At 66.3% G+C, this 53,828-nt stretch carries 59 protein-coding genes, 1 tRNA gene and 1 pseudogene (1 of these 61 cut by a window edge); 24 read left to right on the top strand and 37 right to left on the bottom strand.

Annotation, left to right across the window (positions count from 1 at the left end; translation table 11 throughout):
- The 4 genes in view from BMX16_RS11120 to BMX16_RS11135 are tightly spaced (at most 46 nt apart) and all read left to right on the top strand, a layout consistent with a single transcriptional unit that may run on beyond the window.
- On the top strand, positions 1 to 416 hold the 3' portion of the coding sequence (locus BMX16_RS11120; RefSeq protein ID WP_089903223.1) for a glycerophosphodiester phosphodiesterase family protein. It extends 337 nt beyond the left edge of the window; 416 of the gene's 753 nt are visible here — the last part of the coding sequence; the start codon falls outside the window, past its left edge; it ends in the stop codon at positions 414 to 416.
- 31 nt (positions 417 to 447) lie between these two features.
- The gene (locus BMX16_RS11125; RefSeq protein ID WP_089903411.1) at positions 448 to 1,632 is read left to right on the top strand and encodes a GNAT family N-acetyltransferase; all 1,185 of its coding nucleotides are present in this window, start codon (positions 448 to 450) and stop codon (positions 1,630 to 1,632) included.
- Positions 1,629 to 1,919 carry a 4a-hydroxytetrahydrobiopterin dehydratase gene (locus BMX16_RS11130; RefSeq protein ID WP_089903226.1) on the top strand — a complete coding sequence of 97 codons (291 nt, stop codon included), beginning with the start codon at positions 1,629 to 1,631 and terminating at the stop codon, positions 1,917 to 1,919. The genes BMX16_RS11125 and BMX16_RS11130 overlap by 4 nt, the downstream gene beginning before the upstream one ends.
- Before the next feature lie 46 nt (positions 1,920 to 1,965).
- On the top strand, positions 1,966 to 2,769 hold the full coding sequence (locus tag BMX16_RS11135; RefSeq protein WP_089903413.1) for a mechanosensitive ion channel family protein: 804 nt from the start codon (positions 1,966 to 1,968) through the stop codon (positions 2,767 to 2,769).
- 48 nt (positions 2,770 to 2,817) lie between these two features.
- Here BMX16_RS11135 and BMX16_RS11140 read toward each other — a convergent pair whose 3' ends face one another.
- Entirely contained in the window at positions 2,818 to 3,309 is a 492-nt protein-coding gene (locus BMX16_RS11140) for a peroxiredoxin (protein ID WP_089903229.1), read from the bottom strand.
- Between the two features lie 116 nt (positions 3,310 to 3,425).
- Here BMX16_RS11140 and rsmD point away from each other — a divergent pair, with 116 nt between their 5' ends.
- Positions 3,426 to 3,980: a 16S rRNA (guanine(966)-N(2))-methyltransferase RsmD gene (gene rsmD / locus BMX16_RS11145; protein ID WP_089903232.1), complete on the top strand. Its 555-nt coding sequence runs from the start codon at positions 3,426 to 3,428 to the stop codon at positions 3,978 to 3,980.
- Here rsmD and map read toward each other — a convergent pair.
- Positions 3,973 to 4,842: a type I methionyl aminopeptidase gene (map, locus tag BMX16_RS11150; protein ID WP_089903235.1), complete on the bottom strand. Its 870-nt coding sequence runs from the start codon at positions 4,840 to 4,842 to the stop codon at positions 3,973 to 3,975. The two genes, rsmD and map, sit on opposite strands and share 8 nt — an antisense overlap.
- Positions 4,843 to 4,884: 42 nt before the next feature.
- Complete coding sequence (sfsA, locus tag BMX16_RS11155; protein ID WP_342707819.1) at positions 4,885 to 5,658, bottom strand: DNA/RNA nuclease SfsA; 774 nt, start codon at positions 5,656 to 5,658, stop codon at positions 4,885 to 4,887.
- Here sfsA and BMX16_RS11160 point away from each other — a divergent pair.
- The 4 genes from BMX16_RS11160 to BMX16_RS11175 are packed head-to-tail and all read left to right on the top strand — an operon-like array spanning position 5,627 to position 8,548.
- The gene (locus BMX16_RS11160; protein WP_089903241.1) at positions 5,627 to 6,349 is read left to right on the top strand and encodes a competence/damage-inducible protein A; all 723 of its coding nucleotides are present in this window, start codon (positions 5,627 to 5,629) and stop codon (positions 6,347 to 6,349) included. The two genes, sfsA and BMX16_RS11160, sit on opposite strands and share 32 nt — an antisense overlap.
- Positions 6,346 to 7,056 carry a GNAT family N-acetyltransferase gene (locus BMX16_RS11165; protein ID WP_089903243.1) on the top strand — a complete coding sequence of 237 codons (711 nt, stop codon included), beginning with the start codon at positions 6,346 to 6,348 and terminating at the stop codon, positions 7,054 to 7,056. The genes BMX16_RS11160 and BMX16_RS11165 overlap by 4 nt, the downstream gene beginning before the upstream one ends.
- The gene (locus BMX16_RS11170; RefSeq protein WP_089903246.1) at positions 7,053 to 7,622 is read left to right on the top strand and encodes a peroxidase-related enzyme; all 570 of its coding nucleotides are present in this window, start codon (positions 7,053 to 7,055) and stop codon (positions 7,620 to 7,622) included. The genes BMX16_RS11165 and BMX16_RS11170 overlap by 4 nt, the downstream gene beginning before the upstream one ends.
- The gene (locus BMX16_RS11175; protein ID WP_089903250.1) at positions 7,619 to 8,548 is read left to right on the top strand and encodes an OmpA family protein; all 930 of its coding nucleotides are present in this window, start codon (positions 7,619 to 7,621) and stop codon (positions 8,546 to 8,548) included. Before BMX16_RS11170 ends, BMX16_RS11175 begins: the two co-directional genes overlap by 4 nt.
- On the opposite strand, the gene BMX16_RS11180 is transcribed toward BMX16_RS11175, so the two are convergent.
- The 8 genes from BMX16_RS11180 to ilvD all read right to left on the bottom strand — a co-directional run bounded on the left by BMX16_RS11180 (position 8,545) and on the right by ilvD (position 16,436).
- A complete protein-coding gene (locus BMX16_RS11180; protein WP_342707820.1) occupies positions 8,545 to 8,886 on the bottom strand; it encodes a VOC family protein in 342 nt (113 codons plus the stop codon). The genes BMX16_RS11175 and BMX16_RS11180 overlap by 4 nt on opposite strands.
- Positions 8,887 to 9,020: 134 nt before the next feature.
- Complete coding sequence (locus BMX16_RS11185) at positions 9,021 to 9,926, bottom strand: LysR family transcriptional regulator (RefSeq protein ID WP_089903253.1); 906 nt, start codon at positions 9,924 to 9,926, stop codon at positions 9,021 to 9,023.
- 131 nt (positions 9,927 to 10,057) lie between these two features.
- Positions 10,058 to 10,696 (bottom strand): SGNH/GDSL hydrolase family protein, encoded by a 639-nt coding sequence (locus tag BMX16_RS11190; protein WP_089903256.1) that lies wholly within the window; start codon positions 10,694 to 10,696, stop codon positions 10,058 to 10,060.
- A complete protein-coding gene (locus BMX16_RS11195; protein ID WP_089903258.1) occupies positions 10,693 to 12,717 on the bottom strand; it encodes an NADPH-dependent 2,4-dienoyl-CoA reductase in 2,025 nt (674 codons plus the stop codon). The genes BMX16_RS11190 and BMX16_RS11195 overlap by 4 nt, the downstream gene beginning before the upstream one ends.
- Positions 12,718 to 12,790: 73 nt before the next feature.
- A complete protein-coding gene (locus BMX16_RS11200) occupies positions 12,791 to 13,171 on the bottom strand; it encodes a hypothetical protein (RefSeq protein ID WP_089903263.1) in 381 nt (126 codons plus the stop codon).
- Between the two features lie 33 nt (positions 13,172 to 13,204).
- Positions 13,205 to 13,978 (bottom strand): DUF6478 family protein, encoded by a 774-nt coding sequence (locus tag BMX16_RS11205; protein ID WP_089903267.1) that lies wholly within the window; start codon positions 13,976 to 13,978, stop codon positions 13,205 to 13,207.
- 71 nt (positions 13,979 to 14,049) lie between these two features.
- Positions 14,050 to 14,667 (bottom strand): hypothetical protein, encoded by a 618-nt coding sequence (locus BMX16_RS11210; RefSeq protein ID WP_089903270.1) that lies wholly within the window; start codon positions 14,665 to 14,667, stop codon positions 14,050 to 14,052.
- 5 nt (positions 14,668 to 14,672) lie between these two features.
- The gene (ilvD, locus tag BMX16_RS11215; RefSeq protein ID WP_089903273.1) at positions 14,673 to 16,436 is read right to left on the bottom strand and encodes a dihydroxy-acid dehydratase; all 1,764 of its coding nucleotides are present in this window, start codon (positions 16,434 to 16,436) and stop codon (positions 14,673 to 14,675) included.
- 165 nt (positions 16,437 to 16,601) lie between these two features.
- Between ilvD and BMX16_RS11220 the strand changes: the two genes are divergently transcribed.
- The 4 genes from BMX16_RS11220 (at position 16,602) to BMX16_RS11235 (ending at position 20,444) form a co-directional block, all read left to right on the top strand.
- Positions 16,602 to 17,489: a CPBP family intramembrane glutamic endopeptidase gene (locus tag BMX16_RS11220; protein WP_089903277.1), complete on the top strand. Its 888-nt coding sequence runs from the start codon at positions 16,602 to 16,604 to the stop codon at positions 17,487 to 17,489.
- A 69-nt stretch (positions 17,490 to 17,558) separates the two neighbouring features.
- Positions 17,559 to 18,491 (top strand): acetyl-CoA carboxylase, carboxyltransferase subunit beta, encoded by a 933-nt coding sequence (gene accD, locus BMX16_RS11225; RefSeq protein WP_089903419.1) that lies wholly within the window; start codon positions 17,559 to 17,561, stop codon positions 18,489 to 18,491.
- The gene (locus BMX16_RS11230; protein ID WP_245731496.1) at positions 18,488 to 19,795 is read left to right on the top strand and encodes a bifunctional folylpolyglutamate synthase/dihydrofolate synthase; all 1,308 of its coding nucleotides are present in this window, start codon (positions 18,488 to 18,490) and stop codon (positions 19,793 to 19,795) included. Before accD ends, BMX16_RS11230 begins: the two co-directional genes overlap by 4 nt.
- Positions 19,796 to 19,886: 91 nt before the next feature.
- Complete coding sequence (locus BMX16_RS11235) at positions 19,887 to 20,444, top strand: hypothetical protein (protein ID WP_089903283.1); 558 nt, start codon at positions 19,887 to 19,889, stop codon at positions 20,442 to 20,444.
- A gap of 135 nt (positions 20,445 to 20,579) precedes the next feature.
- On the opposite strand, the gene zapE is transcribed toward BMX16_RS11235, so the two are convergent.
- Positions 20,580 to 21,641, bottom strand: coding sequence for a cell division protein ZapE (gene zapE / locus BMX16_RS11240; RefSeq protein ID WP_089903422.1), 1,062 nt, complete (start codon positions 21,639 to 21,641; stop codon positions 20,580 to 20,582).
- 64 nt (positions 21,642 to 21,705) lie between these two features.
- Here zapE and BMX16_RS11245 point away from each other — a divergent pair, with 64 nt between their 5' ends.
- A complete protein-coding gene (locus BMX16_RS11245; RefSeq protein WP_089903286.1) occupies positions 21,706 to 22,947 on the top strand; it encodes an MFS transporter in 1,242 nt (413 codons plus the stop codon).
- On the opposite strand, the gene BMX16_RS11250 is transcribed toward BMX16_RS11245, so the two are convergent.
- The 9 genes and pseudogenes from BMX16_RS11250 to BMX16_RS17975 form a co-directional block, all read right to left on the bottom strand.
- Positions 22,944 to 23,843 (bottom strand): alpha/beta fold hydrolase, encoded by a 900-nt coding sequence (locus BMX16_RS11250; protein WP_089903289.1) that lies wholly within the window; start codon positions 23,841 to 23,843, stop codon positions 22,944 to 22,946. The genes BMX16_RS11245 and BMX16_RS11250 overlap by 4 nt on opposite strands.
- 36 nt (positions 23,844 to 23,879) lie before the next feature.
- Positions 23,880 to 24,794 carry an ornithine cyclodeaminase family protein gene (locus tag BMX16_RS11255; protein ID WP_089903292.1) on the bottom strand — a complete coding sequence of 305 codons (915 nt, stop codon included), beginning with the start codon at positions 24,792 to 24,794 and terminating at the stop codon, positions 23,880 to 23,882.
- A complete protein-coding gene (locus BMX16_RS11260) occupies positions 24,791 to 25,423 on the bottom strand; it encodes an HAD family hydrolase (RefSeq protein ID WP_089903295.1) in 633 nt (210 codons plus the stop codon). The genes BMX16_RS11255 and BMX16_RS11260 overlap by 4 nt, the downstream gene beginning before the upstream one ends.
- Positions 25,424 to 25,426: 3 nt before the next feature.
- Positions 25,427 to 25,870 (bottom strand): YaiI/YqxD family protein, encoded by a 444-nt coding sequence (locus BMX16_RS11265; protein WP_089903297.1) that lies wholly within the window; start codon positions 25,868 to 25,870, stop codon positions 25,427 to 25,429.
- Positions 25,871 to 25,879: 9 nt separating this feature from the next.
- The gene (gene fghA, locus BMX16_RS11270; RefSeq protein WP_089903300.1) at positions 25,880 to 26,701 is read right to left on the bottom strand and encodes an S-formylglutathione hydrolase; all 822 of its coding nucleotides are present in this window, start codon (positions 26,699 to 26,701) and stop codon (positions 25,880 to 25,882) included.
- Positions 26,702 to 26,735: 34 nt separating this feature from the next.
- Entirely contained in the window at positions 26,736 to 27,668 is a 933-nt protein-coding gene (locus tag BMX16_RS11275; protein ID WP_089903303.1) for an AEC family transporter, read from the bottom strand.
- 1 nt (position 27,669) lies between these two features.
- Positions 27,670 to 28,653 (bottom strand): hypothetical protein, encoded by a 984-nt coding sequence (locus tag BMX16_RS11280; RefSeq protein WP_089903305.1) that lies wholly within the window; start codon positions 28,651 to 28,653, stop codon positions 27,670 to 27,672.
- Between the two features lie 11 nt (positions 28,654 to 28,664).
- Entirely contained in the window at positions 28,665 to 29,135 is a 471-nt protein-coding gene (greA, locus tag BMX16_RS11285) for a transcription elongation factor GreA (protein ID WP_089903309.1), read from the bottom strand.
- Between the two features lie 80 nt (positions 29,136 to 29,215).
- Positions 29,216 to 31,384 (bottom strand): annotated as a pseudogene (locus BMX16_RS17975) (Hint domain-containing protein).
- A 294-nt stretch (positions 31,385 to 31,678) separates the two neighbouring features.
- Between BMX16_RS17975 and BMX16_RS11300 the strand changes: the two are divergent.
- The 3 genes from BMX16_RS11300 (at position 31,679) to BMX16_RS11310 (ending at position 36,045) form a co-directional block, all read left to right on the top strand.
- Positions 31,679 to 33,325 (top strand): electron transfer flavoprotein-ubiquinone oxidoreductase, encoded by a 1,647-nt coding sequence (locus BMX16_RS11300; RefSeq protein WP_089903318.1) that lies wholly within the window; start codon positions 31,679 to 31,681, stop codon positions 33,323 to 33,325.
- Between the two features lie 135 nt (positions 33,326 to 33,460).
- The gene (locus BMX16_RS11305; RefSeq protein ID WP_245731498.1) at positions 33,461 to 35,173 is read left to right on the top strand and encodes a tetratricopeptide repeat protein; all 1,713 of its coding nucleotides are present in this window, start codon (positions 33,461 to 33,463) and stop codon (positions 35,171 to 35,173) included.
- The gene (locus BMX16_RS11310; protein WP_089903321.1) at positions 35,170 to 36,045 is read left to right on the top strand and encodes a 4-(cytidine 5'-diphospho)-2-C-methyl-D-erythritol kinase; all 876 of its coding nucleotides are present in this window, start codon (positions 35,170 to 35,172) and stop codon (positions 36,043 to 36,045) included. The genes BMX16_RS11305 and BMX16_RS11310 overlap by 4 nt, the downstream gene beginning before the upstream one ends.
- On the opposite strand, the gene BMX16_RS11315 is transcribed toward BMX16_RS11310, so the two are convergent.
- The gene (locus BMX16_RS11315) at positions 36,042 to 37,040 is read right to left on the bottom strand and encodes a polyprenyl synthetase family protein (RefSeq protein ID WP_089903324.1); all 999 of its coding nucleotides are present in this window, start codon (positions 37,038 to 37,040) and stop codon (positions 36,042 to 36,044) included. The genes BMX16_RS11310 and BMX16_RS11315 overlap by 4 nt on opposite strands.
- Positions 37,041 to 37,109: 69 nt before the next feature.
- Here BMX16_RS11315 and BMX16_RS11320 point away from each other — a divergent pair, with 69 nt between their 5' ends.
- Positions 37,110 to 37,325: a putative signal transducing protein gene (locus tag BMX16_RS11320; protein ID WP_089903326.1), complete on the top strand. Its 216-nt coding sequence runs from the start codon at positions 37,110 to 37,112 to the stop codon at positions 37,323 to 37,325.
- Between the two features lie 196 nt (positions 37,326 to 37,521).
- Positions 37,522 to 37,689: a YdcH family protein gene (locus BMX16_RS11325; protein ID WP_089903329.1), complete on the top strand. Its 168-nt coding sequence runs from the start codon at positions 37,522 to 37,524 to the stop codon at positions 37,687 to 37,689.
- An 85-nt stretch (positions 37,690 to 37,774) separates the two neighbouring features.
- On the opposite strand, the gene phbB is transcribed toward BMX16_RS11325, so the two are convergent.
- From phbB to BMX16_RS11340, 3 genes are all read right to left on the bottom strand, one after another.
- A complete protein-coding gene (gene phbB / locus BMX16_RS11330; RefSeq protein WP_089903333.1) occupies positions 37,775 to 38,497 on the bottom strand; it encodes an acetoacetyl-CoA reductase in 723 nt (240 codons plus the stop codon).
- Positions 38,498 to 38,662: 165 nt separating this feature from the next.
- Positions 38,663 to 39,838 (bottom strand): acetyl-CoA C-acetyltransferase, encoded by a 1,176-nt coding sequence (locus tag BMX16_RS11335; RefSeq protein WP_089903337.1) that lies wholly within the window; start codon positions 39,836 to 39,838, stop codon positions 38,663 to 38,665.
- Between the two features lie 105 nt (positions 39,839 to 39,943).
- Complete coding sequence (locus tag BMX16_RS11340; RefSeq protein WP_089903340.1) at positions 39,944 to 40,759, bottom strand: EAL domain-containing protein; 816 nt, start codon at positions 40,757 to 40,759, stop codon at positions 39,944 to 39,946.
- Between the two features lie 95 nt (positions 40,760 to 40,854).
- On the opposite strand from BMX16_RS11340, the gene BMX16_RS11345 reads away from it, so the two are divergent.
- Complete coding sequence (locus BMX16_RS11345; RefSeq protein ID WP_245731500.1) at positions 40,855 to 41,439, top strand: DNA-3-methyladenine glycosylase I; 585 nt, start codon at positions 40,855 to 40,857, stop codon at positions 41,437 to 41,439.
- A 30-nt stretch (positions 41,440 to 41,469) separates the two neighbouring features.
- On the opposite strand, the gene BMX16_RS11350 is transcribed toward BMX16_RS11345, so the two are convergent.
- The 9 genes from BMX16_RS11350 to BMX16_RS11385 form a co-directional block, all read right to left on the bottom strand.
- Positions 41,470 to 41,913, bottom strand: a complete 444-nt coding sequence (locus BMX16_RS11350) for a molybdenum cofactor biosynthesis protein MoaE (protein WP_089903343.1) — start codon at positions 41,911 to 41,913, stop codon at positions 41,470 to 41,472.
- Positions 41,914 to 41,915: 2 nt separating this feature from the next.
- Positions 41,916 to 42,161 carry a molybdopterin converting factor subunit 1 gene (gene moaD / locus BMX16_RS11355; RefSeq protein WP_089903346.1) on the bottom strand — a complete coding sequence of 82 codons (246 nt, stop codon included), beginning with the start codon at positions 42,159 to 42,161 and terminating at the stop codon, positions 41,916 to 41,918.
- On the bottom strand, positions 42,161 to 42,823 hold the full coding sequence (pgsA, locus tag BMX16_RS11360) for a CDP-diacylglycerol--glycerol-3-phosphate 3-phosphatidyltransferase (RefSeq protein WP_089903349.1): 663 nt from the start codon (positions 42,821 to 42,823) through the stop codon (positions 42,161 to 42,163). Before pgsA ends, moaD begins: the two co-directional genes overlap by 1 nt.
- 144 nt (positions 42,824 to 42,967) lie before the next feature.
- Complete coding sequence (gene uvrC, locus BMX16_RS11365) at positions 42,968 to 44,860, bottom strand: excinuclease ABC subunit UvrC (RefSeq protein ID WP_089903352.1); 1,893 nt, start codon at positions 44,858 to 44,860, stop codon at positions 42,968 to 42,970.
- A 333-nt stretch (positions 44,861 to 45,193) separates the two neighbouring features.
- Positions 45,194 to 45,976 carry an SDR family oxidoreductase gene (locus BMX16_RS11370; RefSeq protein ID WP_281242597.1) on the bottom strand — a complete coding sequence of 261 codons (783 nt, stop codon included), beginning with the start codon at positions 45,974 to 45,976 and terminating at the stop codon, positions 45,194 to 45,196.
- Between the two features lie 16 nt (positions 45,977 to 45,992).
- Entirely contained in the window at positions 45,993 to 46,160 is a 168-nt protein-coding gene (locus BMX16_RS17625) for a hypothetical protein (RefSeq protein WP_177174639.1), read from the bottom strand.
- Positions 46,160 to 46,954 carry a S49 family peptidase gene (locus BMX16_RS11375; protein WP_089903357.1) on the bottom strand — a complete coding sequence of 265 codons (795 nt, stop codon included), beginning with the start codon at positions 46,952 to 46,954 and terminating at the stop codon, positions 46,160 to 46,162. Before BMX16_RS11375 ends, BMX16_RS17625 begins: the two co-directional genes overlap by 1 nt.
- A 75-nt stretch (positions 46,955 to 47,029) precedes the next feature.
- Complete coding sequence (locus BMX16_RS11380; protein ID WP_089903360.1) at positions 47,030 to 47,791, bottom strand: ABC transporter permease; 762 nt, start codon at positions 47,789 to 47,791, stop codon at positions 47,030 to 47,032.
- Positions 47,788 to 48,714 (bottom strand): ABC transporter ATP-binding protein, encoded by a 927-nt coding sequence (locus tag BMX16_RS11385; RefSeq protein WP_089903363.1) that lies wholly within the window; start codon positions 48,712 to 48,714, stop codon positions 47,788 to 47,790. Before BMX16_RS11385 ends, BMX16_RS11380 begins: the two co-directional genes overlap by 4 nt.
- 162 nt (positions 48,715 to 48,876) lie before the next feature.
- On the opposite strand from BMX16_RS11385, the gene BMX16_RS11390 reads away from it, so the two are divergent.
- From BMX16_RS11390 to BMX16_RS11405, 4 genes are all read left to right on the top strand, one after another.
- Positions 48,877 to 49,416, top strand: coding sequence for a CBS domain-containing protein (locus tag BMX16_RS11390; protein WP_089903367.1), 540 nt, complete (start codon positions 48,877 to 48,879; stop codon positions 49,414 to 49,416).
- 112 nt (positions 49,417 to 49,528) lie between these two features.
- Positions 49,529 to 49,603: transfer RNA gene (locus BMX16_RS11395), tRNA-Asn, on the top strand.
- Between the two features lie 315 nt (positions 49,604 to 49,918).
- Positions 49,919 to 50,452, top strand: coding sequence for a hypothetical protein (locus tag BMX16_RS11400; protein WP_089903370.1), 534 nt, complete (start codon positions 49,919 to 49,921; stop codon positions 50,450 to 50,452).
- 8 nt (positions 50,453 to 50,460) lie between these two features.
- Positions 50,461 to 51,831 (top strand): site-specific integrase, encoded by a 1,371-nt coding sequence (locus tag BMX16_RS11405; protein WP_143058019.1) that lies wholly within the window; start codon positions 50,461 to 50,463, stop codon positions 51,829 to 51,831.
- On the opposite strand, the gene BMX16_RS11410 is transcribed toward BMX16_RS11405, so the two are convergent.
- The 3 genes from BMX16_RS11410 to BMX16_RS11420 all read right to left on the bottom strand — a co-directional run bounded on the left by BMX16_RS11410 (position 51,832) and on the right by BMX16_RS11420 (position 53,525).
- The gene (locus BMX16_RS11410; protein WP_089903375.1) at positions 51,832 to 52,017 is read right to left on the bottom strand and encodes a hypothetical protein; all 186 of its coding nucleotides are present in this window, start codon (positions 52,015 to 52,017) and stop codon (positions 51,832 to 51,834) included.
- A 68-nt stretch (positions 52,018 to 52,085) separates the two neighbouring features.
- On the bottom strand, positions 52,086 to 52,391 hold the full coding sequence (locus BMX16_RS11415; RefSeq protein ID WP_089903378.1) for a hypothetical protein: 306 nt from the start codon (positions 52,389 to 52,391) through the stop codon (positions 52,086 to 52,088).
- Positions 52,392 to 53,219: 828 nt separating this feature from the next.
- Positions 53,220 to 53,525, bottom strand: coding sequence for a hypothetical protein (locus tag BMX16_RS11420; protein WP_089903381.1), 306 nt, complete (start codon positions 53,523 to 53,525; stop codon positions 53,220 to 53,222).
- Between the last annotated feature and the right edge of the window lie 303 nt (positions 53,526 to 53,828).

Here is a 53,828-nt window from a genome sequence, read left to right on the forward strand (position 1 = left end):
ATCAGGACGGTGCGCTGGGGGCCACCATCGGCCCGATGGGTCGCGCGGTCGCCGCTGTGTTGGAGCCCTACAAGGGGCCCGCCGCCGTCATGTCCTTCAACCCGCACATGATCGCCGAAATGGCCGAGCTTCTGCCGCAGGTGCCGCGCGGCCTGACCACCGGGTCATTCAGTCGCAGCGACTGGCCCACCGTGCCGGAAGCGACCCTCGCGCGGCTGGCCGATATCCCCGACTACGGCACCGTGGGTGCCAGTTTCATCAGCCATTATCACAGGGAACTGGACCATCCCCGCGTGGCAGAGCTGAACGAACAGCACGGGGCCGCCATCCTGTGCTGGACGATCCGCAGCCCGGAGGAGGCGTTGGCCGCCCGCCAGCATGCCGACAACATCACGTTCGAAGGATACGCCGCTTGACGCGGGCGCGCCGTCGCCCACCTTGCGCCAGATGACATCCGACACCCCCACCGTCACCGTCACGACCCACGGGTCGCTGGACCAGATCGCCGCCGCAGACTGGGACGCCTGTGCGGCTCCCGGCGACGGGCGGCCCAACGACCCGTTCACGACCTACCGCTTCCTGCGCGCGCTGGAAGACAGCCGGTCCGTGGGGGGGCGCAGCGGCTGGCAGCCGCAGTATCTGGTGGCCCGCGCGGACGACCGCGTGATCGCGGTCGCGCCCATGTATGCCAAGGGTCATTCACAGGGCGAATACATCTTCGATTTCAACTGGGCGCAGGCCTATGAAAATGCGGGTGGTGACTACTACCCCAAGCTGCAGATCGCGGTGCCCTTCACCCCCGCCACCGGGCGGCGATTCCTTACGCGCCCCGGTTTCGACGACATCGGCATGGCGGCCCTCGTGCAGGGCGCGGTGCAGATCGCATCCGACAACGGGCTGTCGTCGCTGCACGCCACCTTCTGCACCGCGGAAGAGGCGGAAAAGGGTCGCGAGATGGGCCTGATGGCCCGCGTCGGTCAGCAGTTCCACTGGGAAAACCGCGGCTATGCGGACTTCGACGGCTTCCTTGGCCACCTGTCCAGCCGCAAGCGCAAGAACATCCGCCGCGAACGCGCCGAGGCGCAGGGCTTCGGCGGGCGTATCGTGGCGCTGACCGGCGATCAGATCCAGCCCGCGCACTGGGACGCCTTCTGGCGCTTTTATCAGGACACCGGCAACCGCAAATGGGGCACGCCATACCTGACCCGCGCGTTCTTCGACCGCGCGCAGGACACGTTGCGCAACGACATGCTGCTGGTGCTGGCGCTCGATGGCGACCGGCCCGTGGCGGGGGCGCTGAACTTCATCGGGCGCGACACGCTGTTCGGGCGCTACTGGGGCAGCACCGAATACCACCCGTCCCTGCATTTCGAGCTGTGCTACTATCAGGCCATCGACTTTGCCATCGCGCAGGGTCTGAGCCGGGTCGAGGCGGGGGCGCAGGGCGAACACAAACTGGCGCGCGGTTACCTGCCCGTGGCGACCCATTCCCTGCACTGGATCGGCGACGCGGGTTTCCGCGACGCGATTGCGCGTTATCTGGTGGCCGAGACACGCGCCGTGGACGAGGAAATCGAGGTGTTGACCGCCTACGGCCCGTTCAGGCGCGACACCCGAGAGGAACAGCAATGACCAAGACGATACTGACGCAAGACCAGATCCAGCCCCTGCTAGACGCCGGATGGACCCTGACCGACGACGGCGAGGCGGTGACGAAGACCTATGAGTTCAAGGATTTCGTCGCGGCCTTCGGCTGGATGACGCAGGTGGCGATCCATGCGCAGACGATGGACCATCACCCGGAATGGTCCAATGTCTACAAGACGGTAGAGGTCGCCCTGACCAGCCACGACGCAGGCGGGCTGACCGCGCGCGACGCGAAGCTGGCGGGGATCATGGATACGCTGGCGGACCGGTAACGTGGGAGATTTGCTGAACCGCCCGCTGCTGAACGGCACGTCGATCATGGATGTCCTGACGCTGGAGTTTCTGGCATCGGCCATCGGATCGGTCCTGAGCGCCATCGTCATCATCACCATCGGATTCGTCATCGGCGGCTGGCTGGCGGGACGGATCCAGAGCATCGGTGGCAGGAATCGCCATCTGGACGCGACCCTGTTCACGTTTCTGGGCAACATCGTCCGCTACGTCGTCATCGGGTTCGCGTTCCTGTTCGTGCTGAATACGTTCGGCGTGCAGACGACCAGCGTCGTGGCCGTGATCGGTGCCGCCGGTCTCGCCATCGGTCTGGCATTGCAGGGCACCCTGTCGAACGTGGCGGCGGGGGTGATGATCATCTTCTTCCGCCCCATCAAGCTGGGCGATTTCGTGACCATCAACGGCCAAAGCGGGACTGTGAAGGCGATCAACCTGAACTTCATTGAAATGGCGAGTGTCGGGAACTATCAGATCATCATCCCCAATTCCGAGGTCTGGGGAAATACGATCGTCAATTTTTCGGTCTATCCACAGCGCCGTGCGGAATGGACGTTTGGCGTGGCCTACGGGGCCGATCTGGATGTGGCGCACCGGGCCATCATCGACACGATCATGGCCGACCCGCGCAGCCTGACCGAACCGGAGCCGTTCATTCAGGTGAACGGGCTGAACGCCAGTTCGGTCGATTTCCTCGTCCGCGTGTGGGTGAACCGGGTCGATTTCTTTCAGTATCAGGCGGACATGAAGCGCCGGGTCAAGGACGCGCTGGATGCCGCAGGGGTGGAAATCCCGTTCCCGACCCAGACGATGATCGTGACCGATCCCGACTGACGTGATCCTGCGCGCGGTGCACCGCCTCGCGCGCAGGGCGCAACGCCGTCAGGCCATCGCGTCCAGCAGGCTCTCGCCGCCCGAGATGTCGCATTCGCCGGGGCCGGGCTCTTCGTTCAGGATCGTGACCACGCCATTTTCGACCAGCATCGCATAGCGCTTGGATCGCTTGAGGAATCCCACGGCGGGGGCGGTGAAATCCATGCCGATGGCCGTGGTGAACGTACTTTCCGCGTCGCCCAGCATGGTGATGCCCGCATCGATGGCGCCCGTCGCCTCGCCCCATGCCTTCATCACGAATGGGTCGTTGACGGCCAGACAGATCACCTCATCCACGCCCTTTGCCTTCAGCGCGTCCATGTTGCGGATAAAGCTGGGGACATGCGCGGTGGTGCAGGTGCCGGTATAGGCGCCCGGCAGACCAAAGATCACGACCTTGCGGCCCTTCAGCTTGTCCGCGATGGACACGGACGCGGGGCCGTTCTCGCCCATGGTCAGGACGGTGGCATCTGGCAGCATGTCGCCGGTTGTGATGGTCATCTTGGGTGTTCCTTCGTCGTTTGCGTAACCTGTGACGGGCTATATACGCTGGACGAGGACAAAAGAAGCGGGCGCGGCGTCATGGACAGCCTTGGCACCCACCGGGGAGATCGCCAATGAGGATCATCGCAGGCCAGCATCGCGGCACGCATCTGGTCGCCGTCGGCGACGGCGATGCGGCGGCACATCTGCGCCCCACCACCGACCGCGTCCGTGAAAGCCTGTTCAACGTATTGCAGGGCGGACGCTTCGGCGATCCCATCCGCGACGCGCGCGTGCTGGATCTGTTCGCAGGCACGGGTGCCCTGGGGCTGGAGGCGCTGTCGCGCGGCGCGTCCCATGTCACCTTCGTCGATGACGGCGCCGTGGCGCAGCGCCTGATCGCGGGCAACGTGGCCAAGATGAAACGCGCTGCAGACTGCACCCTGCTGCGCTGCCGCGCAGATGCGCTGCCTGCCGGTCACCCCTGCGATCTGGTTTTCATCGATCCGCCCTATGCTCAGGGGATGGGCCTGCCCGCCCTGCGGGCCGCCCGCGCGACAGGCTGGATCACCCCCGGCACCCTCGTGGTGTGGGAGGAGGCCGCCGCCCAGATCGCGCCGCAGGGCTTCCGCGCCGCGGACAGTCGTCGTTACGGCGCGACGTGGATCACGCTGCTGACGGCTATCTGATCTGTGTCGGGAAAAAGCGGTCGCCCGGCGAGGTCGTGAAGATCTCGCACCCATGCGCGGTGATGCCGACCGAGTGTTCGAACTGCGCCGACAGCGACTTGTCGCGTGTCACGGCGGTCCAGTCGTCCTTCAGCACCACGGTTTCGGGACGGCCAAGGTTCACCATCGGCTCGATAGTGAAGAACATGCCCTCCTCCAGCACCGGGCCGGTGCCGGGACGGCCATAGTGCAGCACGTTGGGGCTGGCGTGGAACACCCGGCCCAGCCCGTGACCGCAGAAGTCGCGCACCACGGACATGCGCTGCGCCTCGACGAAGCTCTGGATCGCGTGGCCGATGTCACCGAAGGTGTTGCCGGGACGGGCGGCGGCGACGCCCAGCATCAGCGCCTCGTGCGTGACCTCGATCAGCCGCTCGGCCTTCGGCGACGGGGTGCCCGCCACGTACATGCGCGACGTGTCACCATACCAGCCATCCACGATCACGGTGACGTCGATGTTCAGGATGTCGCCGTCCTTCAGCGCATCGCTGTCCCGGCGCTTCTCGTAGTCCTTCGAGATCGTCTCGTCCTTGGCCTTGGGGATGGGCGCGCCGGGGATGCCGTGGCAGACGACGTGATTGACCGAAATGCAGCTGGCGTGCTGATAGCCGCGATATCCGATGGTGGCGCTGGTGGCCCCCGCCGCACTCACCCAGTCGGTGATGAGCTTGTCCAAGGCCTGCGTAGTCTGACCCGGAAACACGTGATCCGCAATGTCGTCGAGGATCGTCGCCGCCAGCCGCCCGGCGCGGTTCATCCCGCCGAAATCCGCGAGGGCATGGAGGCGGATGCTGTCCTTGGTCAGATGTGCGGTCTCGGTCATCTCGGGTCCATTCTGCTGCTTGCCCAAAGATATAGGCGCTTTTCAGCCCCGTGGCCAGTCCTGCACCGGACCGGAGGCGATGCCGCGCTGCGTGATGACCGTGCCCATGACCCGCACCTCGACCCCTGCGGCCACGCCGGCATCAAAGGCCGCACCATAGGCCGGATCGATGTCGCGCGCGATGTCCAGCACAGCGCAGTCGCTGCGCGTGATCAGATACAGCACCATCGCCCGGTGCCCTAGCCCGACCATCGCCGCCAGATCCGCCATGTGCCGCGCGCCCCGCGCCGTCACGCTGTCGGGGAACAGCGCATATGGCGGGGTGCGGCTGAAATTGGCGCTCTTGACCTCCAGATACAGGTCCGGGCCGCCACCGCTCAGCAGGAAATCCACGCGGCTGGCCTGCGCATAGCGCACCTCCGGCCTGATCGTCGTGTATCCGTCCAGCCCCGGCACGCTCCCTGCATGCAGCGCCTCGCCCACCACGCGGTTGGCGCCCCCCGTGTCCACGCAGACGAGGCCGCCCGCAACTTCCGTCAACCGCCAACCGTAATCCAGCTTGGTGCGCGGGTTGTCGTTGGGCTCCAGCCAGATGCGCGCGCCGGGGGTCGCGGTGCCTGTCATGGCACCCGGATTGGCGACATGCGCGGTCACCTCACGGCCATCCTCCAGCACCGCATCGGCCAGAAAGCGTTTGTAGCGGCGGATCAGCGTCGCGGGGATCAGGGGCATGGCAAACTCCATGCGCCGGGCTATACCAAGCCCCAACTGATCGGAGAACCCCATGCCCAATCCTACCGCCGCGATGCTGGTCATCGGTGACGAGATCCTGTCCGGCCGCACCCGCGACAGCAACATGCATCACCTCGCAAAGGTTCTCACCGGCGTCGGAATCGACCTGAAGGAGGTGCGCGTCGTCAGCGACGATCAGCCCGCCATCGTCGCCGCCGTGCGCGCCCTGTCGGACGGGTTCGACCATGTGTTCACCTCCGGCGGTATCGGGCCGACCCATGACGACATCACCGCGGATGCGATGGGCGTGGCCTTCGGCGTGAACATCGATGTCCGCGACGATGCCCGCGCGCTGCTGCAGGCGCATTACAACCGCATGGGCACCACCCTGAACGACGCCCGCCTGCGCATGGCCCGCATCCCCGATGGCGCCGCGCTGATCGACAACCCGGTCAGCACTGCGCCGGGGTTCAGCCTCGGCAACGTGCACGTCATGGCCGGCGTGCCAGCGGTGTTCGAGGCGATGGTAGCCTCTGTGGTCAGCCATTTGGCCCACGGCGCGCCGCTGCTGTCCTCGTCGTGGCGCGTGATGCGCGGCGAAGGCGATGTCGCGGCCCCGTTGGCGCAGGTGGCACAGGATTTCCCCGACCTCAGCCTCGGGTCTTATCCGTTTCAAAAGGATGGCGCCTATGGCACCAACATCGTGATCCGCGGGACTGAGGCGGCGCAGGTCGCGGCGGCGCTGGCGCAGGTGCAGGCGCTGTTTCCGGCGTGACGCCGGTCCCCGACTGGTCGGCGGTCATCGACGCCACATGGCCCGCGGCCCACGTATCGCGGCATGGGCCGTGGGTGCTGCGTCACACGCCGGGGGGTGGCCGCCGCGTCAATGCGACGACGGCGTCGGAACGGGTCACGGGCGCGCAGGTTGCAAAAGTGACAGCAACGATGCCCCATGCGCCGTTTCGGCTGCATGGTGCGCCTGATCTGGACAAGCTGCTGGCAGATGCAGGCTACCTTGACAAGGATGCCACCGCGATCATGGCGGCCCCTGCCGCGGCCCTGCTGCAGCCCGTGCCAGGCGTCACCGCCTTCACCGTCTGGCCGCCCTTGGCGGTCCAGCGCGACATCTGGGCTGTGGGCGGTATCGGCCCCGCGCGGCTCGCGATCATGGACCGCGTGACGGGCCCGCGCACCGCCCTGCTCGGGCGCATCGACGACCGCCCTGCAGGCTGCGCTTTCGTCGCACTGCACCAGCACACCGCCATGCTCCACGCGCTCGAGGTGGCGGTCCCCCACCGCCGTCGCGGTCTGGGGCGGCACCTGACCGTCGCCGCCGCCCGCTGGGCCGCCGCACAGGGGGCCGTCACCTTCAGCCTGCTGGTTACGGTGGCGAACGCCGACGCGGGCGGGCTTTACGCCAGCCTCGGGTTGCAACAGGTTGGTTGCTATCATTACCGCTGCCCACCCGAGGAGGCATCATGACCGACGACGCTCCCACCGCCCTTGACCTGCCCGACGTCGATCCGCTGCCGCAGGCGACGCAGGACTACTTCGACCTGTGTCAGGACAGGCTCGGCATGGTCCCGAACGTGCTGCGGGCCTATGCCTTCGATATCGCCAAGCTCGATGCCTTCACCGCCATGTACAACGACCTGATGCTGGCCCCCTCCGGCCTCAGCAAGCTGGAGCGCGAGATGATCGCCGTCGTGGTGTCGTCGGTGAACAAGTGTTTCTACTGCCTGACCGCGCACGGCGCCGCCGTGCGGCAACTCTCCGGCGACCCGGTATTGGGCGAGATGCTGGTGATGAACTGGCGCGCGGCGGATCTGGACGCGCGGCAGACGGCGATGCTGGCCTTTACTGAGAAGCTCACCCAGGACAGCGCGCGGATCGTCGAGGACGACCGCCAGACCCTGCGCGACGCAGGGCTGACAGATCGTGACATCTTCGACGTGGCGGCGGTGGCGGCGTTCTTCAACATGACGAACCGCGTGGCTTCGGCCATCGACATGCGCCCGAACGCCGCATATCACGCGCAGGCGCGATGATACGACACCTGACCCTCTTGCTGCTGTGGGCGAATCCCGGAACCGCGCAGGTGCTGACCCTGCCCGGCAACGCCCTGCTGGAGGCGGAATTGGCCACCCCGTCCGACAGCTACGCGCTGCCGACGGGCGCGTGGGACGGCATCGAAGTCCCGTCGCAGATCGTCGAGGGCGACGTGACCACGCAGGTCTGGCGCATCCCGGCGGACGGGCTGGCCACCTTGCAGCTGCTGCGCCCGCTGCGCGATCAGGTGCGGCAGGCGGGCTATGATGTGATGTTCGATTGTGACACGGACGACTGCGGCGGGTTCGATTTCCGCTTCGGCACCGAAGTCGCGCCACCCCCCGAAATGCTCGTGAATCTTGCGGATTTTCGGTTCCTGTCCGCGACGCGCCGGACCGATGGAGGTGTGCAGGGGATCGGCATTCTGATCAGCAGCACGCCGCAGGCGGGATATGTGCAAATCATCCGCGTTGCGCCCAGCGGCATCGCCCCCGCACCCACGGGCACGCAGGCCCCTGCCGTCAGCAGCCCGCAGCCCGTCAGCGGCGGTCTTTCGGCGGCCCTCGATGGCACCGGCCACGCGGTGCTGGACGGCGTGACCTTCGCCACCGGCGCGACGTCGCTGTCCGGCGGGGATGTGCCGTCGCTTGCGGCGCTGGCAGCCTACATGACCGCGAACCCAACGCTGACCGTCGCCATCGTAGGGCACACCGACAGCGATGGCAACCTCGATGCCAACATCGACCTGTCGCGTCAGCGCGCGGCGGCGGTGCGCGACCGTCTGATCGCGGATCATGGCGTGTCCGCAGACCGGCTGACGGCGGCGGGCATGGGCTATCTGTCGCCCGTCGCCAGCAACCTGACCCCCGACGGTCGCGCCGCCAACCGCCGGGTCGAGGCGGTGGTCACGGGTCCGATCGACTAGTCCGGTTGCCACACGGCCATGCCGTTGCCACCGGGCTCGGTAAACTCGAATCGCCGGCCACCCGGAAAGGCGTAGATCGTTTTCGTGATGGTGGCCCCCGCCGCGGTGACACGGTCCAGCATCCCCTCCAGATCCTCGGTGCGCAGGATCACCAGCGGCGGCCGCAGCGGGCCGCGCTCCAGCCCACCGCCCAGCCCCGCCTGCTGCAGGTCGCGGTAATCGGGACCGTAGTCGATGAACGACCAGCCGAAGGCGTCGGTCATGAAGGCCTGCGTCTCCTCCAGCCGGGGCGAGGTGAATTCGACATAGTCGATGGGCACGGGAAAGGGATGGTTCACGATCACTCCTGCGTTGGATTGCACACAGCATGACATGCGCCAGCACGAGGCAAAGAAAAAAGCGCGGCCCGCATTCGGGGCCGCGCCAGGCGGGTGCCAACAGGGATGGCACCACGGGGAAAGTGGGGATCAGCTCACCATGACTCGGGGCCCTTGTCGGCAAAGCTGTGCACGAGGAAATCGATGAAGGCGCGCACCTTGGGCTGGGTGAAGCGACCCGGCGGATAGACCGCATAGATGCCCTGCGTCTCGGTGGGCAGGCCGGGAATGGCCTCTTCGACCAGCCCCTTTGCCATCGCGTCACCGTAAAGAAAGCTGGGCAGATACGCGATGCCAAGGCCGCCGATGCAGGCGTTCAGCAGGGATTGCCCGTCGTTCACGGTCAGCCAGCCCGCCGTGCGGACCTGCCGCTTTTCGCCGGACGGGGCGGTCAGTTTCCAGACGGCGGCATTGGCCGCGTTGGAATAGTGCAAGAGCTTGTGGTCGTTCAGGTCGTCGATCTTTTCGGGGCGCCCGTGTTTGGCGAAATATCCGGGGCTTGCGATCATCCGGCGCGTCGTGTCGGTCAGCTTGCGCGCGCGCAGGGAACTGTCCTCCAGCTCTCCGATCCGCACCGCCATGTCGAACCCTTCGGAGATGAGTTCCACATAGCGGTTGTTGAGCACCATGTTCACGGTGATGTCCGGAAATTCCTGCAGGAAATGGCCCAGCACCGGCGACAGGTGGTTCACGCCGAAATCCGTGGCCACGCTGATGCGCAGCAGGCCCGACGGTGCGGACTGCATGGAGGTGACCAGCGCATCCGCCTCGCCCGCGTCGTTCAGCACGCGACGGGCGCGGTCGTAATAGGCCAGACCGATCTCGGTCGGGCTGACGCGGCGGGTGGTCCGGTTCAGCAGACGCGCCCCAAGGCGCGCCTCGAGCGAGGAGACATGCTTGGACACGGCGGATTTCGAAATCCCCATCTTCTTGGCCGCATCGGTAAAACCGCCTTGATCCACCACGGTGGCAAAGGCTTCCATCTCGGTAAGGCGATCCATGCAAACGATCCTGAGGCAATCCAAATCTCTTGGTGCAGCAGTGACCGACGATAGAGGCAGGATTGGGACCAAGGGCTGACAATACCGCGATGCAGGGGCCCACTGATGCGCCCCCAGAAACAGCCCAAGGCCTAGGGTGCTGTCCGCATCGCCGCCCCGACCAGCGCCCCGATCGCCGCGGACCCTGCCGCGGACGGATGCGCAAGATCCGGTGCATAAAGGCCCAGATCCGCAGGATCTATGGCCGCCTTGGCGTCGACGAAGGTGATCCCGGGGTCCGCCGCCGCGGTCAGGGCCAGCCTGCGCGACAGCTCCGACAGCTCGTCCGCGCAATCGGCAAACGGTCCACCCGCGACAGAGGTGCCGTAGTAGCCCAGCAGGATCACCTTGTGGTCGCGGGCCACCATGTCGCGGGCGAAGTCGGGCATCGCCCCGCCCTGCCCGCCCGGCGTGACCAGCGCATCCAGCGTCGCATCGCAGCCGTCGCAGCCGCAGGTACCGCGCAGGTCGTTGGCGCCGCCGTTCACGATCACCCAGTCCCACGGCCCCTCGCGGTATTGCCCCGGCACCGTTTCCAGAAACCGCGCACCCAGCACCGCGCGGTTCTGCGACGCGACACCTGCTTGCGTGGCCGCGACGCGAGGAATGTCGCCGCCCGACAGCCGGTTCCACGCCAACACCGAATCGCCCACCGCCAACACACCGACCGGCCCCACCTGCGGCGCGGCGCAGGCGCCCAGCAGCACGATCAGGGCAAGCGCGCCCCTCACAGCCGGGCCGCCAGACGGGTGCCCTGATCGATGGCGCGTTTCGCGTCCAGCTCGGCGGCCACATCCGCCCCGCCGATGACATGCGCGGTGATGCCAAGTGCGGCCAGTTCGTCCGCAAGGCCGCGTTCCGGTTCCTGCCCGGCGCACAGCACGATGGTGTCGGCGGCGATCAGCGTCGGGGTCTCGCGCCCCTCGCCGAAGCTGACGTGCAGGCCGTCCGCGTCGATCCGTTCGTAGTTCACGCCGCCGATCATGGTCACGTCCTTCATCTGCAGGGACGCGCGGTGGATCCAGCCCGTCGTCTTGCCCAGCCCCTTGCCCACCTTGCTGGCCTTGCGCTGCAACAGCGTCACCTGCCGCAACGGCGCATCGGGTGCCGGGCCTGCGGGCACAAGCCCGCCGCGCGCGGCCTCCGGGTCGGTAACGCCCCATTCGGCCAACCATGCGGGCAGGTCCAGCGTCGGGCTGTCCCCGGTCACGAGGTATTCCGCCACGTCGAACCCGATGCCGCCCGCCCCGATGATGGCGACCCGCTGCCCCACAGGCACCTTGGCGCGCAGCACGTCGATATAGTTGACGACGTTCGCCCCGTCCTGACCGGGGATCATCGGATCGCGGGGCCGCACGCCCGTCGCGATCACGACGTCATCGAAATCGGCCAGGTCGGCGGCGGTCACCCGCGTGTCCAGCCGCAGCGCGATGTGCGAGTCCGCCACGCTGGTGCGATACCAGTCCACGAGGCCGTGGAACTCTTCCTTGCCGGGCACCTGCCGCGCCATGTTCAACTGCCCGCCGATGTCGGCGCTGGCATCGAACAGCGTCACCGCATGGCCCCGCGCAGCCGCCGCCAGTGCCGCCGACAGGCCCGCCGGCCCCGCCCCCACGACGGCCACGCGCCGGGCCGTGTCCACCGGCGTCAGCACCAGCTCCGTCTCGTGGCAGGCGCGCGGGTTCACGAGGCATGACGACAGCTTGCCGCCGAACGTGTGGTCGAGGCAGGCCTGATTGCAGGCGATGCAGGGCGCGATGGTGTCGGGCCTGCCCGCCGCCGCCTTGGCCACGAAATCGGGATCGGCCAGGAACGGACGCGCCATGCTGACCATGTCGGCGCAGCCGCCGGCCAGCACCGCTTCCGCCACCTCGGGCGTGTTAATCCGGTTGCTGGTGATGACCGGGATCCCCACATGCCCCATCAGCTTTTGCGTGACCCATGCGAAGGCCCGACGCGGCACGGACGTGGCGATGGTCGGCACCCGCGCCTCGTGCCAGCCGATGCCGGTGTTCAGGATCGTGGCCCCCGCGCCCTCGATCGCCTGCGCCAGCTCCACCACCTCGGCGAATGTGGACCCGTTCGGGATCAGATCGATCATCGACAGCCGGTAAATGATGATGAAATCGGGGCCCACCGCCTCTCGGATGCGGCGCACGACCGTCACCGGCAGGCGCATCCGGTTCTGATAGCTGCCGCCCCAGCGGTCGGTGCGCTTGTTGGTGTGGGTGACGAGGAACTGGTTCAGGAAATACCCCTCCGACCCCATCACCTCGACCCCGTCGTAACCTGCGGCCCGCGCCCGCACGGCGGCCGTCACCATGTCGGCGATCTGCGTCTCGATGCCGTCCTCGTCCAGCTCCAACGGCACGAAGGGAGAGATCGGCGACTTGATCGCAGATGGTGCCACGCAGCCTTTGCCATAGGCATAGCGGCCCGCGTGCAGGATCTGCATCGCGATCTTGCCATCCGCCGCGTGCACGCGGTCGGTGACGATGCGGTGGTTGGCGATGTCCTGATCGCCGAACAGGCCCGCCGCACCGGGAAACACGCCGCCCTCGGTATTCGGCGCCATGCCGCCCGTCACCATCAGCGCGACGCCACCGCGCGCGCGCGTGGCATAGAAATCCGCCACGCGGTTCCAGTCGCGCGTCTCTTCCAGCCCGGTGTGCATGGACCCCATCAGCACACGGTTCTTCAGCGTGGTGAAGCCAAGGTCGAGCGGCGACAGCAGGTGCGGATAGGTTGTCATCGGTGGGTCCCCCTGCCCCGCAATCTGCCGCAGCCGTGCAACAGCGTCACCCACAACGCGGCGTCACGCGTCATCAGTCGTCGGAGGATGTCTCGGCACAATGGCGGCGGAAGGCGCGTTTCAGCATGTCGAGTTCGTCGCGCAGCAGGTCCATCTCGGCGCGGATATCCTCTGCCAGCGCATCGCCGGTGAGAAAGGCGAAGCTGGCCAACACCGTGTCGCTGGCCGCGTCGCTGATGATGAAGGTCTGCACACCGTCCGCCAGCCGCGCCGCCGGGACCGGCGCTGCAACCGCCCAGGTGCCGTCGGCCAGCACCGTAACGGTCGGACCGGGACAGACGTCGCCGTGGTGGGTCAGCACCAGACGGAGGGCCGTGTCACCGACATGACCGGTCAGGACGCCGTTCCACACGCCGTCCGTCATGCGGGTCTTGGTCAGGATCAGGTCGGTCATGGCAAAGGTCCCATCGTGACAGCCCCCACGGGGTCAGAGTTCGGCGCGCGGATAACGGCACACCGTCAGGTCGCGCAAGGTGATCTGGTTCATTTCGGGCCCGCCAAAGATGATGTCCAGCCACGCCTTTTCCAGCCGCTTCTCGTTCAGCTCGGTATAGGCAAGGTCGAATTCCACCATGCCTTCGTGACCGCCGCGCGGCAGCTCCTGCACAAGCGTGTCGGTGTTCGGGCCATGCTTGATGTTGAGCCGCACGAAGATGTCGAGCGGGCGCTCCACCTCGGCGATGGCACTGACGCGCAGGATGTGCCGCCGCTGCAGGCCCTGCACCGCGTCCTGCGGCAGATCGAGGACCAGCGACAGGAACGTCCCGTCGAAGCGGAACACGTCGAGGCGCAGCGCGAACGGCGCGAGGTCCTCTTCGCGCGTGTTGCGCAACTGGCGCAGCGTCAGCTCGCTCTCGGTGCAGTTGTGGAACAGCGTCACCTCGTTGCCCAGCATGGTCTGCGTGGGCACCGCCGTCATGCCCTTGACCTCGAGCGGGCCGCGCCAGGCCTGCGGTCGCCACGACCAGTCGGTACCGCCGGGCCGGGCAAAGGCGGTGGACCCGATGCGCGGCAGCGCCAGGCGACTATCAGCGACGTGGATCAGATCCGCCAGGCGGGACACCAGCGCGCGCGCCTGCTGGCGTTGGCGGCGCAGGGTCTGCAGTTCGGTCGTGGCCGCAGTGCGCGCGGCCCGCGACCAGCGCCGCAGGGCGCTGGCGTTCAGCGCCGATTCAATCACGCCTTCGGTCCTGCGGGCCATGGTGGTTCCTTCGTGATGGTCTTGCCCTGCGTGCCAAAGCCCGCTGCGGGGGGATAGCCCTTGCAGGCGCGTCAGGTGGCCGTCGCGGTCCCGCCATTGGCACCGCGCAACAGTCCCAGCACCTGCAGGACCAGATCCAGACTGCCGTCCTGCGACAGGGGCGTCTGTTCCAATCCCCGTACCGACACCGTAACGAGCCTGCCTTTCACATCGGTGAACAGCCGCCACGATGTCGATTGCGTGCCGGCGACACCGGGGGGGCCTGCGTCTTGGGTATAGACGGCGACGGCGTTGGTGTTCGCCTGTGTGCCGCGCACCGCCACCGGGCCGCCGATGGCGGACGCCGACAGCAGCGCCGCGCCCTGCGGCGTCTCGAGGAACGCGCGGAACGCATCCTCCTGCCCTGCCACAGCGGCACTGCCGGCGGCCCCCACCTGCACCGTGATCAGGGCCACGTCGTCGGGAAAACTGCCGTCGCCGTCCGGGTCCATCGCCGCACAGGCGGCCAGCAGGGCAAAGCCCGTCTGCGGGCGCGTCACCACAGGATCGACGCAATAGCCGTCCGGGGCGGCCACGACCACATCGCCCATCAGCCGTACGGCAGGCTGGCCGGGGCCGGTCATGCCCACGGGTTCGCAGGCGGCCAGGGTGGCCACCAGCATCACGCCCAGCGCGGCACGCATCCCCATGACGCTCAGAGGTCCATGTAGATGTGCTTTTCGGCGCGTGCGCCGGGATGGGTCACCGCCCCCTGCCGCGCGCCGCCGACCAGCTGTGCGAACTTCCAGATCGCACCGGATTCGTACAGCGTCGGGCGCGGACCGGCCCAGGCCGCGCGGCGCTCCGCCATCTCCGCGTCCGACACGGCGACGTTCAGCTCTCCGGTCAGCGCGTTCAGCGTGATCATGTCGCCGTCGCGCAGCAGCGCGATCGGACCGCCGCGCGCCGCCTCCGGCCCCACATGGCCCACGCAGAATCCGCGCGTCGCACCGGAAAAGCGTCCGTCGGTGATCAGCGCCACCTTCTTGCCCATGCCCTGACCGGACAGGGCGGCGGTGGTCGCCAGCATCTCGCGCATGCCGGGCCCGCCAGCGGGCCCTTCGTTGCGGATCACCAGCACCTCGCCTTCCTTGTAGGACCGCGCCTTGACGGCGGCGAAGGCCTCTTCCTCGCTCTCGAACACGCGCGCGGGTCCGGTAAAGACCTGCTGCTCTTCGGTCATGCCCGCGACCTTCACGATGGCCCCGTCGGGGGCCACGTTGCCGCGCAGCCCCACGACGCCGCCGGTCTTGGTGATGGGATTGTCGATGAAGTGGATCACCTTGCCGTCCGGCTCGCCCCGGATCATGTCAAGCTCCTCGCCGATGGTGCGGCCAGAGGACGTGATGCAATCCTCGTGAATCAGACCCGCCTTGCGCAGTTCCTTCATCACGACGGGGATGCCGCCCGCGTCGAACAGGTCCTTGGCCACCGCTTGGCCGCCGGGTTTCATGTCCACGAAATAGGGCGTGTCCTTGAAGATGTCGCACACGTCCCACAGGTCGAAATCGATCCCCGCCTCGTGCGCCATGGCGGGCAGGTGCAGACCCGCATTGGTGGACCCGCCGGTGCAGGCGACGACGCGCGCGGCGTTCTCCAGCGACTTGCGCGTCACCACGTCGCGCGCGCGGATGTTTTCCGCGATCAGGTGCATGACGGCGCGCCCCGACGCCTCGCCATACTGGCCACGGTCCTTGTAGGGGGCGGGCATGCCCGACGAGTTCAGCAGCGCCAGACCGATCGCCTCGCTGACGCAGGCCATCGTGTTGGCGGTGAACTGGCCGCCGCAGGCACCGGCACTGGGACAGGCGACCTTTTCGAGGATCGCGAGCTGCTCCTCCGTCATCTCGCCGTTCTGATAGCGGCCCACCGCCTCGAACATGTCCTGCACGGTCAGGTCGCGGCTGGCGAAATCGGCGGGCACGTCGGCCCCCGCGGGCACCTTGCCCGGCAGGATCGAGCCGCCATACATGAACACCGACGGCACGTTCAGCCGGATCATCGCCATCATCATGCCCGGCAAGGATTTGTCGCAGCCCGCCAGACCCACCAGCGCGTCATAGCCGTGGCCGCGCATCGACAGCTCCACCGTGTCGGCGATCGCCTCACGGCTGGCCAGCGACGACCGCATCCCCTCGTGGCCCATGGCGATGCCGTCGGTCACGGTGATCGTCGTGAACTCGCGCGGCGTGCCGAACGCCTCCTTCACGCCGCGCTTCACCGACTGGGCCTGCCAGTTCAGCGCGATGTTGCAGGGGGCCGCTTCATTCCAGCAGGTCGCCACACCGACGAAAGGCTGAGCGATGTCCTGCTCGGTCAGGTCCATCGCGTAATAATAGGACCGGTGCGGCGCACGTTCCGGCCCCATCGTGACGTGACGGCTGGGCAGGCGGGATTTGTCGAAGCGGTTGGTGGCCATGAAAGGGTTCCTTGAATCTGCTGGCAAAGGTCTAGTGGGCGGGTCTGTGCGACACAAGACGCAATGCGGGCGGGTACGGCGCGCATGATCCTGTTGCGCCACATGTCCCGGGGGGCGGCAATCGCGACCATTGCGCCGCTGTGCCGGGTCGGTCACTGATGCGCCATGCCGCTGCCCACAGCCTACCACGCCCTGCTGACCTTCCGGGTCCCGGCCCTGCGATCGGCGCAGGTCTGGCGCGTGATCTGCGTCATTGCCGGGTTCGAACTGGCGTTCTCCTTCACCCCGGCGCTCCTCGGGCCGTTCGTGGACTGGACGTGGCCCGATGCGGCGCTGGAAGTGCTGAATTACGCGGGCTTCGGCGTGACGCTGGTGGCGGTCTGGCTGCTGGTCGCTCTCTTGCACCGGCGCGGGCCTGCCAGTCTGATGGGGCCGCTGCCCGCGGTGCTGCGCGACGGGGGTCGGGTATTGCTGGCCGTGGGGCTGGTGCTGGCAGTGCAGCAACCCTTCGATCTGGGCGGCATCGACGGCGACCTGCGGCTGGCGCCGCTGGGCGGCTGGCTGATCTGGCTGGCCCCCGCGCTGCTGGCGATCACCCTGCAGGTCGCCACCGAGGAGATCTACTTTCGCGGCTACCTGACCCAGCAACTGGCGGCGATCAGCACGCAAAAGCGGGTCTGGCTGCTGCTGCCGTCGGTGTATTTCGGCACCAGCCATCTGTTGAACGGCGATGGGCTGGCCGAAGGCGTTCTGTGGGCCGTCTGGGCCACGCTGCTGGGGGCCGCCTGCGCCGACCTGACCGCACGCACGGGCAACCTGGGGGCGGCCATCGGGCTGCATCTGGGCAACAACATCTTTGCTGCATTGCTGCTGGGTTACGTGGGGATGCCGGGACACGGGCTGGCGCTGTTCCTGCTGCCTGCCGCCGATTACATCCCCATGACCGCGGGGCTGGGCGATCTGGTCAGCGCATGGACCGTCCTCGACATCGCCTATTCCATCCTCAGCGTCGGCGTCATGTGGCTGGGCGCACGGGTCGCGATCCGCGCCTGAGGGCGCGCCTCGATTGCATATTCCCGCCCAACCGCATATTTCCACGCCAGAAGCCACGGGATGCGCGCCATGAACTGGATCACCAACTACGTCCGTCCGACGATCAACTCGTTGTTCTCGCGCCGCGAAGTGCCCGACAACCTGTGGACCAAATGCCCCGAATGCGGAACCATGCTGTTCCACCGCGAACTGGCCGCCAACCTGAACGTGTGCACCAACTGCGGCCACCACATGCCGATCACGGCCCGCGACCGGCTGACGGCGCTGTTCGACGGCGGTGTCTATTCGGACGTGAAGGTGCCCGAACCCGTGGCCGACCCGCTGCAGTTCCGCGATCAGAAAAAATATACCGACCGCTTGAAAGAGGCCCGCAAGAAGACCGGCGAGCGTGACGCCATGCTCGTCGCCATGGGCGAGATCGGCCGCACGCCCATCGTGGCCGCGGTGCAGGACTTCGGCTTCATGGGCGGGTCCATGTCGATGTATGTGGGCAACGCCATCGTCGCCGCCGCCGAACAGGCCGTGGCGCTGGGGCGTCCGCTGGTGCTCTTCTCCGCTGCCGGTGGCGCGCGTATGCAGGAGGGCATCCTCGGCCTGATGCAGATGCCCCGCACCACCATTGCCGTGCAGATGCTCAAGGAAGCGGGCCTGCCCTACATCGTCGTGCTGACGCATCCGACCACGGGCGGCGTCACCGCGTCCTACGCCATGCTGGGCGACGTGCAGATCGCCGAACCCAACGCGCTGATCGGCTTCGCGGGCGCGCGGGTGATCGAACAGACCATAGGTGAGAAGCTGCCCGAAGGGTTCCAGCGCGCGGAATACCTGCTGGATCACGGCATGCTGGACCGCGTGACCAAACGCACGGACCTGAAGGACGAGCTGGTCACGATCCTGCGGATGCTCATGCAGCAGCCCCCGGCGATCAAGGGCGACCTGCCGCCGCCGCATATCGACAGCCATGCGCTGGACGATCAGGAACAGATCCCGGTACAGCCGTGACATCCACGACATCGGACGCCGTTCTGGCGCGAATGATGACCCTGCACCCCAAGGTCATCGACCTGACGCTGGACCGGGTGTGGCGGCTGCTGGGCCGTCTGGGCAATCCGCAGGACCGCCTGCCGCCGGTCGTCCACATCGCCGGCACCAACGGCAAGGGCAGCACGCAGGCCATGATCCGCGCCGGGCTGGAGGCGCGCGGCCTGCGCGTCCACGCCTACACCTCGCCCCACCTCGCGCGGTTCCACGAACGCATCCGTCTGGCCGGATCGCTCATTTCAGAGCCCGCGCTGACCGCCCTGCTGGACAGGGTTCACACCGCCAACGGCCCCGATCCGATCACGTATTTCGAAATCACGACCGTCGCCGCCCTTCTCGCCTTCGCCGACACCCCCGCCGACGCGACCCTGCTGGAGGTCGGCCTCGGTGGACGCCTCGACGCCACCAACGTCGTCGCATCGCCTGCGCTGTGCGTCATCACGCCCGTCGATCTCGACCACCAAAGCTATCTCGGCGACACCCTGCCGCTGATCGCCGCCGAAAAGGCCGGCATCCTCAAACGCGGCGTGCCCTGCATCGTCGCCCGCCAGCACGACGCAGCGCTCGACGTGATCGAGGCCCGCGCCGCCCGCCTTGGCGCCCCCCTTCTCGTGCACGGCCAGCACTGGCACGTGGGCGTCGAACGCGACCGGCTGATCTATCAGGACGAACGGGGTCTGCTGGACCTGCCCCTGCCCGCCTTGCCCGGCCCGCACCAGATCGACAACGCGGGCACCGCCATCGCCGCCCTGCGGCATCTGTCGGCGCAGGCGGGCCTGTCCGATACGGATGCGGCGGTGGCCGAGGCCGCCGTGACCCGCGTCGCATGGCCCGCCCGGATGCAGCGGCTGGCTACCGGAGCGCTGGCCGATCTCGCGCGGCCCGCGACCCTGTGGCTCGACGGCGGGCACAACCCTGCGGCGGGCGTGGCCCTTGCCGCGACACTGGCCGCGATGCCGCCCGCACGCACGCACCTGATCTGCGGGATGCTGAATACCAAGGACATCGGCGGTTACCTGCGCCCGCTGGCGCCCCATGCGGCGGCCCTTACCGCTGTGGAAATCCCCGGAGAGACCGCGACGATCCCCGCCGCCGACACCGCCCGCCACGCGACGGCCGCGGGCCTTGCCGCCGACACCTCGCCCGACGTGTCGACGGCGATCCGTCAGGCGACAGCGACCGGTGCCACCCGCGTGCTGATCTGCGGCTCACTCTATCTTGCGGGGCACGTGCTGCGCGTGAACGGGGTCGGCGGTCCGGTCTGAGCCGCGTTGCGGGCTGCGCCACGACAGCCCTTGCCACGCGCGTCGGAACGCCCATCTACTGCACGACCCAAAGGCAGGAAAGACGCAACCCATGCGCCCCATCGTGATCCTCGTGGCGCTCTGGTCCGCGCTGCCCGCATCGGCGGCCACCCTCAACCTGTGCTGGGTCGGGGCGGGCGGCTATACCATGACGGGCCGGATGCAGGTCGCCGACGCAGCGATGACCGCTGGCCGGGTCCTGACCGAGGACGACGTGCAACGCTTCAAAATCACGGGCTATCGCGATGGCCGCCTGTTGGGCACATGGGACATGGTGCAGGCGCGCCCCGGTACGACGTTCCACCTGCGCTTCGATCCCGCGACGATGACCTTTCCAACGGGCGGCAGCTTTGACAGCAACGTCAGTCAGGGGTGGAACGCCAACGGGGCCGTCGACGACTGCGGCACACCCGGCTTCGGCTGGAACTCCGGCAACATCGGCCAGGATGTCTGCTTCGACGGCACCTACATCATGGACAGCACCATCGACCCGAAAACGCCTCTTTTCGCGACATATGACCCGGTTTCACCCGATTGCGGCACGACAGTTCCCCTTAGCAAGGCGTTGTCGCGAATCAGGGGATTGACGGCGAATCACGCATCACATTAGGGTGAGGCCAACGTCAGAGAGAACAGGCGCATTGAAGCGTCGCAGCCTCTGCGAGCAGGGCAGGTCAGAAAAGCAGGTCTTCGGGCCTGCTTTTTTGTTGCATTTCACGATTTATGACCCGGCGAAGGCGTCAATTCAGCTTGACACTTGCCCCCAACCGTCCGCTTGCATCTCGCGCAGACGACTGGCGGTGCGTTCGAATTCGAACGATCCCTCGCCCTCACGGTAAAGGTATTCCGGGGCCGCCGCCGCCGAACAGATCAACTGCACACGTGCCTCGTAAAGCGCATCGATCAGCGTCACGAACCGCTTCGCCTCGTTGAAGTTGTCGCGTCCCAGCGAGGGGATGTCGCGCAGGATCAGCACCCGCACCGCAGCGGCCAAGGCAAGGTAGTCTGCCGCACCCAATGGTTTGCCGCACAGGTCGTAGAACGACGCCGCCGCCACACCGTTGTGATAGTCCGGCAGCGTCACCGTCCGGCCCTGCACGTGCAAGGTGAGCGGCGTGCTGTGACCCTCGCTGACGCGCTGCCAGACCGCGGCGATGGCGGCGCGGGCGGTGGCATCGTTCGGCGTGAAATAGCTGGGGGTCCCCGCCAGCCGCCCCTGCCGGTAATCGGTGACGGCGGCCAGCTCGTGCACCGCCATCCGGTCCTTGATCAGGTCGATGAACGGCACGAAGATATCCCGGTTCAGACCGTTTTTGTACAAGTCGTCCGGCGGCCGGTTCGAGGTCGTGATGACCGTGACCCCTGCGGCGAAGAGCGCCTCGAACAGACGCCCGACGATCATCGCATCGGTGATGTCGGAAATCTGCATCTCGTCGAAGGCGAGCAGGCGGATGTCGGCAGTCAGTTTCGCGGCCACGGGCTTGATCGCATCGTCCACGCCGGTCTTGCGTGCGGCGGCGATCTCGGCGTGGATCCACTGCATGAAGGCATGGAAATGCTGACGTTGCTTCGGCACGTCAATCTGGCTGTAGGCCAGATCCATCAGCATCGACTTGCCGCGCCCTACGCCGCCCCACATGTAAAGGCCGCGAACGGGCAGCGGTGTCTTGCGGAAGAATCCTGTCATGACGGGATGTTCCAGCGCATCCCTGATCCGGTCGAGTTCCGGCAGGACCCCCTCTTGCGCAGGATCGCGGGTCAGACGGCCAGCGGCCACGGCGCTGTCATAGGCTTCGGTCACACTCATGGCCCCCCGCATACGCCGCCGTTTGCAAATTGACAATTCGCCTGCATCGTCAGCAACGTAGGCCATGGAAACACGCGCCCCCCTGTTCACCCCGGTCCTGATCGCCGGATGCCTCATCATCATGACGGGTTTCGCGATCCGCGCGTCCTTCGGCATGTTCCAGATCCCCGTGGCCGAGGAATTCGGCTGGCCCCGGGCAGAGTTCAGTCTGGCCATCGCGATCCAGAACCTCGCCTGGGGGTTCGGCCAGCCGATCTTCGGCGCGATCGCGGAACGGATCGGCGACCGCAAGGCCATCGTCATCGGTGCGATCTGCTATGCGGTGGGCCTCGTGCTGGCGGCGGGGGCGACCACGCCGCTCGGCGCGCAACTGACGGAAATTATCGTGGGCTTCGGCATCGCCGGCACCGGCTTCGGCGTGATCCTGGCCGTCGTGGGCCGGGCGGCCAGCGACGACAACCGCTCCATGGCGCTGGCGATAGCCACGGCGGCGGGATCGGCGGGACAGGTGTTCGGCGCGCCCTTGGCGGAATGGCTGCTCACGCTCATGTCATGGCAGAACGTGTTCCTCGTCTTCGCCGCCGCGATCCTCGCCGTCCTCGCCGTGCTGCCGATGATGCGCAGCCCCGCCCCCGCCACCCGGGCCGAACTGCAGGAAAGCATGGGCACGGTCGTGCTGCGCGCGATCAAGGATCCATCGTTCGCGCTGATCTTCCTCGGCTTCTTCTCCTGCGGCTACCAGCTCGGCTTCATCACCGCCCACTTTCCCGCCTTCATCACAGAGGCCTGCGGACCGATCATGGCGGGCGGCATCCTCGCGGGGCTCGGCATTACGACGACCAGCGCGCTCGGGGCCATCGCCATTTCGCTGATCGGGCTGGCCAACATCGGCGGCACGCTGGCGGCAGGCTGGGCTGGCAAGCGGTATCCGCGCAAGTATCTTCTGGCAGGCATCTATGTCGCCCGCACGGTGGTCGCGGCGGCGTTCATCCTGACCCCCATGACGCCCACGACGGTGATCCTGTTCAGCCTCGCCATGGGCAGCCTGTGGCTGGCGACGGTCCCACTGACATCGGGCCTCGTGGCGCACCTCTACGGCCTGCGCTACATGGGCACGCTTTACGGGCTGGTCTTCTTTTCGCACCAGCTTGGCAGTTTCATGGGCGTGTGGCTGGGCGGGCGGCTCTATGACGCCTTCGGCAGCTACGATGCCGTCTGGTGGATCGGCGTCGGGGTCGGCGCGCTGAGCGCGGTGCTGCACCTGCCCATCAAGGAGGCGAAGGGTCCGGTCGCCGTCCCCGCCTAGATGGCGGTGCGGATGATCTCCGCGACCTCGTCCGCATGGCGCCATGGCAGGGCATGGTCGGCGTCCGGCACCACCTCTTGCATGGTGTTGCGGTTCCATTGCGCCAGCATCCCAAGGGCTTGCAGCGGGATCGTCCGGTCCTGTCCGCCCCAGACCGCCAGCACGGGTATGTCCTGCCGCCCCAGCGTGCGGTGCGCCTGCTCCTGAGAGACGTGCAGCATGTGGCGGCGGCTGGACAGCACGGCGGTCAACCCGCCGCGCCGGGTCAGCTCCGCCCGCTGGATCTGTCCCACGGGCGTGTCGGCAGGGGCCGCCTCTGCCGCAAGCTGCCGTGCGCCGAAGGTCGCGACCAGCCAGTCGCCAAGGATCGGCACGCGCAGAGCGACGGACCAGAACCGCCCTTCCGTCACCACCATGCCTGCCGGGGCCAGCAGGATCACACGCCCGACCCGGTGCGGCTGGGCTGCGGTAAAGGCCGCGACGATGGCCCCGCCCATGGAATAACCCATCAGGATGACGTCCGGTCCAACCCGTTGATCCGTCAGCACATCGTCGAGCTGCCGCAGAAAGAACGCCGCATCCTGACGCCCCGCCGCCCGGTCCGACAACCCGCGCCCATAGAGGTCATAGGTCAGCACCCTGTAGCCCATGCGTCCCAGCCGTTCCGCCAGCGGGTCGAACACGCGACTGGGCGTGGTCAGACCGTGGACCGCCACGATGACAGGCCCGCGCGCGGGCCCGTGCCAGCGCAGCCATGTCGCCCCTTGGGTCAGCGTCGCAAACTGGCCCGCGGCCGCCGCCCGGTCGGCGGCATCCACGCTGGACTGTCGCACCGCGAGCACGAAGGGCACGGTGAGTGCGACCACAAGTGCGATCAGCACGGCCCAGGCGATCATCACAGCGTCTCTCCTTGCACTTTTGCAACCACCGCGTCAGTCGGCGGCATGTGCCGTAGCCCGCAGGATGTAGTCGGCGGTCATCAGGTCCAGATGCGCCCCGCCCCCGTTCTTGAACAGCGTGATCTCTTCCGCGTTGCGCCGCACGAACGCCGGCAGGTCGTAGAAATCGGCGATGACATGGTCCGGCTGGATCACGCCCGCATCCAGCGGCGCTTTCAATTCTCCGATATGGGCCGTCGTGGTGTGGCGGTTGTCCACGAACACGCGCGAGCGCAGGATGGCGGTGTCGTCCGCCTCCCTCATATCCGGGCGATAGGCACCGATCAGGTCGATGTGCTGGCCCGGCTGCAACCAGTCGCCGCGGATCAGGGGTGCCGTGGACATGGTGGCGCTGGTCACGATGCAGGCCGCCCTGACGGCGGTTTCCAGATCGTCCGCCACCGCGACGCCGGGGTGTTCGGCGGCAAAGGCCGCGGCCCCGGCGGACGAACGGTTCCACACCGTGAACCGCGCAGCGGGATAGGCCGCGCCGTAAGCCGCCAACAGGCTGCGCCCCACCGTCCCTGCCCCTACGATCAGGATGTTGCGGCTGTCTGGGCGCGCCAGCCTGCGCGCCGCCAGCAGGCTGTCACCCGCAGTCTTCCACTTCGTCACGAGGGCGAAGTCGATGACCGCCAGCAGCGATCCGTCCGCGTCGGACATCAGGTTGACCGCCCCGCCGATCGCGGGCCTGCCCTGCGCGGGGTTCCCCGGAAACACCGTGGCCGCCTTGACCAGCACACCCATGCCCGCGATCCACGCCGCACGGGTCAGCAGGGTGTTGTCGCCTTGATACAGGAACATATCCTCCACCTGCGCGCGCGGCCCGTCGTGCCCCGCCGCCAGCGCATCCGTCAGCGCCAGCCAGTCGAGGTGCCGCTCGGCGGAAAAGGGGATCTGCCGGATCATGCGGCCTGCTCCGGGGTCAACAGCCCTTCACCCACCAGCCGCCCTGCAAAGCCGGCGGGACCGTCGAACAGATGCGTTTGCCAGCCCCGTGTGCTTGCCGCGCGGATGTTGTCGATCCGGTCGTCGGCGAACAGGAGTTTGCCGGGCGCGAACCCGCAGCCCTCCTCCAACCGCCGATAGATCTCCGGGTCCGGCTTGATGACGCCCATATGGCCAGAGATGTAGCGTTGATCGAATTCGTGCAAGAACGGATACCGCTTTTGCGCGATTTCGAAGGTCTGGATGCCGAAATTGGACAAGGCGATGCAGGGCACGCCGTCCGCCCGCAAGGCCCGCAGCAGGCGCACGCTGTGCGGAATCTCAGGTGCCGCCATGTCGGCCCAGTTGTCGTGCCACATCGTGATCTCGGCCCGCCAATCCGGGTGGCGGCCGGCCAGAGCGGCCACCGCATCGCCGAAATGGTCGCCACGGTCCACGCCGTCGTTCATGCCGTGCAGGTCGATGGCCGCGAACATGGCGCGGCGGCGCTCTTTGCCGATGGCCGCGTCATAGAACCGCTCCGGCTGCCACTCCAGCAGCACGTTCCCGATGTCGAAGACGACGGCATGGATGGTGGCCGTAACGGGCATGGATCAACCTTTCGCAGAGCGCAGAGCGCGTTCGAGGGCGTCGAGAAAGCGCGAGCGGTCCGCCTTGGAAAACGGCCGCCCGCCGCCCTGACGGAACGGATCGGCGGCGCGCATGTCGGCCATCAGATCGCGGGTCGCCAGCACGTTGCCGATATTGGCGGGCGTCAGCGCCTCGCCGTTATGCTTCAGCACCTGCGCGCCGTTGGCCACGCAGCGTGCGGCAAGGGGGATGTCGCCGGTGATAACCACGTCGCCCGGCCCCGCCCGGTCGGCGATCCACATGTCAGCCACGTCGGGGCCATCGGGGACCACCACCGTTTCCACCAGTGGATTGGGCGACGGGCGGATGCCGCCATTCGACACGACGGCCATCCGCACCTTGTGGCGCGTGCCCACGCGCTCCACCTCGGCCTTCACCGGGCAGGCGTCGGCGTCGACGTAGATCATGTGCGGCCCTCAGGCATACAGCGCCTGCGCATGGAAATCGACGTGATCCTCCATGAAGCTCGCGATGAAGTAGTAGCTGTGGTCGTAGCCCTTGTGCAGCCGCACCTGCGCGTCCTGACGCCGGGCGGCGCAGGCGGCGGCGAAATCGCCGGTGTTGAGCAGGTCGTAGAACTGGTCGTCGGCGCCCTGATCGACCAGCACGGGCCCGTCGAAGCCGCGGTCCCGCATCAGCAGCGTCGCATCGTGCGCCGACCCGTCGCCACCGAGATAGGCCGCGAACTGCTTGCGGCCCCAGTCGGACTGCGTGGGATGGCAGATCGGCGAAAACGCCGACACGGACCGGAATCGGCCCGGGTGCTTCATCGCCAGCGTCAGCGCGCCGTGACCACCCATCGAATGGCCCGTGATGCCCTGCCGGTCCATGTCGAGCGGGAACTCCGACGCCAGCAGGTCGGTCAGGTCGCGCGTGATGTAGCGTTCCATGCTGAAATGCGGGGCCCACGGCGCCTGCGTCGCATCGATATAGAAACCCGCCCCCTGCCCCAGATCGAATGCGGCATCATCGGCGACCCCATCGCCGCGCGGCGAGGTGTCTGGGAATACGACGGCGATCCCCTGCTGTGCAGCGAACGCCTGCGCGCCCGCCTTGGTCATCGCATTCTCGTGCGTGCAGGTCAGGCCGGACAGGAACCACAGCACCGGCACGGGGCCCGTGGCGGCCTCCTCCGGGAGGAACAGGCCGAAGGTCATGTCGGTGCCCGTCGCCTTGCTCGCGTGGGTGAAGACCCCCTGCGTGCCACCGAAACAGCGGTTTTCGGATTTGGTCTGCATGGCGATGCCTCCTGCGCGGATGTTGGCCCAAGGGCTAGCGCAGGGGCGCGGTCAGTGCAACGACGGTGCTGATCGTGACGATGCTGAACGTGGTGGTGACAAGGATCGCCGCCGACACCCGTGCGGCGGCCACGCCGTAATGCTGCGCCAGCATATAGACGTTGCCCGCCACCGGAAGTGCGGCCGCCGCGATCATCACGGCGGCAGCAGCGAGGGCCACGTCGAACACCAGCAGGGCAAAGGCCGCCACGGCCACAGGGTGCAGCAGCAGCTTTGCCGCCGACAGCCACAGGGCAACCGACACACGTTCCGCCGATTTCGCCGCCAGTGATGCACCGATGGCGAACAGTGCGCCGGGCGTCGCCGCCCCGCCCAAGAGCGTGACGAAAGCGTTCAGCGGGTCCGGCACCGGCAGGGCCAAGGCCGACACCGTCAGCCCCAGCACGATGCTGACGATCATCGGGTTGCGCAACAGACCCAGACCCACCGTCGCGAGAACGCCCGCGTGGATGCGCCCGTCGCGGCTGCCGGTGATCAGGATGACGATCAGCGACCCGAACACGATCAGATCGACCGACAGCACCAGCATGATCGGACCGATCGCCGCCTCTCCCAGCAGAAGGGTCAGCATCGGAATGCCGAGGAAGCCGACGTTGCCGATCACCGCCACCTGCGCCTCGACCGCCGCCTCTGCCACGGGCAGGCCGCGCGCCATCGCGACCACCGTCGCCAGCGCATAGATCGCGCCCGTGCCGCACAGATACGCCAGCACGAAGGGGCCGTCCCATACCTGCCCCAGCGACAGGTTGGCGGAAAACCGGAACAACAGCGCGGACAGCGCGAAATAGAACACGAAACGCGTCAGGGCCGCCGTGGCATCGGGTCCGAAGAACCTGATCCGCGCCGCCCCATACCCCAGACCGATGATTCCAAAGAAGGGCAGCGTCTGAAGGAAGACCGCGATCACGTCAGTCGAAGGTGCCGGTGACCCGGCCCAGCAGCATGAACGCCCGGGCGGTGCGCGTATCGGTCAGGGCGGCGATCTCCTCGTCGGTCGCCTCCGGCTCGAACGTCACCAGCGTCTTGTCGAAGAGCCGCAGGAAATGATGCGCCGCATCGCGAAAGATAGTGTCTTCGCGCATCCGGCCAGCCGACAGGGCCAGAGAGCTGCGGTCACGGATGCCACCCAACCCCGCAAGGGCGCGGCCCCGTTCGCCACCGGCAAAGCGCCGCCACACCTCTGGCCGGGCGCGGTCGGGGATCAGATCGTCCATATAGATGCCGTCCTGGCTGAGCAGGGTCAGCACGTCCTGCGCGGCCTGCACCAGCTGGCGGGCGGTGCGATCCTTGAGCGCGCGGCGCAGGGCGTCGAACCCCGCGACGTCCTTTTCGGTATCGGGAAAGTTCAGCGCCCGGATGAAATCGCCACGCGACAAGGGCGGTGCCGTGTCGTCGTCCTGCGTGCCCAGCGCAAGGGTCTGCTGGTCGTCCTGTGGGGTCATGGCGGCGGATGCGATGCCGACCTTGGACTTGGCCGCGCCGGCGCGGGTGGTGGCGAACGTCGCGAGCGTCTTCTCCGTCTGCCGGGCGGTGTGCGCGATCTCGTTCAGCTTCGCCTCGACGGTGGGGGCGTTCGCCCGCGCCTTGCGCTCGGCCGTCAAGGTGGTGCGCAGCGCGTCGATGGTGGCCAGCAGGTGATGCTGGTCGGCAGCCACGGCATCGCGGGTGCGCGTCAGGGCCGCAGCCATCCAGATCAGGCCGAGCGGCACGATCAGCGCCATGCCCAGCACCAGCCATTGCAACCCGCCAAAGCCGTCGGGTGCGGCAGGCAACAGCAGCATCAGCAGAACCACGATCACGACCCATGCCGCCGCGACCCCGAGTGCGGTCAGGTCGCTGCCGGTCAGGCCGGACCCGCTGGCCGAGCCGGGTTTGCGCGGATCGGGGGCCATGCCCGGACGCCTTACTTGAATTCGATGCGGGCGATCTCGTAGGCCTTGTCGCCGCCGGGTGTGCGGACCTCGACGCTGTCGCCGGCGTCCTTGCCGATCAGCGCACGCGCCAGAGGCGATTTCATGTTCAGACGGCCCTGCTCGATGTCGGCCTCATATTCGCCGACGATCTGAAAGGTCTTCTCCTCGTCCGTGTCCTCGTCGATCAGGTACACGGTCGCGCCGAACTTGACGTTGCCGGACATCCGGGCGGGATTGATGACCTCGGCCAGCGAGATGACGCCTTCCAGCTCCTTCACGCGGCCCTCAATGAAGGACTGCTTTTCCTTGGCAGAGTGGTATTCGGCATTCTCGGACAGATCGCCATGCTCGCGCGCCTCGGAGATGGCGCGGATGATCGCCGGGCGCTCGACGGATTTCAGATGCTTCAGCTCGGCGTCGAGCTTGGAGAAACCGGCGGCGGTCAACGGGATCTTTTCCATGGCGGGGGCCCTTGTCGTCTGGTTGCAGTGCGCGCGCACGGACCGCGCAAGCGTTCATAGCCTATTGGGCCAGTGCGGCGTCAAGCGCAAGTGGCGGTTGACGCCACCGCCTGCAGCGCATGCAAGGTCGGCGGCAGACAGAGGCGGCGCAGGATGTCCCGTGCAGGCAGGCCGATGGCCGCCGCGACCCCCTGCGACAGGGCCGGAAACAGCGTCAGCAATTCGCGGCGTGCGGCGGCGTCGATGGACGCCATCGCCTGCGGGCCGGGATAGAAGGATTCGGTCCAGATCCCGTTCGACAGGACGATCTGGTGACGCTCGAACAGGATGTGCACATAGCTGACGCGCCGCACACCGTGGGCCACACGGACCCCACCGCCGGCCATCCGGGCCAGATGGGTGGCGCGGAAAAAGCGCTCCTCGCCGTCGTGGCGCAGCAGGATGGCATGTTGCGGCGACACCAGCAGCGATCGCGGATTGCCGAACACCGCCGGTGCGATGCGGACCGGGGCCAGATGCGGGTGGTCCGCAAGGTCGGCCGCCGACAGGTCGCGCCGCCCTCACCAGACGATTCGCTGAGGGCCGTCGTCGCGCGTAACCACCAGATCGCCGGGCCGCAACTGGGTCACGGGGCGCTGCCCCTGCGGCGTCAGGATCAGGGTGTCGGGAGTAAAGCACGGGATACCCGCGCGGAACATCTGCGCAGCAGAGGTCATCTGCGACGGTGCGACACCCAGCAGGACGATGCTTTCGCCTTCGGGAAAGACCAGCCGCGCGCTGCCGCCGCCTGCGTCCTGCACCACCACGTCATAGGCGGTGACCGGCCTGCCATCGAGGGTGCGCAACGCGCTGACGTCAAGCTGGTCGTTCGTGCGACCGTCGCCGTCCGCATCGCTCATGTCGAAATCAGTGACCGTATCCGCCCCGCCCGCCCGGTCGAAGCCGAACACGTCATCCCCCGCCCCGCCGGTCAGGGTGTCGCTGCCACTGCCGCCGACAAGCCTGTCGTTGCCGGCATCGCCCCAAAGCGTATCGGCATCCGCACCACCGAAGAGCGTATCATCCTCGGTCCCGCCCGCCAGCCGGTCCTGCCCCATGCCCCCCAGCAGCGTGTCGTGACCCGCATCGCCGGACAGGCTGTCGTCGCCCGCGTCGCCGGACAGGGTGTCCCCATCCGCACCACCGAAGAGAATGTCGCCCTCGGTCCCGCCGGACATCGTATCGCTGCCGTCGCCGCCGAACAGGGTGTCGTCGCCCCCATCGCCGCCCAGACTGTCGTTGCCGGCCCCACCCGACAGGCTGTCGTTGCCATCACCACCGTAAAGCGTGTCACTGCCGGCCCCGCCAAAGCCCGTATCGTTCCCGGCGTCGCCATAGACCATGTCGTTGCCGTCGTCGCCCGACACCGTGTCATTGTCGGACCCGCCATAGATCAGGTCGTTTTCGGTCCCGCCGGACAGCGTATCGGAACCGGTGCCGCCGAACAGCCAATCCTGCCCCTGATCGCCAAAGAGCGCGTCGTTGCCGTCGTCGCCATGCTGCGTGTCGTCGCCGGTGCCACCATAGACCAGATCGCCACCGCCGCCCGCGACCACCGTGTCGTTGCCGCCGTTCGCATAGACCACGTCGGCACCGGTCGTGACCCGATCGTTCTGGCCGTCCGCAAAGCCCACGCCCATGGTCTGGGCGGTCTCGGCCCCGTCCACCGGCGCCTTGAAGTCGCCGGCAATGCGGTTGGCCGCCATGTCGCCCGCCGCGTCGCCGGTGTTGCTGGCCACGCTGACCAGTTGCAGCGACCGGATCGGGGCGGCGGTCAGCGCCGCCTGATCGGCGTTCGCGGTGAGTTCCGGCGCAAGATACGTCCTGCCGTTCACGTCCTGGAAGACGACCGCCGTGATGCTGGCGGTGGTCCCGTCGATGTAGGTGATCGTCGCGTTGTAGATCGCCACCGCGTCGAAGTTCTGCGGCGCGCCGCCATTGATGCGGAAACTGTCGTAGCCGCCGAAGTTGTCCACATCGTAACTGTTGTTGTCGTCTTCTGTCTGCCGCTCGGCCGTCAGGGTACGCACGTTGTTGAACAATGGCGTGCCGGTGGTCCCATAGGTGCCAAGGATGCCGCCGGCGTTCTCGGCGGTCTCCTCGTTGTTGGCCTGGCTGTCGATGATCGACAACTGACCCAGGAATATGACCTCGTAGGAAGTCGGCATGGCATCCTGTCCCGAACAGGGACACCGAACGTGCCATGCCATCCGGTCTGGACCAGAAGAGACATGCGGCACGTCAGTGCCCGCCCGCACATCGGCGGGACAGGTGCAGGTTTGGCACAGAACATGAACGATCCGGTCACCTCAGCCCGCCGAAATGCAGCAATGTTTCCTCAACTTGTGCCGGATATGCGAAACCCGCACCCGCAACGGCGGACCGGCGCGGGATGCGCCATGACGGCGCGGCGGGGTGTTTTTACGTGGTGTCGCGGTTGCCGGGCGGTGGCCGGTCCTGTAACCACGGCCGCAGTATTTTCGCAGGCGTGAGAGGACGATCCGATGACCCAGACACAGCGCGAAACCATGGACTACGATGTCGTCATCGTGGGCGCTGGGCCTGCGGGCCTGTCGGCGGCGATCCGGCTGAAACAGCTGGATGCGGGCCTGAGCGTCGTGGTGCTGGAAAAGGGGTCGGAGGTCGGCGCGCATATCCTGTCGGGCGCCGTGCTGGATACGGTGGGCCTCGACCGGCTGCTGCCCGACTGGAAGAACCGCGGCGCACCCATCGACGTGAAGGTGACGGAAGACAACTTCTACATCCTGGGCGAGGCGGGCAAGATCCGTGTCCCGAACTGGCCGATGCCGCCGCTGATGAACAACCACGGCAACTACATCGTCAGCATGGGCAACGTCTGCCGCTGGATGGCCGAACAGGCGGAAGCGCTGGGTGTGGAGATCTTCCCCGGCATGTCCTGTTCGGAGATCGTCTGGGGCGAGGATGGCCGCGTCGCGGGTGTCGTCGCCGGTGAATTCGGGCGCAACCCGGACGGCACCGAAGGTCCCGGTTACGAGCCCGGAATGGAACTGCACGGCAAGTATGTCTTCCTCGGCGAAGGCGTGCACGGCTCGCTGTCCAAGCAGGTCATCGCGAAATACGCGCTCAACGCAAAATCGGGGCCGCAGAAATACGGCCTCGGCATGAAGGAGATCTGGGAGATCGACCCCGCCAAGCACAAGCCGGGCACAGTCACCCACACGATGGGCTGGCCGCTGGGCAAGAACGCGGGCGGCGGGTCGTTCATCTATCACCTCGACAACAATCAGGTCTATGTCGGGTTCGTCGTGCATCTGAACTACGCGAACCCCTATGTCTTTCCCTACATGGAGTTTCAGCGCTTCAAGCATCACCCGATGGTGGCCGAACTGCTGGAGGGGGGCAAACGCGTCGCCTATGGCGCGCGCGCGATCAACGAGGGCGGCTATCAGGCGATCCCGCAGACCGCCTTTCCGGGCGGTGCGCTGCTTGGCTGTTCCGCCGGTCTGGTGAACGTGCCGCGCATCAAGGGCAACCACAACGCCATGCTGTCCGGCATCCATGCCGCCGAGGCGGCCCACGCCGCGATCGCCGCAGGACGGTCCGGCGACACGCTGAGCGAGTACGACACCGCCTTGCGCAAGGGTCCCGTGGGTAAGGATCTGAAGCCCGTCCGCAACGTCAAGCCGCTGTGGTCGAAGTATGGCCTGGCCACGTCGCTGGTGATGGGCGGCCTCGACATGTGGACGAATACACTGGGTTTCTCGTTCATCGGCACCATGTCGCACGGCAAATCCGACGCCGAGGCGACCGAAAAGGCGGCCAAGCACAAGCCCATCGTCTATCCCAAACCGGACGGCAAACTGTCGTTCGACCGGCTGACCAACGTGGCGTTCAGTTTCACCAACCACGAGGAAAGCCAGCCATCGCATCTGAAGCTGAAGGACCCGGGCATTCCGGTCGCGGTCAACCTGCCCGAATATGCAGGACCGTCGCAGCGGTATTGCCCGGCCGGCGTCTATGAATTCGTGGGCACAGGCGACGCCGTGCGGTTCCAGATCAACTTTCAGAACTGCGTGCACTGCAAGACCTGCGACATCAAGGACCCCAGCCAGAACATCGTCTGGACCGTCCCGCAGGGCGGCGACGGACCGAACTATCCCAACATGTGACGTGTGACCATGATCTCGCGCAGGATCGGGCGGAGCACCGCCCGATCAACCCCCTGTGAGGATGCTGCGATTGCACAGGAGCGCCGCCGTCCGTAGGCTGCGGGCCTGAACATTGTCACAGGCGGCACCCCCTACGTGAAACGACTGATCCCCCTTGGCGCCGCGCTGTGCGTCCTGATGTCCGGCCATATGCTGCACGCGCAGCCGTCCGACACCAGTGACCCGGGCGCGTACCTTGCTGCCGCGAACGCGGCCCGCACCGGCGATTTCGCCGCCGCCGCCCAGTGGTTTACAGAGGCGCTCGGCGGCGATCCGGGCAACCCGCAGATGCTGGAAAGCCTTGCGGTGGCTCAGGTCGCCCTTGGTGACTTCGAGGCAGCCGAGGCGACCGCGCAGACCATGCGGCTGGCGGGATTCGAGAGTCAGGTTGGCAACAAGGTGCTGGCCGCCGTGGCTGCCGCCCGCGACGAGTGGGCCACGATCCAAGCTGACCTTGCCGCGGACCATACGGTCAGCCCCCTGTTCGACGGGCTGGTGCTGGCGTGGGCGCTGGTCGGGTCAGGCGACATGACGGCGGCGCTGGCGGCCTTCGACACCGTCACGGCGACGGACGGGATGGCCGCCTACGGCCAGTTCCACAAGGCGCTGGCGCTGGGGTCCGTGGGCGACCACGACGGGGCGCTGGCGATCCTGTCCGCATCCGGCAACGGGTCCGCCGGATTCGGCCCGCGCGCGACCATCGCCCATGCGCAGGTGCTGTCGCAACTGGGCCGCAACGCCGATGCGCTGGCCGTGCTCGACGATGCCTTCGGTGCAACGCTGGACCCGGCCATCGTGGCCCTGCGCAACCAGTTGGCGGCGGACGGCGCGGTGCCGTTCGACGTGGTGACGGGCGCGCGCGACGGGGTGGCCGAGACCGCCTTCATGATCGCCAGCCTGCTCGCGACCGAGGCGGAAGAGGCCTATACCCTGCAATATGCGCGCGTGGCGCAATATCTGACGCCGGGCAGCGCCGATGCGGCACTGCTGTCGGCAGAACTGCTGCAGAACCTGAACCGCTTCGATCTGGCGGGGGCGGCCTTTGCCAGCGTGGCGCAGGACGATCCGAACTTCGTGAATGCGGAACTGGGCCGGGTCGACGCGCTGCGCCGGGCCGGTGACGTGTCGGTCGCGGTAGAGGTCGCGCAGGCCCTCGCCCGCGCGACGCCCGATCTACCCTTCGTCCATGCGCGCCTTGGCGACATGCTGAACGATGCCGATGACCGCCCCGGTGCCATTGCCGCCTATTCGCGCGCGCTGGACCTTTATTCCATGACCGATCCGACGCGCTGGATCGTGCATTACACCCGCGCCATCGCCTATCACGCCAGCGACATGTGGCCAGAGGCGGAGTCCGATTTCCGTGCTGCCCTCGCCATCGAACCGGATCAGCCGCAAGTGCTGAACTACCTCGGCTATTCGCTGGTCGAACGTGGAGAGAAGCTGGACGAGGCGCTGGACATGATCGAACGCGCCGTGGCCGACGCCCCCGACAGCGGCGCCATCGTGGACAGCCTCGGCTGGGTCTATTTCAGGCTCGGCCGCTACGCCGAAGCGGTCGGCCCCTTGGAACGCGCGGCAGAGCTGGAGGCGGCGGACCCCACGATCAACGACCATCTGGGCGACGCCTACTGGGCGGTGGGCCGCGTGCGCGAGGCGCAGTTCCAGTGGCAGCGCGCCCTGTCCTTCGAACCGGACGCCGATCTGGCCACGCGGATCAGGGCCAAACTGGAACGGGGTCTGGATGCGGTGCTGGCCGATGAAGGCCAACCACCGCTGAGCGAGACCGCCGCCGAGGCGGAGCCGTGAGCCGCCTGACGACGACCGCACCCGCCAAGATCAACCTGACGCTGCACGTCACCGGACGACGGGACGACGGGTATCACCTGCTTGATTCGCTGGTGGTGTTCGTCGATCAGGGCGACCGGATCACCGTGACACCCAGCCCGGAATTGCGGCTGACGGTGACCGGCCCGTTCGCCGCCGGCGTGCCGGTGGACGACGGCAACCTCGTGATGCGCGCCGCCCGCGCGCTGGCAAAGGCCCGTGACGTGGACCGGGGTGCGGCCATCGTGCTGGACAAGCATCTGCCCCATGCCGCCGGCATCGGCGGTGGTTCTGCCGATGCCGCGGCGACGCTGCGGGTGCTGGCGGCGTTCTGGAACGTGGCCCCCCTGCCCGGCGATCATCCGGCGGTGCTGGCCCTTGGGGCGGATGTGCCGGCCTGTCTTGCGGCACCCGCACCCCTGCGCATGGGCGGCGTGGGCGAGCTGCTGCAGCCGGCCCCCGCCCTGCCAGACTGTGCGCTGGTGCTGGTCAACCCGCGCCACGACACGCCGACGCCTGCGGTGTTCAAGGCATTGGAATGTCGCGACAATCCCGGGATGAAGGCCTTGCCGGACGGGATGGACGTGGACGGCCTGGCCGCGTGGCTGAACCAACAGCGCAACGACCTGCTGGCCCCGGCGCGCGTCATCGCCCCCCAGATCGACGCGGTGCTGGACCGGTTGCGCAGTCTGCCCGCCGTCAAGGCCGTGGGCCTGTCGGGCTCTGGTGCCACATGTTGGGGTCTGGTCGCCGACATGGCGTCGGCGCGGCAAGCCGCCCGCGCGGTGCAGATCGGCAGCTCCGGCTGGTGGGTGGCCCCTGCCGGTGTGCTGCGGGCCGGGGCCGTGCTTTAGACCAGTCGGGCGACCACGTAATCCGCCAGATCCGCCAGCATGGTGCGGATCGGTGCGTCGGGCAGCGCGTCCAGCGATGCCTTTGCCTGTGCGGCCCACATCAGCGCATCCGCCCGCGTGCTGTCGAGCGTGCCGTGACGCGCCAGCAGGTCGCGGGCGTGATCGAGATCGGCGGCCTCCTGCGACCGTTTCTCCAGCGTGCGAACCCAGAACGCGCGCTCGCCTTCGTCGCCAGCGGCGATGGCGCGGATCACCGGGAGGGTCATCTTGCCCTCGCGGAAATCGTCGCCGGTGTTCTTGCCGATGCCCGCGTCGCCCTGCCAGTCCAGCAGATCGTCGACGATCTGGAACGCGATGCCCAGCGCATCGCCATAGGCGAACAATGCTGCCACCTGATCCTCGGGTGCTGCTGCGATCACACCGCCGACCTGCGTGGCCGCCGAGAACAGCGCCGCCGTCTTGCCGCGCACGACCTTGAGATAGGTGTCCTCGGTCGTCCTGGTATTCCGCGCGGCGGTCATTTGCAGCACCTCGCCTTCGGCGATGGTGGCGGCGGCGTTGGCAAGGATGTCGAGCACGCGCAGGTTGCCGGTTTCCACCATCAACTGAAAGCTGCGCGCGAACAGATAATCGCCCACCAGCACCGATGACGTGTTGTCCCACAGCAGGTTGGCCGTAGGCCGCCCGCGCCGCTTGTCGCTCTCGTCCACCACGTCGTCGTGCAGCAGCGTCGCGGTGTGGATGAACTCCACCGTCGCAGCCAGATGGATGTGATAGGGGCCGTCGTAACCGCACAGCCGCGCCGCCGCCAGCGTCAGCATCGGGCGCAGACGCTTGCCGCCCGCATTCACCAGATGCGCCGTCACCTCGGGGATGCGGGGCGCGTGTTCGGACGCCATGCGTGCGGCGATCATCGCATTCACCGCCGCCATGTCATCGGTCAGGGCCGCGGCCAGACGTTCATGGGGCTTTGTCGCGGCGTGATCGAGGCTCATGGGGGACATATCCGGGGGCTGATGGGCGTTCATGGACAAGGCGGCGCAGGCAGCCTAGGACTGGCATCCATGAAAGAACTGCTGCGCACCAATGACCCGACCGTCATCGCCCTTGCGACCGCCCTTCTGGACGCCGAAGGAATAACCTGTTTCCACTTCGACGTAAACATGAGCATCCTCGACGGCAGCCTCGGCATATTGCCGCGTCGCGTGATGGTCGCGGACCGCGACCTGTTCATCGCCCGCGCCGTGATGCGCGACGCCGAAATCGACGTCTCGTCCTGAGGCAGACGAATCGCGGATTGCGGCCATCTGTTACTTGTGCAGCGGAACTCGCAAAATGTTGCCCATATCACAGGCGCACATTGCCAGTTGTTGCGCAAATTGCCGCCCGATTAACCGATCACGACCTAATGTGGTGACACAGGGCCGCTGTCGTGCTGCAATGTAACTGTTCAATGACAGCAAGAGGGAGCCGACCATGAGCTTGAGTTCGCACGTCGAGGAACTGAAGAAGAAGCACCAGACCCTGTCCACGGCGGTCGAGACGCTGCAGCGCAGCCCCGCCACAGACGATCTGGAAATCGCGCGCCTGAAAAAGCAGAAACTGATGCTGAAGGAACAGATCAGCAAGTTTTCCACCCACTGATATCATCCCAGACGCGGTTCTGCCGCGACTGCCGATCCCATGACGAATGGCCGGAGTGCGTAGCGCACCCCGGCCATTTTGCGTCTCAGGCCATGTATTGCCCGCCATTGGCCGACAGCGTCGCGCCGGTGATGAATGCCGCGTCGTCCGACGCAAGGAACACGACCGCGCGGGCAATCTCGGACGGCTCGCCCAGACGGCCCACGGGGATTGCGCCGACGATCTGGTCCATGATCTTTTCAGGGATCGTGCTCATCATGTCGGTGTTGATGTAGCCGGGGCAGATCACGTTGGCGGTGATGCCGGCGCGTGCGCCCTCTTGCGCCAGCGCCTTGGTAAATCCGATGTCGCCGGCCTTGGCGGCAGCATAGTTCACCTGCGCGAACTGTCCCTTTTGCCCGTTGATCGAGCTGATGGTGATGATCCGCCCGAACTTGCGGTCACGCATGCCCGGCCAGACCGGGTGGGTCATGTTGAACACGCCGGACAGGTTCGTGCCGATCACCTCGTTCCACTGGTCCGGCGTCATCTTGTGGAACGGCGCATCGCGGGTGATGCCGGCGTTGTTCACAAGCACGTCGATGGGCCCGTGCGCCGCCTCGACCTCTGCGATGCCGGCCTTGCACGCATCATAGCTGCACACGTCCCATTTATAGGTCGCGATGCCCGTTGCGTCGCCGAATGCCTGTGCCTTTTCCGCGTTGCCCGCATAGGTCGCGGCGACCGTGTAGCCCGCCTCCTTCAATGCCATCGCGATGGCGGCACCGATGCCCCGCGTGCCGCCTGTAACGAGTGCCACTCTTGCCATTGTTCGATCCTCCCTGATCCTAAGTGCAGTCTAAAGCGCAATAAAATTGCGTCCAGTGCATTCCGGCGAGATCGGCAAGATGACCGCGACAGGCGGGCCGGGCCACGCAAAGGGGCCGCACCCCAAGGGATGCGGCCCCGCTGCCGTGGATCGGCACCCCGTGGATCAGGAGCGTTCGACGCACATGGCGACGCCCATGCCGCCGCCGATGCACAGGGTCGCCAGACCCTTCTTGGCGCCGCGCCGCTTCATCTCGAACAGCAGGGTGTTTAGGATGCGCGCACCGGACGCGCCGATGGGGTGACCGATGGCGATGGCGCCGCCGTTCACGTTCACGATCGCCGGGTTCCAACCCATCTCCTTGTTCACGGCGCAGGCTTGTGCGGCGAACGCCTCGTTCGCCTCGACCAGATCGAGGTCGCCGGGCGCCCAGCCCGCCTTGTCCAGCGCCTTGCGTGACGCGTGGATCGGGCCGAGGCCCATCAGCGCCGGGTCGAGGCCCGCCGTCGCATAGGACACGATCCGTGCCAATGGCTCGATTCCGCGCCGTTCGGCCTCGTCTGCCGTCATGAGAATGACGCCGGCCGCGCCGTCGTTCAAGCCCGATGCGTTCGCCGCCGTCACGGTGCCGTCCTTGGTGAAGGCGGGGCGCAGTTTCGCCATCGCATCCATCGTCGCACCGCTGCGGATGTACTCGTCCGTCTCCATCACCGTCTCGCCCTTGCGGGTCTTGATGGTGAAGGGGATGATCTCGTCCTTGAAGCGGCCGGCGGCCTGCGCAGCCTCGGCCTTGTTCTGCGACCCCACGGCCAGCTCGTCCTGCGCCTCGCGGGTGATCTGGTGCTTTTCTGCCACGTTTTCAGCGGTCTGACCCATGTGATAGCCGTTGAAGGCGTCCCACAGCCCGTCCTTGATCATCGTGTCGATGTAGCTGACATCGCCCATCTTGGTGCCTTGCCGCAGGTTGGCGGCGTGGGGCGACATCGACATGTTCTCCTGCCCGCCGGCGGCGACGATGGTGGCGTCGCCGAGCTGGATGTGCTGCGCCGCGATGGCCACCGCGCGCAGGCCCGACCCGCAGACCTGATTGATCGACCAGGCAGAGGCCGCAATCGGCAGACCCGCGTTGACATGCGCCTGACGCGCGGGGTTCTGACCCTGTGCGGCGGTCAGCACCTGCCCCAGGATCGTCTCGCTGACCTCCAACGGATCGATGCCCGCGCGTTCCACGATGCCCTTCAGCATGGCAGCGCCGAGATCGTGGGCCGGAGTGTTGGCGAAAGACCCGAGGAAGCTGCCGACGGCGGTGCGTCCGGCGGACGCGATCACGACATTGGTCATCAGATACCCTTTCATGCGGTATGGAACCGCGCGACGGGCACACCATGATCGCACCCGGCGCGGATTTGGCCGGAGCCTAGGCCGCACCGAACGAGAGGGCAACGTCTAGCGTTCGTCGATCTCGAACTTCGGCGCCCCGAAATGGTAGCCCTGCAGGCAATCCACCGCGATGCCCTGCAACCATGCCGCGTCGCGGGCATTTTCGACCCCTTCGGCGACGGCGAACATCTCGAACTGATGGGCGACCGTCACCAGCGCCTCGACCAGCACCTGATTGTCCGGGTCGCCGGCGATTCCCTTGACGAAGGATTTGTCGATCTTGACCATGTCGAAGAAGAAATCCTTGAGGTGGCGGAACGCCGTCATCCCGCCGCCGAACCCGTCCAGCGCAAAGGCCACGCCACGGGGCTGCATGTCCTCCATGAACCCCATGACCACCTCGTGCAGGTGCATCGCCGAGGTTTCGCTGATCTCGAAGATCAGGCGCTGGCCCAGCGCGCCGTGTTCCACCAGACCCGCCTCCAGCGTGCGGCGCCAGCGCCAGTCGGCCAACGACCGGGCCGAGACGTTGATCGACAGCCGCATGCCCTGATGCAGGCGCAGCATCCGCAGCGCCAGTTGCAGGGCCAGCGTGTCGATCCGCCGCCCGATCGCCGAATCGGCAACCTGCGGCATGAAGTTCGCGGCCGGGATGACCCGCCCGGCGTCGTCGAGCAGGCGGATCAACCCTTCGTAGAAAGCCACCTTGCCTGGGGTCGCGGTCAGCACGATGGGCTGGAACGCCAGTTGCGCGCGGCCCGCATCCAGCGCCCGCGTCACCAGCGTCGGCGTATCCGCATCGCGGCTCGCAAAGGCGAACTGCAACGGATCGGCATAGTCCTGTTCGCCGTCTGGCAAGGCACTGACGTGGGACTGCGGCATGGCATCTGATCCTGACCGGGGCCTTGTCACCTTGCAGCCGCCATCCTAACACCGGGTTAAGCGCCGCCCCTCCTCCTGCCCGAAAGGATCCTGCCATGACATCCGACCCGTACGGTGTGGCCCGGTGCGGCTGGGCTGGCGATACCCCGGTTTATCAGGCGTATCACGACACCGAATGGGGCGTGCCGGAACGCGACAGCCGCACCCTGTGGGAAAAGCTGATCCTCGACGGCTTTCAGGCCGGGCTGTCATGGATCACGATCCTGAAGAAGCGCGACAATTTCCGCCGCGCCTTTGCCGGGTTCGATCCCGACGTGATCGCCGGGTGGGGCGAAGATGACATCACCCGCCTGCTGGCAGACCCCGGCATCGTGCGCCACCGGGGCAAGATCGCGGCCACCATCGCCAACGCCCGCGCCTGGCAGCGGATCGAGGCGCAGCAAGGCTTTGCCACATTCCTGTGGGATTACGTGGACGGCGTGCCGCTGCAGCCGCACCGCGCCACGCTGGCCCACGTGCCGGCCCAGACGGCGCTGTCGCAGCACATGTCGAAAGACCTCAAGGCGGCGGGGTTCACTTTTTGCGGACCGACGATCACCTATGCGGTGATGCAGGCCTGCGGTCTGGTGAACGATCATGTCGTGACCTGCCATTGCCACGATCCGTTGACGAAAGCCTGACGGGCCGCGCGTCGTATCTGCGGACAAGGTTCAGCGCCAGCGGTCCAATGCCGCCTCGTCCGCATCCTGTGCCGCGACCCAGGCGGCGCCCGTCGCGGACACTTCCTTTTTCCAGAAGGGCGCGCGGGATTTCAGATAGTCCATCAGGAAATCGGCGGCGGCAAAGGCATCAGCCCGGTGCGGGGCGGCGGTGGCGACCATCATAATCGGCGCACCGGGCGGCAGGATGCCGTGGCGGTGGATCACCAGCGCGTCCGTCAAGGCCCATCGCGTCTGCGCCTGTTTCACGATGGCTGCAATCGCGGCCTCTGTCATGCCGGGATAATGCTCGATCATCATGTGGCGCAGCCCGCCAGCCACGTCGCGCACGATCCCGGTAAAGCTGACCACGGCCCCGGCCCCCTGTGCGCCGATGCTGAAGGCATTCAGCTCTGCCCCCGCATCGAACGTCTCGGCCTGTACCCGCACCGCCACCGTCAGCCGCCCGTCATGGGCGGAAAGAACGCCACTTCACGCACGCCCGCCAGCGGCGCGTCGAATGTCGCAAGCGTCTGATCCAGTGCCACCCGCAACGCAGCCGTGTCGGCAAAGGCAGCCGCATACCGCTCTTCGCGGGCGCTCAGCTCTGCCACCAGGTCGGCGACCGTCGCGGCCCCCGTCTCGATCCGCTCGGACGGCACGCCGATCCGTTCGCGCACCCATGCAAAATACAGCACGTCCATCACGCGTCCTTCAGATAGGGCAGCGCCTTGCGGAAATAATCGAACCCGGTCACCAGCGTCAGGACGCCCGCGATCCACAGGACGGTGATGCCCGCATACCAGCTCAGCATCATGCCCCAGTATTTCCATTCCAGCCCGAGTCCCGCCGGAATGTCGCCCGCCAGAACCGCGTCGCGCATCGCCCGGTCCATCCCGAGCGTATCCAGACCGAGGTAATGTTCGAACGCACCTGTCGCGAACAGCAGCGATATGCCGACCATCTGTGCGGTCGTCTTCCACTTGGCCAGCGGCGTGACCTTCAGCAGCCCTGCCTTGGCGCCAAGGAACTCGCGCAGGCCAGACACGAAGACTTCGCGAAAGATGATGAAGGTCGCGGGCAGCAGGATCCACGGATTCATCCCTGAAAAGCCGGCGATCACCAGCAGCGCGATCACCACCATCGCCTTGTCGGCGATGGGGTCCAGCATTGCGCCGAACCGGCTTTCCTGTTTCCACGCGCGGGCAAGGTAGCCATCGACGAAATCGGTCAGCGCCGCGCCGACGAACAGCACGAGGGCGAACCAGTCCGCCCAGGGGCGCTGGAAATACAGGAACATGATTGCGACGCCGGGGGCTGCCAGCAGCCGCAGGATCGTGAGGATATTGGGCAGGTTCATATTCATGTCCCCACCCTAGCCCGCACCCGCACACGATACCAGACGACGCGCGACGTGACCGCCCTCCGGGTCGTCTTCTGGTCGAAAATATCCCGGGGGGAGGAGCCTTGCGACGGGGGGCTGGCCCCCCATCCGCCCGTACGGCCGGGATCAGCCGTTCGCATGGAAGTAATCGTAGATCGTCTGTGCCAGCGTCTGGCTGATGCCGCTGACTGCCGTCAGGTCCGCAAGGTTGGCGCGCGCCACCGCCTTGGCCGACCCGAAATGCGCCAGCAGCGCGCGTTTGCGCCCCGCCCCCACGCCCGGCACGTCGTCCAGCGGTGTCGCCCCGATGGCCTTGGCGCGCTTGGCCCGATGGGTGCCGATGGCGAAACGGTGCACCTCGTCGCGCATCCGCTGCACGAAATAGAGGACCGGATCGTTGTGGCGCAGGGCCATCACGGGCTTGCCGGTGCGGTGGAACTCCTCCTTGCCCGCGTCGCGGTCGATGCCCTTGGCCACGCCGACCATCGGCACATCGCCGACCCCGAGCGTGGTCATGATCTCGCGCACGGCACTCACCTGTCCGGCACCGCCGTCGATCAGCAACAGGTCGGGCCACGTGCCCGCCTTGCGTTCGGGGTCCTCCTTCAGCAGGCGCTGAAAGCGGCGGGTCAGCACCTCCTTCATCATGCCGAAGTCGTCGCCGGGGGTCAGGTCGTCGCCGCGGATGTTGAACTTGCGATACTGGTTCTTGTCGAAGCCGTCGGCCCCCACCACGACCATCGCGCCCACGGCGAAGCTGCCTTGGATGTGGCTGTTGTCATAGACCTCGATCCGCGCAGGCACCTTCGGCAGATCGAAAACCTCCGCCAGACCCTTCAGCAGTTTGCCCTGCGTCGCCGTCTCGCTCATCTTGCGCGCGAGGCTTTCGCGCGCGTTGCGCAGGGCACCCTGCACAAGCTCCGCCTTTTCCCCACGCTGCGGCACGATGATCTCGACCTTGCGGCCCAGCTTTTCGGCCAGCGCCTGCGCCATCAGGTCGTCGCTGTCGAGGCCGTGCGACAGGATCAGCATCTTCGGCGGTTCGCGGTCGGAATAGAACTGGCCGACGAAGGCTTCCATCACCTCGGACGCATCCTCGTCGCCGCTGATCCGGGGGTAGTAGTTGTGATTACCCCAGTTCTGGTTGGCGCGGATGAAGAACACCTGCACGCAGGCCTGCCCGCCGTCGATGTGCAGGCCGATCACGTCCGCCTCCTCCACCCCCTTGGGGTTGATGCCCTGCGCGGTCTGCACCTGCGTCAGCGCCTTGATCCGGTCGCGCATGGCGGCGGCGCGTTCGAACTCCATCGCCTCTGACGCCTTGGCCATCTCGGTGGCCAACGCCTCCTGTATGCCCTTGGTGCGGCCCGACAGGAACGCCTGCGCGTCACGCACGGCGCCTTGGTAATCCTCGCGGCTTACCTTACCGCAGCAGGGACCGGAGCAGCGCTTGATCTGGTATTGCAGGCAGGGCCGCGTCCGCGTCTCGAAATCCTGATCCGAGCAGTTGCGCAGCAGGAACACGCGCTGCAGCTGGTTCAGCGTGCGGTTTACCGCCCCGGCGCCTGCGAAGGGGCCGTAATACGCGCCCTTGTCGGTCTTGGCCCCGCGGTGCTTGCGAATCTGCGGCCAGTCGTGGCCCGTGGTGACGAGGATGTTCGGGAACGACTTGTCGTCGCGCAGCAGCACGTTGTAGCGCGGCTTCAACTGCTTGATAAGGTTCTGTTCGAGCAGCAGCGCCTCGGTTTCCGTGCGCGTCGTCAGCACCATCATCGACTGAGTTTCGCGGATCATTCGCGCGATGCGGCCCGAATGGGGGCCGGGACGGCTATAGTTGCTGACCCGCGCCTTGAGGTTGCGGGCCTTGCCGACATAGAGCACCCGGCTTTCGCCATCGAGCATCCGGTAGACGCCCGGCGAGGAGTCCAGCGTCCGCACGAAAGCCGCGATGCAGGCATAGCCGGTCAACGGCTTCTGCGCCGGCTGCGCCTCGGGTCCGGTCGTCGTGGGGTCTGTCATCAGGCGGTGTCCGTCGGGAAGGATGAGGGCAGGCAGGGCGTGGGTACGGTGGTCGCCGATTCTGCGTCCCGCTGCAACACGCGGGGCTGCCCGGCAAGACATAAGGCATCCACCGAAACTGTGGGTAACTCGGGGGGCACTTTCTTGTGAGGGTCGTTTTCTCCTTGTTTTGCGGGCCGTTCATCAGTGTGCCTTATAAATAGGCATTTTTACAACGCGTTGATTTTGTTGTAAATAATTATGAAGGAATTATGAAGATTGCCTGACGCTGCGTTAATCCGGCACCCGCCCACGGCCCGCGTGTCAGCGTGTATAACTCGCGCAGGTCTCAACCTATTCGAGACCCAGCACATCAGGCGTGGCCCAGGCCAGATGCTGCCCACCGTCCACCGCGATCATCTGCCCCGTGACGGCCTTGGCGTGCAGCAGATAGATCAGGGCGGCGCAGATGTCGTCCGGATCGGCCCCCCGCCCCAGCAGCACGGCGGCGCGCTGACGGGCGAAATGATCCTCCGACTGGCGCGCGCCCTTCAGCGTTGGACCGGGACCGATGCCGTTCACGCGCACACGCGGGGCAAGCGCCTGTGCGGCGGTGCGCGTCAGCGTCCAGAGGGCAGATTTCGCCAACGTGTAGGTAATAAACTCCGGCGTCAGCTTGTGCACGCGCTGGTCGATCATGTTCACGACCAGCCCCTGCGCGACAGGTTCGCCGTGCGCGTCGGTCACCGGGTCGGGCACCTGTGCTGCGAACCCTTGCGTCAGCACGAATGGCGCGCGCAGGTTCGATCCCATGTGGCGGTCCCAGCTGGTGCGGGTCGCCGTGGCGATGTCGTCATGCTCGAAGATCGAGGCGTTGTTGACCAGCACCGTCAGCGGCGTCCGCAGGGCGGCGGTGGCGCGTCCGACCAGACCATGCGTCGCATCCTCGTCCAACAGGTCGGCCTGCAACGTCACCGCCCTGCGACCCTTGGCGCGGACCATCATGGCGGTTTCTTCCGCACCCTCTGCGGACCCTGCATAATGAACGGCGATGTCATGCCCCTGATCCGCAAGGGCCAGCGCCATCGCACGTCCCAACCGGGCCCCTGCCCCCGTCACCAATGCCGTCATCGTCAGCACCCTTTCCGTGTCGTCATGGCCGCCCCCGGCCGCAGGCACAGGGCGATTTGCCAAGGTTGTAGCGTCCGCAGTGCGGACATTTCGCCGCCGCCAGACGGGCGCGGCCCGGATAGCGCCATTTGCCGAACATCCCCAATATCAGGATGAACACCAGAAAGACGACGGCGACCTTGATCAGCATTACAGGCCGAACCGCGCGAAGGCGCTGCGATCCTCGAGGCCAGCAACCGCATCGCCCAAGATCCGCGCGCTGAACCGCGACAGGAACGACCGTTTCGGGCCGTAGCGGCGGAACTGCACGGTATCGCCGTGGCGGGCCTTCATCACCGGGATCATGTGGCCGATGCCGTCGATCAGACCCTTGGCGCGGCCCTTTTCGCCGACCCAGACTTCGCCCGAGAAGATGGCAGGATCGTCGGCCAGCCGCGCCCCGCGCCGGGATTTCACATAGGCGATGAAGATGCCGTGCAGATCATCGAGCCAGCCTTCCAGCTTGGCCACGTCATCGGGCTTTTCGGGGCGGAACGGGTCGAGCATGGATTTCGACGTGCCAGCCGTGTGCACCCGGCGTTCGACGCCGTAGCGCCCGATCAGGTCGTGGAAGCCGAATCCCGCAGAGATGACGCCGATCGACCCTATGAGCGAGCCCACGTCCGCATGGATCTCGTCCGCCGCACAGGCCAGCCAGTAGCCACCGGAGGCGGCCACATCCTCCACGAAGGCCACGACAGGGACCTTGTGTTCGACGCTCAGCCGCTGGATGCGTGCAGCGATCAGCGACGACTGCACGGGACTGCCGCCGGGGCAGTTGATCTGCAGCGCGACGGCGACGGGCTTGCCTTTGGTAAAGGCCCGCTGGAGCGGCGCTGCGAGGGAGGCGTCGTCAAGGCCCCGCCCGGCGGTAGTGATCGCCCCTTGCAGGCGGACGACGTTGACCACGGGGGGCCGGTTCAGGAACGGGATTTTCAGTTTCATACCGCCGATCTAGGGCACCCGGTGCAGGGCAACAAGGGTCGCGGCCTGCGGCACCACGCCCGTCACTGGCGCCCGTTACTGCCTGATCCGCCAGCCGGTGCGGAAGATCCACCAGATCGCCGCAAGGCAGGCCGCCATGAACAGGCTGATCGCCGCCAGCGAAAGGCCCACCGGCACGTCGGCGGTGTCGAAGAACGCCCAGCGAAAGCCTGAGATCAGATAGACGACCGGGTTGAACATGGTGATCGTCTGCCACACGGGCGGCAGCATGCTGACCGAATAGAACGACCCGCCAAGAAACACGAGTGGCGTGATGATGAGCAGCGGGATCAGCTGCAACTGCTCAAAATTGCCAGCCCAGATGCCGATGATGAACCCCAAGAGCGCGAAACTGATGCAGGTCATCACGAGAAAGGCCACCATCCAGACCGGATGCGCCACTGTCACGTCGACGAAGAAGAACGCCGTGGCGAAGATGATCGTGCCGATGAAGAGCGCCTTGGTCGCCGCAGCGCCGACATAGCCGATGGTGATTTCGATGAAGTTCACCGGGGCCGACAGCAGTTCATAGATCGTGCCGATGAACTTGGGGAAGTAGATCCCGAAGCTTGCGTTGCTGGTGGCCTGCGTCATGACCGACAGCATGATTAGGCCCGGCACGATGAACGCGCCGTAGCTGACCCCCTCGACCGTCTCGATCGCACTGCCGATGGCGGTGCCGAACACCACGAAATAGAGCGAGGTCGACAGCACCGGAGAGATCAGCGACTGTGTCAGGGTGCGAAAGAAACGCGCCATCTCGAATCGGTAGATGGCCTTGATGGCGGTCAGGTTCATGCGTCGTCCTTCACGAGGCCCACGAAGATGTCTTCGAGCGAGCTTTGTTGCGTCTGCAGGTCGGCCATCTGCAGGCCTGCCGCGTCCAGATCGTTCAGCAGGGTGCGGATGCCGGTGCGTTCCTGCCGCGCGTCATAGGTGTGAACGAGGGTGCGGCCCTCGTCCTCCAGCGTCAGGTGGTAATGCGCGAGGGCGGCGGGGATGGCGGTCGCGGGCCGGGTCAAGGCGACGCGCAGCTGTTTCTTGCCCATCTGCGCCATCATCTCGGCCTTGTCCTGCACCAGCAGGATCTGGCCCTTGGCGATGACGCCGACGCGGTCGGCGATCGCCTCGGCTTCTTCGATGTAATGGGTGGTCAGGATGATCGTGACGCCGGTGGCCTTCAGGTCGGCCACCACGCGCCACATGTCGCGGCGCAATTCCACATCGACCCCGGCGCTGGGTTCATCGAGGAACAGCACGCGCGGATCATGCGCCAGCGCCTTGGCGATCAGCACGCGGCGTTTCATGCCGCCGGAGAGTTCCTTGACGCGTGCATTCGCCTTGTCGTCCAGCGACAGGGATTTCAGGATCGCCATAACGCGGGCATCGTCGCGCGGCTTGCCGAACAGCCCGCGCGAAAAGGCGACTGTGGCGCGGACCGTCTCGAACGGCTCGAGGTTGATTTCCTGCGGCACGAGGCCGATCAGGCTGCGCGCTTGACGGTATTCCAGCAGCGTGTCGAAACCGCCGACGCTGACCGTGCCGGATGTGGGCACCGTGATGCCGCAGATCGCAGAGATCAGCGTGGTCTTGCCCGCGCCATTGGGGCCCAGCAGGGCCAGGATCTCGCCTTGCTCGATCTCGAGGTTGATCGACTTCAGCGCCTCGAACCCGGTGTCGTAGGTCTTGCGCAGGTTCCTGACGGAGACGATGGCGGGCATGGCGTTCCTTTGGGATGACGCACGGGGCGCGGTCTGACTGCGATGTAGCCCGCAGCGCCGCCCGCGCATAGTCCCCGCGCCGCACACCTCCCGTGCGGCTTGCCGTAACGACAGGCGCGCCTATAGTCGAAAGGGAACGCAACATCGAAGCGAGGATCCGACATGGCTGACAGCGACACCCGACCCGGCCACCGGCTGATGGATCGGCCGGAATACAAGTCCAAGCCCCGCCCCCTGACCCGTGGCCCCGATGTCACCGTTTATGACGCGGTGCGGGCCATGTCCGACAAGAATTACGGCTCGGTCATGATCGTGGACGCCGACGACAAGGTGATCGGCGTGGTGACCGAGCGGGACGTGATGAACAAGCTGGTGGCGCAGGGCCTCGATTCCCGCACGACGAAGCTGAGCGACATCATGACCGCGGAGCCGCGTCTGGCCCGGGAAACCGACGATCTGATCGACTGGATGCGGATCATGTCGAACGAGCGTTTCCGTCGCCTGCCCGTCGTCGATTCGGAAGGCCGGATCAAGGCCGTGTTCACCCAGGGCGATTTCGTGTCCTACAACTGGCCGGACCTCGTGTATCAGGCGCGCGCGATGGCGACCGCGACGGTGACGCGGAACTGGCCCTATTTCCTGATTGGCGGCGGCATCGCGCTGTATTCGATCATCATGGTGATCGTCGTCAGCATGCTGTGAGCCTGCCCGGACCGTCATGGCCGCCGTTGCGTGACATGACGGGCGCCGGTGAAATTTCCTGCATTTCGCTCTGGACGCCCTGTGGGACGGTCGTTATAGCACCCACAGGTTTTCCGACGTAGCTCAGCGGTAGAGCAGTTGACTGTTAATCAATTGGTCGTAGGTTCGATCCCTACCGTCGGAGCCAATTCCCCTTCAAGGTGTTGAAATAGCTCAACTTCGGAGTTTAGCTCCGATGGTTTTGACCGGCATCTCCGCCGATGTTGCACACAGGTTGCACACGGCAGACACCTCGGTTGCACAGGTCCGGTCCGGGTGCCCTCTCTAGGAGGGCAAGATGCATCACCCCAGATACCTTTTTCGCCAAGGACGCCACTTTCACTTCAGGCGCCGGATCCCGGGGTTATCCACATCTATCCGCTCGGTGCAGGTGGCACTGGGGACGACAGATGAAAAAGCGGCGCATACTTGGTCCAGAACACTGACGACAGAGTTCGACGCCATGCTGAACGCCTTCACCTTTTTGCTTCATCCGCTGCCGGAAGAGCTGATTGCATCCTACATCCAGACGCGGATGCAGGTGATCATCGACGACCTGCGCCGCGAGTTGCGGATGGAACGGATGTCCGGGCGCAGGACCTCGCCCCATGCAACCCATCGCGTGCAGCGTGCGGTCCTGCGGGCACTGGTCGAAGACGGTATCGCGCCCGCTCTCGAACCGGCGCGGATCGATCCGTCGTGGACCGCGGATGAAGTGAAGGGTGCCGTGGCCCTTTACGCGAATGATGTCCGGGGATTGCGCGACCAGGATCAGCGCCGGCGCGTGATCAGCGACTTCGAAAACGCCACCGGCGTCAAGGCTGCGTCGCGCGAACACGAATATCAGATCATCGAGGCCCACCTGCAGGCACGGCTCGCAGCCCTGGACGCCGAGCAGGATTGCCGGGACCTGCGTGCGCAGGTCTATGCCGATCTCGCCAAGACGTTCATCAACCCGAGAGAAACACCGCCCCTGTCGCAGTGCGTGAAGTCCTGACCGAAACCGTGACCGCGACACCCGCCACCCTCACCAAATCGCCGGTCGCGGTGCTGCCGAAGCAGCTTCCTACACAATCGATTGAGCCTGCCCGCGCGATCCGCATCATCCCGGACGAACGCAAGATGAGCTTCACGCCCGGCGTCGACGAAATCCAAGAGCCGTTGACGATCGACGCACTTCGTGCGCAACAGGCCCAAGCCGAAGGAGTGGCGCGACACCACGAAAAAGTTGTCGATGGCCCGGACATTGCCGGTGTGTACTGGCGCATGGCGATCACCGACGGGTTGAGCAGGGAAACGGTCGCTCAGCGTGCCGCAAGCCTCCGTCTGTTCTGCCTGATCACAAGCGTTCAGCGTGTCAATGACATCCGTCAGCATCATCTCTCGGCGTTCCGGGATGCCCTCACCGCTTTCCCCGTCCACTTCATGCGATCTGCGGCGGACGGCACAAGGACCATCGAAGAGATCATGGAGCAGGCGCGTTTCATGCCCGACTTCAAAAAGGGAATCCACGTCACCACCCGCCAGCGCCACATCAAGTCGATCGAGCTTCTGCTGGAGCGCGCGGCGTCCGAAGGCCATAATCTGGACCCCGGCCTCAACATCAAAAAGGTCAAACCGAAGGCCAAGGGCAAGGGCGCGAAGCACAAGCAGCGCGCGGTCTTCTCCATCGAGGAGCTGAAGGCGGTCTTCGCCCACAGCCTGTGGCAAGGGGGCCAAAGCCGGGGCAATCGCCATACGCCCGGATCGGTTGTCGTCCGGGATTCCCGTTACTGGATCCCCCTCGTCCTCGCCTATACCGGGGCGCGGCGCGCAGAGATCGCAGGGCTCGCGGCAAGCGATGTCCGGGATATCGAAGGTTATCCCTGCATCGTCACTCAGGCTAACCGGTATCGCACGATCAAAGGTGAAGAACCCGGTGAGACTGACGAGCGTCGCAAGAAGACGCGGATCGTACCCATCCACCCGCACCTCGTCGAACTCGGTTTCTGCGAATACGCCACAGAGATGAAAAAGCGCGGCGCGGAATTGCTGTTGCCGGACATCGTTCCGACGCCACGCAAGGGATCCCGCCGCGCAGCTTGTCCGGACCCGACATTGATGGTCGACAAGTTCGGCGGAGCGATCGACTACATGTGGACAACGGCCTTGAAGAAAGTGCTCGACGGCAATCCGAGGCGGCTCTGCATGCACTCGTTGCGTCACTACGTGAACGACTTCATGCTCTATGCCCCGGACATCATCGACCCCGTCCGGTTCGACATCATCGGCCATGTGCAGTCCGAAGGAGAGGCCATCAACACCGCCGTATATCGTGGCGATGCCCCATTGTCGTTGAAAGTCGAAGCGATCAGGCAGCTACCTCGGCTGTTCTGATCAGCGGGGCATCGGGTCGTCGGTCTGCTTGGGGGTGTCCGGGATCACCTCCACCTTGCAGCCCGCCTCCTGGACAATGCCGTCGAGCACATCGGACCACTTTCCGGACAGATCCTCGTCACCTGTGATGACGACGTGTTCCTTCATGTCGAGGATCGCGCGCTCCCCGGCTGCCCCGATCATCATGATCGCGGTGTCGCCTGCGACGAACCGATGCCGAAGGTGCAGGCCGGCACGACGGGCGAGCCTGTAAATCAGGATGATCCATGCTCCCCGAGAACGTCGCTCCCCATCAGAAATGCCAGGTCGGACTGAAGGCCGTCCAGCTGAGTCCGGAGCCCGGACATTTCCGCCGTCTGCACCATGAACGCCGCCGTCTGCTCCGTCAGTCGCTCCTCGACTTCGACCAGGAGCGTGATCAGGCGCATCGCGAACTCCGTCGTGATGTCCGCCTGGTCGGGTTCGAGGAGCTGGAGCAGCGGGTGCAGCCGCCGCACGTCCTCCCGCGTCTTGTCGAGCATCGCGTGCGTGCGTTCGTAGCCCGTGGTCAGTTCGGTCATATGAGGGTCCTTTCAGGGTGAAGGTAAAATCAGGGAGTTTACAGATCGCCTCGGCGATCCGGCGGAGAACGATGCTCAACGCCATCGCCTGAAGGCGCGCGGCCAGCGCGAGACGTCGCAGGATCAACGCCGACGAGAATGCGCTGCCCGCGAGCCTCGGGTTGATCGCTTTGCCGGTCAGGATATTTCGCGGGATCAGCAGACCGGGACTGTCGTTGGAAACGATCAGGGACCAGGGAGAGCCTCGGGCCCGCAAGGCATCGTTGAGTTCGGATAATGTGACAGGTCGGGACGTGGACATGACCGCATTCAAATCGTCCCCGAACCTTGCCGCCTGTCCGGATTTCCGGCGCGCTCGATCGGAGACGGCAGGCGTCAGAACCAGTTCCGGATCGGGCCGCCACGCGGGTTCCGGCAGTCCGAGGAACTGACACACGTCGCGCTCGATGCGATCCGTTTCGCGGACCGACGTCGCGATCTCGAGATGGCGACCAGTGTAGGTCTGACGTGCGGCAACGATATGGATGTGATCGCAGCGGGTGGCTTCCCTGCCCCACATCACCCAAGGCACCATTTCGGACGGCAGCCCACTAGCGGTCAGAACCCTGCGCGCAACGGCGAGCCAAACGTCGTCGGTCAGGGTCCGACCGACGGGCATTGAAAGCGTCATGTGGACAAGGCCTGCTCCCCTTGGGGCTTCGAACGTCTGGAGCATGTCGCAGGCCTGCCGCCATGTCCTGACTGGTATCGACCCGGAGAGGATCTGGCCGTCCTTCGACAGGTACGACAGGATCGGGTAAGCTTGGTCGGGGAAAGTGGTATGCCGTCTCATCCGGCGTTCCGGACGATAACGGAGTTCAGGGCGGCCTTGGCGCGGCGACCGATCTCGTCGATGTCGTGCGGCTTCAGAAGGTGCAGCCGTCCGGTAGCTGCCCGGTCGATCTGATGGAGCGCGTAGCTGATCCGGGACAGTTCTGCGACGATAGCCTCATCCTTACCGCCTCCGTAGGTCAAAGCCGCGTGCGACATGAACTTCGCCCTCGTCGCGAACCCGTTCATCTTCGCCATGTCGTCGATCCGGGCGGCGACCTCGGGGGCTTGGCGGATCGAGTAAGAGATGGTTTTCACAGGCATGGCCGATCCTCGGTTCGATAATTCAGTTTACCGGTACGGGAGGAGTTGACCGAGGGCGGAGATTTCACCCCAATCGAAACAAAGGCATATTCAAAACGAAAACAATGACTTATCGCCGTCGGGATGAAACAACCAAATCAAGGTGACGGCGCACGTCTTTCGAAGCGGTGACTTTAAGAAAAACAATTTCACGGGAGAACTGAAAAATGACGTCACGCCTTAGGTTCTCAAGATCAGCCTGACAGACCGCGATGGTTTAACGATGACAGAGGTCCAGGACTTCATCGCGGGTAGCGGATGCTC

It is taken from the genome of Loktanella fryxellensis, from assembly GCF_900110065.1.
GTDB classification, from domain to species: Bacteria; Pseudomonadota; Alphaproteobacteria; order Rhodobacterales; family Rhodobacteraceae; genus Loktanella; species Loktanella fryxellensis.

Coding starts and splice junctions, on each gene's coding strand:
- BMX16_RS11125 (WP_089903411.1), top strand. CDS start 448: ATGACATCCGACACCCCCACCGTCACCGTCACGACCCACGGGTCGCTG.
- BMX16_RS11130 (WP_089903226.1), top strand. CDS start 1,629: ATGACCAAGACGATACTGACGCAAGACCAGATCCAGCCCCTGCTAGAC.
- BMX16_RS11135 (WP_089903413.1), top strand. CDS start 1,966: ATGGATGTCCTGACGCTGGAGTTTCTGGCATCGGCCATCGGATCGGTC.
- BMX16_RS11140 (WP_089903229.1), bottom strand. CDS start 3,309: ATGACCATCACAACCGGCGACATGCTGCCAGATGCCACCGTCCTGACC.
- rsmD (WP_089903232.1), top strand. CDS start 3,426: ATGAGGATCATCGCAGGCCAGCATCGCGGCACGCATCTGGTCGCCGTC.
- map (WP_089903235.1), bottom strand. CDS start 4,842: ATGACCGAGACCGCACATCTGACCAAGGACAGCATCCGCCTCCATGCC.
- BMX16_RS11160 (WP_089903241.1), top strand. CDS start 5,627: ATGCCCAATCCTACCGCCGCGATGCTGGTCATCGGTGACGAGATCCTG.
- sfsA (WP_342707819.1), bottom strand. CDS start 5,658: ATGACCAGCATCGCGGCGGTAGGATTGGGCATGGGGTTCTCCGATCAG.
- BMX16_RS11170 (WP_089903246.1), top strand. CDS start 7,053: ATGACCGACGACGCTCCCACCGCCCTTGACCTGCCCGACGTCGATCCG.
- BMX16_RS11175 (WP_089903250.1), top strand. CDS start 7,619: ATGATACGACACCTGACCCTCTTGCTGCTGTGGGCGAATCCCGGAACC.
- BMX16_RS11185 (WP_089903253.1), bottom strand. CDS start 9,926: ATGGATCGCCTTACCGAGATGGAAGCCTTTGCCACCGTGGTGGATCAA.
- BMX16_RS11195 (WP_089903258.1), bottom strand. CDS start 12,717: ATGACAACCTATCCGCACCTGCTGTCGCCGCTCGACCTTGGCTTCACC.
- BMX16_RS11200 (WP_089903263.1), bottom strand. CDS start 13,171: ATGACCGACCTGATCCTGACCAAGACCCGCATGACGGACGGCGTGTGG.
- BMX16_RS11205 (WP_089903267.1), bottom strand. CDS start 13,978: ATGGCCCGCAGGACCGAAGGCGTGATTGAATCGGCGCTGAACGCCAGC.
- BMX16_RS11210 (WP_089903270.1), bottom strand. CDS start 14,667: ATGGGGATGCGTGCCGCGCTGGGCGTGATGCTGGTGGCCACCCTGGCC.
- ilvD (WP_089903273.1), bottom strand. CDS start 16,436: ATGGCCACCAACCGCTTCGACAAATCCCGCCTGCCCAGCCGTCACGTC.
- BMX16_RS11220 (WP_089903277.1), top strand. CDS start 16,602: ATGCCGCTGCCCACAGCCTACCACGCCCTGCTGACCTTCCGGGTCCCG.
- accD (WP_089903419.1), top strand. CDS start 17,559: ATGAACTGGATCACCAACTACGTCCGTCCGACGATCAACTCGTTGTTC.
- BMX16_RS11235 (WP_089903283.1), top strand. CDS start 19,887: ATGCGCCCCATCGTGATCCTCGTGGCGCTCTGGTCCGCGCTGCCCGCA.
- zapE (WP_089903422.1), bottom strand. CDS start 21,641: ATGAGTGTGACCGAAGCCTATGACAGCGCCGTGGCCGCTGGCCGTCTG.
- BMX16_RS11245 (WP_089903286.1), top strand. CDS start 21,706: ATGGAAACACGCGCCCCCCTGTTCACCCCGGTCCTGATCGCCGGATGC.
- BMX16_RS11250 (WP_089903289.1), bottom strand. CDS start 23,843: ATGATCGCCTGGGCCGTGCTGATCGCACTTGTGGTCGCACTCACCGTG.
- BMX16_RS11255 (WP_089903292.1), bottom strand. CDS start 24,794: ATGATCCGGCAGATCCCCTTTTCCGCCGAGCGGCACCTCGACTGGCTG.
- BMX16_RS11260 (WP_089903295.1), bottom strand. CDS start 25,423: ATGCCCGTTACGGCCACCATCCATGCCGTCGTCTTCGACATCGGGAAC.
- BMX16_RS11265 (WP_089903297.1), bottom strand. CDS start 25,870: ATGATCTACGTCGACGCCGACGCCTGCCCGGTGAAGGCCGAGGTGGAG.
- fghA (WP_089903300.1), bottom strand. CDS start 26,701: ATGCAGACCAAATCCGAAAACCGCTGTTTCGGTGGCACGCAGGGGGTC.
- BMX16_RS11280 (WP_089903305.1), bottom strand. CDS start 28,653: ATGGCCCCCGATCCGCGCAAACCCGGCTCGGCCAGCGGGTCCGGCCTG.
- greA (WP_089903309.1), bottom strand. CDS start 29,135: ATGGAAAAGATCCCGTTGACCGCCGCCGGTTTCTCCAAGCTCGACGCC.
- BMX16_RS11300 (WP_089903318.1), top strand. CDS start 31,679: ATGACCCAGACACAGCGCGAAACCATGGACTACGATGTCGTCATCGTG.
- BMX16_RS11315 (WP_089903324.1), bottom strand. CDS start 37,040: ATGAGCCTCGATCACGCCGCGACAAAGCCCCATGAACGTCTGGCCGCG.
- BMX16_RS11320 (WP_089903326.1), top strand. CDS start 37,110: ATGAAAGAACTGCTGCGCACCAATGACCCGACCGTCATCGCCCTTGCG.
- BMX16_RS11325 (WP_089903329.1), top strand. CDS start 37,522: ATGAGCTTGAGTTCGCACGTCGAGGAACTGAAGAAGAAGCACCAGACC.
- phbB (WP_089903333.1), bottom strand. CDS start 38,497: ATGGCAAGAGTGGCACTCGTTACAGGCGGCACGCGGGGCATCGGTGCC.
- BMX16_RS11335 (WP_089903337.1), bottom strand. CDS start 39,838: ATGACCAATGTCGTGATCGCGTCCGCCGGACGCACCGCCGTCGGCAGC.
- BMX16_RS11340 (WP_089903340.1), bottom strand. CDS start 40,759: ATGCCGCAGTCCCACGTCAGTGCCTTGCCAGACGGCGAACAGGACTAT.
- BMX16_RS11345 (WP_245731500.1), top strand. CDS start 40,855: ATGACATCCGACCCGTACGGTGTGGCCCGGTGCGGCTGGGCTGGCGAT.
- moaD (WP_089903346.1), bottom strand. CDS start 42,161: ATGGACGTGCTGTATTTTGCATGGGTGCGCGAACGGATCGGCGTGCCG.
- pgsA (WP_089903349.1), bottom strand. CDS start 42,823: ATGAATATGAACCTGCCCAATATCCTCACGATCCTGCGGCTGCTGGCA.
- uvrC (WP_089903352.1), bottom strand. CDS start 44,860: ATGACAGACCCCACGACGACCGGACCCGAGGCGCAGCCGGCGCAGAAG.
- BMX16_RS17625 (WP_177174639.1), bottom strand. CDS start 46,160: ATGCTGATCAAGGTCGCCGTCGTCTTTCTGGTGTTCATCCTGATATTG.
- BMX16_RS11375 (WP_089903357.1), bottom strand. CDS start 46,954: ATGAAACTGAAAATCCCGTTCCTGAACCGGCCCCCCGTGGTCAACGTC.
- BMX16_RS11380 (WP_089903360.1), bottom strand. CDS start 47,791: ATGAACCTGACCGCCATCAAGGCCATCTACCGATTCGAGATGGCGCGT.
- BMX16_RS11385 (WP_089903363.1), bottom strand. CDS start 48,714: ATGCCCGCCATCGTCTCCGTCAGGAACCTGCGCAAGACCTACGACACC.
- BMX16_RS11390 (WP_089903367.1), top strand. CDS start 48,877: ATGGCTGACAGCGACACCCGACCCGGCCACCGGCTGATGGATCGGCCG.
- BMX16_RS11400 (WP_089903370.1), top strand. CDS start 49,919: ATGCTGAACGCCTTCACCTTTTTGCTTCATCCGCTGCCGGAAGAGCTG.
- BMX16_RS11410 (WP_089903375.1), bottom strand. CDS start 52,017: ATGATGATCGGGGCAGCCGGGGAGCGCGCGATCCTCGACATGAAGGAA.
- BMX16_RS11415 (WP_089903378.1), bottom strand. CDS start 52,391: ATGACCGAACTGACCACGGGCTACGAACGCACGCACGCGATGCTCGAC.
- BMX16_RS11420 (WP_089903381.1), bottom strand. CDS start 53,525: ATGCCTGTGAAAACCATCTCTTACTCGATCCGCCAAGCCCCCGAGGTC.